This is a genomic window from Nocardia niwae NBRC 108934 = DSM 45340 (genome assembly GCF_001613465.1).
GTDB classification, from domain to species: Bacteria; Actinomycetota; Actinomycetes; order Mycobacteriales; family Mycobacteriaceae; genus Nocardia; species Nocardia niwae.
The window spans coordinates 57,672-113,560 of record NZ_BDCK01000038.1 but is presented as its reverse complement, the minus strand read 5'-3'; the positions used below and the strand labels follow the sequence as shown (position 1 = coordinate 113,560).

The following is a 55,889-nucleotide window of genomic DNA, read 5'->3' as shown; positions in this document are numbered from 1 at the left end:
GAAGTATCGTGACACGACAACTCTGGAGGCACCGGTCCAAGGTGACGCCGTAACCGTCTTTTAACCCCGGATTTGCATAGCGAGTGACGGTGGAGCTGGGACCGATCATTCCGCAGGCTTTCTACTGTGAGCTACGGGACAGCGGTGAGGCGAATCGAACGAACATCTCACCAGCGTCGCGATAAGCGGCATTCCTAGGCAAAGGAATTGCCCGGTGGCTGTCGGGATCGCCGACGTGAGTGGTGAGTTCGCATGGGATGCGCCGAAGTCGGGGCGCATCGCCGTGCGGCCGTCCCGCCTCGATCCGGTGGCCCGAGCATTCGCCGCGCTGATCGATCGGTACCGCGCCCGCCGGGGCGACTCGCTGTGCCTGCCGGTGGCGCGATCCGGCACAAGCGAAACGGCCCGGAGTGGTGTACTCCGGGCCGTTCGTAGTAGCGGGGACAGGATTTGAACCTGCGACCTCTGGGTTATGAGCCCAGCGAGCTACCGAGCTGCTCCACCCCGCGTCGGTATGCACAACACTACACAGGTAGGCGCGAAGTACCGAATCGTGCAGGTGAGAGGGCATATCACGGGTGAATCGGCGAGCCTGGGCAAGCTCCTGCGGCGGGAGTGACACCGATTGCGCCGCCGTCGCGTCCAATGAGTGACGAGAAGTGCCCTCGAGCGGTGCGGCGACCGCATGGGCGCTCGCGAGGGCGACGAGTGGCAGCGTCGCGAACAAGGCCGCGGTCGCGAAGGTGCGAACGGTCGTAATTCGGCCGGTGGCGTCCGAACCGGGCTGCCCACCCACAGCGGATCCCGTGGTGCACCGCTGTTCTCGGGAAACGTCGGCCTGCGCCGTTTATGGCTGCCGCGCCCGTCAGGACGCGGCAGTCGCTGTGGGCGTGGCAGCCGGGAGGGGCGTGGCGGCTCGCTCAGCCGAATTCGATGCCTTGGGCGAGGGGAAGTTCGGTGGAGTAGTTGACCGTGTTGGTCGCTCGGCGCATATAGGCCTTCCAGGAGTCCGAGCCGGATTCACGTCCGCCGCCGGTTTGCTTCTCACCGCCGAAGGCGCCGCCGATCTCGGCGCCGGAGGTGCCGATATTGACGTTGGCGATGCCGCAGTCGGATCCGTCGGCGGCGAGGAAGCGTTCGGCCTCGCGCTGATCGGTGGTGAAGATTGAGGACGAAAGGCCTTGCGGCACTTCGTTGTGCAGGGTGATCGCACGATCGAAGTCGTCGTAGGTGAGCACGTAGAGGATCGGCGCGAAGGTTTCCTCCCGCACCACCGCGGTCTGGGCGGGCATGCGCACGAGGGCGGGCCGCACGTAGTAGGCGTCCTCGCCGAATCCGTCGACTCGCTCTCCGCCGCAGACCAGTTCGCCGCCGTCGCTGACCGCCTTGTCCAGCGCCCCACGCATCGCGGTGTGGGCCTTGCCGTCGATCAGCGGCCCGACCAGCACCCCGTCATCGAACGGATTGCCCACGCGCAGCTGGCGGTAGGCCCGCTCCAGCCGGTCGGTCAGCGGGCCTGCCACGTCCCGGTGCACGATCAGCCGCCGCAGCGTGGTGCACCGCTGACCGGCCGTGCCCGCCGCCGCGAAGACGATGGCCCGCGCCGCGAGGTCGAGATCGGCGGACGCGGTGACGATCGCGCCGTTGTTGCCGCCCAGTTCCAGCAGGCAGCGCCCGAGCCGCTCGGCCACCCGCGGCGCCACCAGCCGGCCCATCCGCACCGAGCCGGTCGCGCTCACCAGCGGCACCCGGGTGTCGTCGACGAGCCGGGCGCCGACGTCGCTCGCGCCTTGGATCAACTGATGGATCTCGGGATCCGCGCCGGCTTCGGCGGCCGCGCGCCGCAGCAGCGTGTGACAGGCGACGGCGGTCAGCGGCGTCGTCTCCGACGGCTTCCACACCACGGTGTCGCCGCAGACCAGCGCGATCGCCGTGTTCCACGCCCAGACCGCCACGGGGAAGTTGAACGCCGAGATGACGCCGACCACGCCTAGCGGATGCCAGGTCTCCATCAACCGGTGGCCCGGACGTTCGGAGGGCATGGTGTAGCCGTACAGCTGCCGGGACAGGCCGACGGCGAATTCGCAGATGTCGATCATCTCCTGGACTTCGCCCGCGGCCTCGGCCGGGATCTTGCCCGCCTCCAGCGTCACCAGCTCGGCCAGGTCGCTCTTGTGCTCGGTGAGCAGCTGCCCCAGCCTGCGCACGACCCCGGCCCGGACGGGAGCAGGGACGGTCCGCCAGGCGTGGAAGGCGGTCGCGGCCCGGCCGATCGCGGCGTCGACCTCCGGCAGCGTGGCGGACCGCAGCGTGGCCAGCTCGCCTCCGGTGATCGGAGTGCGCGCGGACAGGTCGCCGGGTTCGGTAGGCGGCGCACCGAATTGGCGCAGCACCGCTTGGGCGCGGGCGGCGAGTTGCCGGGTGGTCCGGTCGTCGAGTACCTCGGTCATCTGTTGTTCCGCCGTACCTTTCGGCCGCGTCGCGGCGTGTCTGTCCCACATAGCGGGAGGAGGGAGGTGAGGTTTCGGACACGAGGCGGGCTGCCTGAGTTAGCCTTCGCTGATGGCGGATACACCGGCAAGACCCGTACTCGATGACATCGATCGCCTGCTGATTCGTGAACTGATGGCCGATGGACGGGCCACCCTGTCGAACCTGGCCGAGAAGGCGAGTCTGTCGGTGTCCGCGGTGCAGTCCCGGGTTCGCCGATTGGAGGCGCGCGGTGTGATCCGCGGGTACACCGCGCACGTCGATCCCGAAGCGCTCGGCCAACTGCTGTCGGCATTCGTCGCGATCACTCCTCTCGACCCATCGCAACCGGATGACGCGCCCGCCGTGCTGCAGCACATCCCCGGCATCGAGGCGTGCCACTCGGTAGCCGGCGAGGAGAGCTACATCCTGCTGGTGCGTGTGGCGTCCCCGCGGCACCTCGAACAGCTGCTCCAAGAGATCAGAGCCACCGCCAACGTGCGCACCCGGAGCACCATCATCTTGCAGACATTCTATGACAGGTAGCGATTGTGTGTAATTAATACGCTTTGTTGTAGAGGTTCCGTAAATTTTTACGTACCCTCAGGGCGTGACCATCGAACTGGAACGCACCCGCCCGGCGGTCACCCCCGCCGCCCGGGTCCATGAGATCTTGTCGGCGAGCATCCTGGCCGACGGCTTCGACCTGGTTCTCGACCTCAACCGCTCCCGTGGCTGCCGCCTCGTCGACGAACGCGACGGCAGCCCCTACCTCGACATGTTCGGCTTCTTCGCCTCCAACGCGCTGGGCATGAACCATCCCGCCCTCGCCGAGGACGCCGAGTTCCGGGCCGAACTCGTCACCGCGGCACTGAACAAGCCGAGCAACTCCGACATCTACACCGTCGAGATGGCCCGTTTCGTAGAGACGTTCGTGCGGGTGCTCGGCGATCCCCGGCTGCCGCACCTGTTCTTCATCGACGGCGGCGCTCTCGCGGTGGAGAACGCCCTCAAGATCGCGTTCGACTGGAAGAGCAGGCACAACGAATCCCAAGGCCGCCCATCGGAACTCGGCGCCAAGGTGCTGCACCTGACCGGCGCGTTCCACGGCCGCTCCGGCTACACCATGTCGCTCACCAACACCGATCCGGTGAAGACCGCGCGTTTCCCGAAGTTCGACTGGCCCCGGATCAAGTCGCCCTATGTCACCGACGCGTTCGACATCGAGGAGGCAGAGGCCTGCGCGCTGGTCCAGGCGCGCCGGGCGTTCGAGGAGAAGCCGCACGACATAGCATGTTTCATCGCCGAGCCGATCCAGGGCGAGGGCGGTGACCGGCATCTGCGTCCGCAATTCCTGCAAGCCGTGCAACGACTGTGTCACGAGCACGACGCGCTGTTCGTGCTGGACGAGGTGCAGACCGGAGTCGGCATGACCGGAACGGCCTGGGCCTACCAGCAACTCGGGCTGGCGCCGGACATCGTCGCGTTCGGCAAGCGGACCCAGGTGTGCGGCGTCATGGCGGGTGGACGCGTGGACGAGGTGCCCGACAACGTGTTCGCGGTCAGCTCCCGGCTCAACTCCACCTGGGGCGGCAACCTCGCCGACATGGTGCGCAGCCGCCGCATCCTGGAAGTGATCGAGCGCGACGAGCTGATCGAACGGTCCCGGCCGCTGGGCGGGCACCTGCTCGAACGGCTCGGTGCGCTCGCCGCCCGCCACCCCGACGTCAGCGAGCCGCGCGGGCGCGGCCTGATGTGCGCGATCACGCTGTCGTCGTCCCGGCTGCGCGACGAGGTGCTCACCCAGTTGCGCGAGCGGGAGCGCGTGCTGATCCTCGGCACCGGAGAGCGGGGGATCCGGTTCCGTCCACCGCTGACGGTCACCGGCGCCGAGCTGGACGAGGCCGTCGACGCGCTGGACCGGGTGCTGACCGGGATGGAATAGCGCGCGCACGGGTGGGATCGGCATGCCGGTGTCTTCTGGCGTGTGAGACGCCGGCATCCCGGGTCCACCTCCTAGGCCGCGTCCGCACCGGGCGCCGCTGTGCTGTGCCGAGGTGCGCCGTACCCGGGAGCGTATCGACCGGGCACGCCGGTCAGGACGTGACCGGGCGCAACCCCAGACCGCCTTCGACGAAGCGGTGAACGGACGTGAGCCCGGTCTGCAAGGCAGCCTCGTACCCAGGGCGCGCCCAGCCGCTCACCTGCGCGGTGCCGTCGCCTGCCGGGGTCACTCCGATCTCGGCGACCAGCTCGGCCGTCGTCGGTTCGCAGACCGCCCAGGAGAAATGCGTCTCCTCCGCCCAGCCCGCATCGCGCCGGGCCACATAGTCCGGCTCGGTGATCCCGCCCGCGGCCAGGGCGGGGCGGTCATCGATGCGGTCGTCGGCGCGCAAGGCGCGCAGATACCAAGCGCCCGCGTTGATCTCGATCGGCTCCATCAGCGCGCGGCCGTTCCGCCGCGCCGGGCGGCCGGGTCCGGGGCGCCCGCCATCACTGCACCGAATTCCGCGACGCCGACCGGCCTCGCTGGGACATGATCGGATGAGCGCGGCGTCGCTTTTGCGCGTTTCGCGGTACCGATGCGAATTTCGGGTAGCTCGATCATGACCAAGAGGCTAGCGGGAGGTTCTATCGACATGGGCGAGCTGTGGTTCGGCCACTACCGCCTCGACCGGCTGCTGGGCAGCGGCGGCATGGGCGAGGTCTGGCTCGCCCACGACACCAGTGCCGACCGGGTCGTCGCGTTGAAGGTGCTGACCGCCGCATACGCGGCGGACACGACATTCCGGCAACGATTCACCAGGGAGGCCCGGCTCGCCGCCCAGGTGCGCGGGCCGCACCTCGTGCCGATCCATTCGTTCGGCGAACTCCACGGCCGCCTGTACATCGATATGGAGTTCATCGAAGGGTCCGACGTGGCCGCTCTGCTGCGGCGCGAAGGGCGGCTGGACCCCGAACGCGCGATAGCGATCGTCGCGCAGACTGCCACCGCGCTCGATATCGCGCACCGGGCGGGCTTGGTCCACCGCGACGTGAAGCCGTCCAACATCATGGTCACGCCCGAGGGCACCGCCTACCTGATCGACTTCGGCACCGCGCACCGCAGCGACCAGCCCGCGATCACCCGCACCGGCAACGTGGTGGGCACGCTGGCCTACATGGCGCCGGAGCGGTTCGAGGGAGCGGCGGTTCCGCGGTCCGATCAATATTCGCTGGCTTGCGTGCTGTACGAGTGCCTCACCGGGCGGCGGCCGTTCGACGACGGCGACCCGCCGCGCCTGTTGCGCGCCCACCTGATGCAGACCCCGCCGCCGGCCTCCACGCTGAATCCGGTCGTGCCGCCGGAACTGGACGCGGTGATCGCGCGGGGCATGGCGAAAGACCCGGACCACCGATGGTCCAGCGCGGGGGAACTGGCGTCGGCCGGGTACGCGGCACTGACCGGCCGGGACGCGACCACGGTCGAGCTCTCGTCGGCGGTGCCGACCACCGTGCTGCCGCCGCCACGCGGGCTTGCGCCGGCCCGTGTCACGCCCACGGCGCGAACGTCCCTCGGGCCCCGTCTGGCCCTGCTGGCCTTCGGGGTGCTCGTCGCGGGGGTGGCCGGAGCGCTATGGCTCGGGCGGCCCGACGCGGTCGACGCGGGACCGGTCACCGCTCCCGCCCCGTCTCCCGAGCAGGAGCTCACGACACGGTCACCGCTGCCATCACACGCCCCGGCCGCACCGACTCCGGTCCCTATCTCGGCGCCCACCGTGATCCTGCCCGGCACGGGTCAGCCGTGCGATCCCGCGCTCGACGTGCACAGCGTCACCGTGGACGGCCTCGAGCTGATCTGTACACCGTCGGCGGGCGGGGCGAGCTGGCTTCCGGCGGCGCCGGCTCCCGGCGGTGTCACCGCGGGGAACGTCGACGACTCGATCGGATCCGGGCAGCCCGGCTCCGACGACAAGCGCGACCGGGGCAAACCCGATCACGCGAACCCGGGCAACGGCAAGGACAAGCCCAAGCCCAAGCCGGGCAAGTAGGCGGGTCGCCTGCGGGACTGTCGTCCAGCACACAGTGGTGCCCGGCCCGGCGTGCGGTTACGCTCCGAAAGAGGCCACTTCTCCGGCATCGGCACGTGAGCTGCTGCTTTCCGTCCGTCCGCGCCGCGGGTAACGGTTGGGTCGACCAGATGTCAACGGTGACTGGAGGTTCGCGATGGGGGAGGTGCGATTCGGGGGGTACCAGCTGGAGCGGCTGCTCGGCAAGGGCGGCATGGGGCAGGTCTGGCTGGCGTACGACGTGGCGGCGGCGCGGCGGGTGGCGTTGAAACTCCTGCCCGCCGAACTCGCGGCCGCGGGGGAGTACCGCAAACGATTCGAGCGCGAAGCCGCAGCCGTGTCGCAGTTGCGCGACCCGCACGTCCCGCGAATTCACCGGGTCGGCGAGATCGACGGCAGGCTCTACATCGACATGCAATTCGTCGACGGTACCGATCTGGCGCGCAAGCTGCTGGCCGAGGGGCCGATGCCGCCGTCGGCGGCGGTCGGCGTCGTCGGGCATGTCGCCGCCGCGCTCGATGTGGCGCACCGGGTCGGGCTGGTGCACCGCGACGTCAAACCGTCGAACATCGTGGTCCACCCCAGCGGCTTCACCTACTTGATCGACTTCGGCATCGCGCACGGCCTCGGTCAGACGGCCGTGACCGCTACCGGCATGGCGATCGGCACCCTGGCGTACATGGCCCCCGAGCGATTCACCGGCAAGGCGGACGGCCGTGCCGACGTCTACTCGCTGGCCTGCGTGCTCTACGAATGCCTCACCGGCTCCCGGCTCTACGGTGACACCGACCCGGCGCAGCAGATGCACGCCCACCTGACCGCGCCGCCGCCACGCGCCGGTTCGGTGTGCGCCGCCGTCCCCGCCGCGCTGGACGCCGTCATCGCGCGTGGTCTGGCCAAGGAACCGAACGAAAGATTCGCCACGGCAGGGGAATTCGCGGCGGCCGCGCGAGCGGCGATCGGCGCTCCGGCTCCGGATCCGCGAGTCGTGCCGCCGCCGGCGGTATCGGACCGTCCGGCGACGAAGCCGTTGACCGGAATGGCTTCCGCGCTCCGCGACAGCGATCCGGCTGTACCGGAGAATCCGCCGACACAGGCGAAAGGATCTGTCGGAGAGGGCATTTCGCGGCCAGCGAACTCGGACCCCGCGCCACGGCGCACTCCGGCTCCGACGAAGGTCCTGCCGAATCCGGGTCCGACCCCAACGCTTGTGGCGACCAGACTCGACTGGCCCTCGGTCACAGCACGACCGAATTCCGGACAGGGCGGCCACGTTTCGCCACCGGGCTCACCGGTGCAGGGATATGCCGGTCCGCAGACCTCGCCCGGCACAGGTTATCCCGTTCCGGTGGAGCCGTATCCATCCCGTCGGCGGTGGTACCAGAACGGGTCGTATGCCGGAGCCGCGCCGCGGCCCGGTTGGCCGGAACGTCTACGCGCTCTACATGCGCGCGTGGCCCCGAAGCCGGGTCCGGTCGCGCCGCCGTACCGCGCCCCGGCGCGGAAGGTCTTTCCAGCGGTCCAGCGTCCGGCTGCTCCGCCGGTCGCGCAGCGGCGGCCGGGTGTCCCCGTCCCGCGTCGGCGCCCGCGCCGTCGCCGGAGTCTGCTGTCGAAGATGATCGGCGCGCTGATCGTGGTGTTCCTCGCGCCGTTCGCGTTCGCGGCGGGTTGCGTCGCCCTGATCGCGGCCGGAACCAGGACGGGCGATTCCGGTGCTCCCGAACCCACATCTCCGCCCTCGGCGGTGGCGGTGGAGCAACCGTCCGACCCGGCAGCCGTGGCGCCTGCGGGCAACGCCGTCCGCGACGGCAAATTCGAATTCGTCGTGACGGGGGTCGACTCGGGCGTATCACGAATCGGATTGCAGAAGGCGGCGGGCTCGTTCCTGATCGTCACGCTGTCGGTGCACAACATCTCCGACGAGCCGAAGTGGTTCCTGCCGATGGGCCAGCGCGTCCTGGACGCGCAGGACACCCCTTTCGACCACAACGCCACCGCCACCATGTGGCAGAACACCCAACAGCGTCTCGGTTACTCCTTCGAGCTGCGCCCGGGGCAATCCGCCACCACCCAACTCGTGTTCGACCTGCCGTCGACGGTGACACCCGACCAGCTCGAGCTGCACGACTTCGTGCTCTCCGGCGGCGTGCGAGTCCGCATCGCCTGAACGACTCCCCTCGCTTGCGCCGCCCATGTCCCCGCGCGCCTCGTCGCTGCCCCCCCCAGCGGGGTTGCCGGTTCCGCCGGGGAGCCTGTGCCACTTGTTCCGCCGGGAACACGGGGGTCGCGCCTCGGCATTCAAGAGCACCGCCAGGTCGCGCTCCTCGGTCGCCTCCGGCAGCGCTGCCGCACGCCCGCGGAAGGGGCATTGCCCGCGCCGTACGGATAGTCCGGCCGGAACGGAAAGCCGACCGAAGGCGATCAGGCGGCGGGAAGGACGGCGGAGAGCGCGGTGAGGACCGCTCGGCGGCCGATGTGCAGGCCCGCGGCCAGCAGCGTGGTGTCGCGGGTGGCGCTGTCGATGTCGGGGGAGCCGACGGGCGGATGGATCTGCAGAACCGAGTCGCCGAGCTCGGCGAGCGCGCGGTCTTCGACGTCCTGCTGGCGCGGGCGCTCCAGCCATGCTCGGTACGCGCCGGGGGCGACGGCACGCATATAACCGCCGCCGACGATCTGGTGCAGGCGCGACGCGGGCGGGCGCCTTTCGTCCACTCGCCGGGTGCGCAGGACCAAGGCGAGGGTGGCGCCCGCACGGACCGCGGCGCGGATCGGCACGGTCTCGGAGAGGCCGCCGTCGAAGAAGGCCGAGCTGCCCAGGGTGACCGGCGGCCCGGCCAGCAGGGGCAGGCCCGCCGACGCGCGCAACGCCCGCATGAGCGTCCGCTTGTCGGTGATGTGCGGATGCAGGTCGACCGCCTGCCCGGTGCGGATATCGGTGGCGATCGGATGGAAGGTCGTGGTGTTGGCCAGGATCGCCTGGAAATCCATCGGTTCGATGCCGTCGTACACCTGGTGGACGAGATACCGCAGATCGAACGCCGGACGTCCGCGCAGGAGCCGGGCCGGGTCGATCGCGCGGCGCATGATCGCCGGATCGGTCCAGGAGCGCATGCCGGGGATGGCGCGTCCGCACAGCAGCCAGGCGCCGTTGATGGCGCCGGCCGACGTGCCGTACACGGCGTCGAAGACCCCGGCGAGTCCGAGTTCCTCCAGTGCGGACACCATCCCGCTGGAGTACACGCCCCGGCTGCCGCCACCTTCCACCACCAGCACCAGGCGGTGACCGTCGGCACGGCTGGACGTGGCACGCCGCGCGCGAATCACCTCCGCGACGGGGGAGAGGCTTGTCGAGCTGGTCACCGGATCACGATACGACACCCCGGTGGGCGGATCCGGTCCAGCGGCGTGACGACGGAGGGACCGCAGCGTGAACAAAGAAGCGGGCGCGGACCTTGTGGTCCGCGCCCGCTCGTGTACCGGCTCCGCCGGGTACTACTTGATCTCCGCCAGCACCGTGCCCTGCGTGATCGCCGCGCCCGCTTCGACGGACAGGCCGGTGACCACACCGGCCTTGTGCGCGTTGACCGGGTTCTCCATCTTCATGGCCTCGAGCACCACGATCAGATCGCCCGCCTCGACCGACTGGCCCTCTTCCACGGCGACCTTGACGACGGTGCCCTGCATCGGAGCGGTGACCGCGTCACCGGAAGCCGCGCCGCCGCCCGCGCCGCCCCGCTTGCGCGGCTTGGGCTTCTTGCGGATCACACCAGCGCCGTTGCCCGCCGCGCCGCCCGCTGCGGCGCCGACGGTGAAGTTGCCGGGCAGCGACACCTCGACCCTGCGGCCGCCGACCTCGACGACGACCTTCTGCCGCGGCTGCTCCTCGTCCTCCTCGGCCGGGGCGCCCGCGCCGGTGAACGGCTCGACGGTGTTGACCCACTCGGTTTCGATCCACTTGGTGTAGACGTCGAACTTCTCGCCGTCGCCGATGAACGCCGGGTCCTCGACGATCGCGCGGTGGAACGGGATGACCGTGGCCAGGCCGTCGACCTCGTACTCGGCCAGCGCGCGCCGCGCCCGCTCCAGCGCCTGCGTGCGGTTCTCGCCGGTGACGATCAGCTTGGCCAGCATCGAGTCGAACTGCCCGCCGATGACGCTGCCCTCCACCACGCCGGAGTCCACGCGCACACCGGGGCCCGACGGCTCCCGGTACACGGTGACCGGGCCGGGGGCGGGCAGGAAGCCGCGGCCGGCGTCCTCGCCGTTGATGCGGAACTCGAAGGAGTGGCCGCGCGGGGTCGGGTCCTCGGTGATCTCCAGCTTCTCGCCGTTGGCGATACGGAACTGCTGGCGCACCAGGTCGAGGCCCGAGGTTTCCTCGGTGACCGGGTGCTCGACCTGCAGGCGGGTGTTCACCTCGAGGAAGGAGACGGTCTCGCCCTGTACCAGGTACTCGACGGTGCCGGCGCCGTAGTAGCCGGCTTCCTTGCAGATGGCCTTGGCGGAGGCGTGGATCTTCGCGCGTACCTCGTCGGACAGGAACGGCGCGGGGGCTTCCTCGACGAGCTTCTGGAAGCGCCGCTGCAGCGAGCAGTCGCGGGTGCCCGCGACGATGACGTTGCCGTGCTTGTCGGCGATGACCTGCGCCTCGACGTGGCGGGCCTTGTCCAGGTACTGCTCGACGAAGCACTCGCCGCGACCGAAGGCGGCGGTGGCCTCACGGACGGCCGAGTCGTACAGCTCCGGGATCTCCTCGATAGAGTGGGCGACCTTCATGCCGCGGCCACCGCCACCGAACGCCGCCTTGATGGCGACCGGCACGCCGTACTTCTTCGCGAACTCGACGACCTCGGTCGCGTCCTTGACCGGGTCCTTGGTGCCCGCGGCCATCGGCGCCTTCGCGCGCTCGGCGATGTGCCGCGCGGTGACCTTGTCGCCCAGATCGCGGATGGACTGCGGGGAGGGGCCGATCCAGATCAGCCCGGCATCGATGACGGCCTGGGCGAAGTCGGCGTTCTCCGACAGGAAGCCGTAACCCGGGTGGATGGCGTCGGCGCCGGACTTGGCGGCCGCGTCGAGGATCTTGTCGAACACCAGGTACGACTCGGCCGAGGTCTGCCCGCCCAGTGCGAACGCCTCGTCGGCGAGCTTCACGAACGGAGCGTCGGCATCCGGCTCGGCGTACACCGCGACGCTGCCGATACCGGCATCCTTGGCCGCCCGGATCACGCGCACGGCGATTTCGCCTCGGTTAGCTACGAGTACCTTTGTGATCCGCGCGCTGGCATGGCTGGGCACTGAGCCTCCTGTGTGCATTCTTTTGGTCGCTTCGCCGGGGGATGGGGTTTGCTGCGCAGGCTCCGCTCCCGTAATCGACAAACTTACGTCTCGGGCGAGTGTAGGCAGTCTGCCAACAGACGCCGCACTCGGCTAGCCCTACTGATCAGTAGGTCGCGGATCACAACGTACGCGGTCTGTGTTTGGGACCGCACCCTGCCCTACCTGCTCCGGGCGCGCCGTGACCCGCCGCGGGCAGGTACCTCGCCCGGTTCGTCACCCCTGGCGATCGGCATTCGCACCGAGTTGCCCCACTCCGTCCAGGACCCGTCGTAGTTGCGCACGCCGTCGCGTCCGAGCAAATAGGTCAGGACGAACCAGGTGTGACCGGATCGCGCGCCGACTCGACTGTAGACGATCGCCTCGTCCGGTCCGGCCAACGCGCGGTAGACGTCGTCGAGTTCGGCGCGGGACCGGAAGCTCCCATCGGCGGTGAGCGCCTCCGACCACGGGATGTTCGACGCGCTGGGGATGTGGCCGCCGCGCAACGCGGCGTCCTCGGGATTGGCCGGTTCGCGGACGCGGGCGCCGCGGTACTCCTCGGCCGAGCGCACGTCGATCACCGGTTTGCCGAGGTGGGCCAGCACGTCCTCACGAAAGGCGCGGAAGGTGCTGTCGTCCCGGCGCACCGCCGGGTAGTCGCTGCGCACCGGGTAGCCGGGCTCGAAAGTCGTCTCGCGCCCCTCGGAGATCCACGCCGCGCGCCCACCGTCGAGCAGGCGCACGTCTTCGTGTCCGAACAGCGTGAACACCCACGCCGTGTGCGCCGCCTGGGTATTGCCCCGGTCCCCGTAGATCACAACCGTGTCGTCACGTTCTATGCCTTTGGCGCGCATCAGTTCGGTGAAGCGGGTTCCGTCGATATAGTCGCGCGTGACCGGATCGTTCAGATCGCTTCGCCAATCCAGCTTGGTGGCGCCCGGAACGTGCCCGATGTCGTAGAGCAGCGTGTCCTCGTTGGCCTCGATGATCTCGAGTCCGCGCGCGCCTATGTTTGCCGACAGCCACTCCGTGGTTACTAGTCGGTGAGGATGTGCGTAGGAACCGAGTGAGGGATGAGGGTCCGGGGCGACGGGCACGGTGTTGGGTCCTTCACGCATGGGTGGACGGTGGTGACAGCGGTTCGAGGCCTCACAGCGATGGTAGGTGTGAGGCGACAGTGACTCTCGTTTCAGATCACAAATCGGATGAGGGCCGAATAAAGGGCACCTACATCCGATAAAGTCTCCCGGGAGGAGGGGTGAGCTATGTCCGATTCTTGGCCGCGGCGGCGACTGCTCGCGATCCTACGTGGCGCCAGCGAGCCTCTCGACGCCCAGGAACTGGCCAGAATCACCGGACAGCACGTCACCACGGTCCGGTTCCACCTCGATGTGCTCACCAGGGAATCCCTCGTCCGGCAGTTCCAGCAGCCGCCGCGCGGCCGTGGGCGTCCGCGCATCGGATACAGCGCGGTGCAGCGATCGGTGGGCTACCAGGATCTGGCGCAGGTGCTCGCCGACCAGCTCGGCCCGGATTCGCGGCGCAGGTCGGAGGCCGCGATCGCGGCGGGCCACGCCTGGGGCAGCCGGCTCGACGTCGGCGACCATCGGGTGGAGTCACTGGAGGACGCCAAGGACCTCACGATGACGTTGATGTCGGAACTGGGTTTCGCCCCGGAGCGCGACCCGTCACCGGAGATCGAGGGCAAGGCGCTGATCCGGTTGACGGCCTGCCCGCTGCGCGAACTGGCGCGGACGCATTCCGAAGTGGTCTGCGGCGTGCACCTCGGCCTTCTCGAGGAGCTGCTCGACCGGGGCGGCGCGCAGGGGACGATCGACGTGCGGATGCATCCGTTCGTCGAGCCGGAGCTGTGCGTGGCCCGGCTGGAACTCATCGCGGCCCAGCGCGCCGAGACCCAGCAGGCGGCGACGGTGCCCCCCGGGGGCGACGCCGAGGCGTTGACCGCGCCGTCAGGCCGTGTGGCCCCACAGCTGCGTAACGCCGATCCCAACATCGCCAAGCAGTCGGCGCAGCAGTGGTAGCCCGATCCCGATGACACTGGACGGGTCGCCATCGATGCGATCGACGAACCAGCCGCCCAGCCCGTCGAGGGTGAACGCGCCGGCCACCTGGAGCGGCTCGCCGGTCGCGATGTAGGCGTCCAGCTCGTCCGGCTCCGGCTTGGCGAAATGCACGGTGGTGCTGCTGCAGTCGACCGCCTCGGCGGTGATCCGGCCATCCCGCATCCGCACCACGCAGTGACCGGTGACCAGATCCGCGCTGCGTCCGGCCATGTCGCCCCAGCGCGCGCGAGCGACCTCAGGGGTGTGTGGCTTACCCTGCAGTTCGCCGTCCACGAGCAGCATCGAGTCGCAACCCACCACAACGCAATCAGCGGCAAACTCCGGGATCGCGGCGGCTACGGCGGCCGCTTTGGCGCGCGCCAGCTCCACCACGACCACCTGGGGTGGCGTGCCCTCGGGGAGGGCGGCGGCGACCGCGTCCTCGTCTACGGCGGAGACCCGGACGATCGGGTCGATGCCCGCCGAGCGGAGAACCTCCCGGCGGGCCGGTGACGCGGAAGCCAGGATCAGCCGCGTCACCCGCGCAGGTGGGACAACTGCGGGAAGGCGTACGGGGAGAACGGCGAACTGCCGCGATGCATCAACGTGGGGTGGCCCCACAGATCCGGCGGACCCGCGGGCCCGGCGTCCGCAGCGCTGTTCGCGGCGGCGGAGAGCACGCACACCAGCGCGGCGAGTTCCTCATCGGTCGGCGAGCCCTTCACGACACGGAAGAACGGCTCCGCGGTGGCCTCGGTGGATAGCGCGGCCGCGTCCGAGCCGGTGGACGCACCGGACTCCTCCGCGATCGGGTCGACTGTGAGATCCAGTTCGACGGCGCTCAACACATCTTCTTCTGCCACGGTCGTCACAGTGCCAGGTCCTCTCTTCGCCTTGGTCAGCCGGAACTGATCAGGCTGTTCCCGTTTTCCGACAAGTTATGGATGAAGCAATCGTCCTCGGACGCACTCATTGCTTCTCTGCAACAAGCCGGTACACGCCAGCGTAAGTGTTACCGAGGCCGATGCCACCCTTTGTGCGCGGCCTATCGAGGGTATCGCTCGATCACAGCGGGATGTTGCCGTGTTTCTTCGGCGGAAGGGTCACCATCTTGCGTTCGAGCAGTCGCAGCGCGGAGACGATCTGGCCGCGCGTGTGCGACGGCGGAATAACCGCGTCCACGTAGCCGCGCTCGGCGGCGACGTACGGGTTCACGAGCGTGTCCTCGTACTCGTTCTGGAGCTCGAGCCGCAGGGCATCGACGTCTCCGCCGTCCTTGGCGGCCTGCTGCAGTTGCTTGCGGTAGACGAATCCGACGGCGCCCGACGCGCCCATGACGGCGATCTGCGCGGTGGGCCAGGCGAGGTTCACATCGGCGCCCATATGCTTGGAACCCATGACGTCGTAGGCGCCGCCGTAGGCTTTGCGGGTGATGATCGTGATTTTGCCCACAGTGGCCTCACCGTAGGCGTAGAGCAGCTTCGCGCCGCGCCGGATGATGCCGTTGTACTCCTGGCCGGTGCCGGGCAGGAAGCCGGGCACGTCGACCAGGGTGATGATCGGGATGTTGAACGCGTCGCAGGTGCGCACGAAGCGGGCGGCCTTCTCCGAGGCGTCGATGTCCAGGCAGCCCGCGAACTGGGTGGGCTGATTCGCCACGATGCCGACGCTGCGGCCGTCGATCCGGCCGAAGCCGACGATGATGTTCATCGCCCGCTCGGCCTGCACCTCGAGGAACTCGTCGTCGTCGAGCAGGCGACGGATCACCTCGTGCATGTCGTAGGGCTGGTTCGGTGAATCCGGGATGATCGTGTCCAGCTCGAGGTCCTCGTCGGTGAGCGAGTCCTCGATCGCGCCGTCGATCGGGTCGGTGGCCGGGAAGCGGGGCGCCTCGGCGCGGTTGTTGCTCGGCAGGTAGGACAGCAGGTCCTTGACGTAGTCCAGGGCGTCCTGCTCGCCGGAGGCGACGTAGTGCGCCACACCGGACTTGGTCATGTGCGTGTGCGCACCGCCCAGGTCCTCCATGGTGACGTCCTCGCCGGTGACCGTCTTGATGACGTCCGGGCCGGTGACGAACATCTGGCTGCTGCCGTCGACCATCACGACGAAGTCGGTCAGCGCGGGGGAGTACACGTGACCACCGGCGGCCGGGCCCATGATCAGCGAGATCTGCGGGATCACGCCCGAGGCCTGGATGTTGCGGTGGAAGATCTCGCCGTAGAGACCGAGCGAGACCACGCCCTCCTGGATGCGCGCGCCCGCGCCCTCGTTGATGCCGATCAGCGGGCGGCCGGTCTTCAGGGCCAGGTCCATCACCTTGACGATCTTCTCGCCGTAGACCTCGCCGAGACTGCCGCCGAACACCGTGACGTCCTGGCTGAAGATGCACACGTCGCGGCCGTCGATGGTCCCGTAACCGGTCACCACACCGTCGCCCAGCGGACGGTTGTTCTCCAGGCCGAAGTTGACGCTGCGGTGGCGGGCCAGCGCGTCGAGCTCGACGAAGGAGCCTTCGTCCAGCAGAGCGAGGATGCGCTCCCGGGCCGTCATCTTGCCCTTGGCGTGCACCTTGTCGACTGCGGCCTCACCCATCGGGTGCTTGGCCTCTTCCAGCCGATTCCGCAGGTCAGCCAGCTTCCCGGCGGTGGTGTGGATATCGGGGGAGCCCGCCGGACCTGATGCGGGCTGCTGCTGGACACTCGTCATGGCTCCGGAGTGTAACCAGTACCAGTACTTCACCGTAACCCAGCTGGGGCTACCGACGAGTAGAAAACCCGCAGCTAGATCGATTTTCCCAGGCAAACTTCCTGGTCGGTAGCAGGGCCGGCGCGGCGGAAAACGAGTATCGCCCACCGGGTGGGTCCGGATAGCCTGAGGGCGAATGATTTCCGGGCTCAGGGGAGGAGCGCGTCATGTGGGAATGGGGCAGAACATTCGCCGAATACGCCGCCGCCGCGGCGTGGACTCGGACCGCTGAAACGGCGCCGAAGTTCGGCGAGCCGGAGTGCTGGGCGGAGACCTCCGAAGACGAGCGGGAGGACGGCGATCGCATGGGCACGGCGGCGCGCGACCCGATCGTCTCCGCGTACGACCTGGTCGGGTAGCGCCCCACACGCGAGTAGCCTTCCGGTGTGCAGAGGCCACCGTTGGATGCAGAGCAGTTGCGGCGCAGTGTCGTCGACTCGCCCGAGCTGTCGTTCTTCTCGCGGATCGACGTGGTCGAGTCGACCGGGTCCACCAATGCGGATCTGATCGCGCTGGCGGCGGATCCGGACGCCGACCACGTGGTTCTGCTGGCGGAGACGCAGGTGCAGGGCCGGGGCAGGCACGCGCGGCCCTGGGTCAGCCCGCCCCGCGCACAGCTGGCGATGTCGCTGCTGGTGCGGTTGCCGGGGATCGGGCCGGCCTCGCTGGCCTGGCTGGCCCTGCTGACCGGCATCGCCGTCGTCGATGCGCTACGGACCACGGCAGGCGTGGCAGCGGAACTGAAATGGCCCAACGACGTGCTGATCGAGGGCCGCAAGGTGGCGGGCATCCTGGCCGAGGTCGCGTCGGGCGCGGGCGGTGGCGCGCCCTCCGTGGTGATCGGGCTCGGGCTCAATGTGAGTCTCACCGAGGACGAACTGCCGGTGCCGCACGCCACGTCGCTGACCATCGCGGGCGCGCGGGAGAGCGATCGCACTGTGCTCGTACGATCCCTGCTCACCGAGTTCGCCCGTCGCTTCACCGCGTGGCGCGACGCGGATTGGGCGACCGATGAGCTGGCCGCCGCCTATCGGGAGCGGTGCGCCACGATCGGCACCGAGGTCCGCGCCGAGCTGCCCGGTGGCCGGACGCTGACCGGCGTCGCCGCGGGCATCGACGACTACGGCCGCCTGCTCATCGGTGACCAGGCGGTATCCGCGGGCGACGTCACGCATCTGCGCGCCCAGTACTGAGCGTGGTGATCGGCCGAGCCCGGCCTCAGACGTGCTGGGCGACGCCCCGGGCGGTCTCGCGGGCGAGCGCCCGATCCCGCTGCTCCTCGAACTTGATCACGTTCTTGCCCAGCTTCGCCACGAACTCGCCCAGTTCGTCGCGCGCCTGCTCGCCGCGCGGCCCGAAATCCGAGCGCTCGAAGACGTTCCACACCTTGAGCACCGGCTCGACGACCTCCTCGAGGTGCTGGCGCAGATCGTAGATGCCGTGCTTGGCCATCAGCACGCCGTAGCGGCGGAAGTTGGGCATCCCGGCGCCGGGCATCAGGAAATTCGTGAGGATTCTGGTGATCGCGGGCATGGCCTGGTCGGGCACCAGGTCCAGCGCCGCGCCGCACAGCGAGCGATAGAAGATCATGTGCAGGTTCTCGTCGGCGGCGATGCGCTGGAGCAAGCGATCGGCGACGGCGTCGTCGCACGCCTTGCCCGTATTGCGGTGCGACACACGGGTGGCCAGCTCCTGGAAGGTGACATAGGCGACGCTCGCCAGGAACCCGCCCCACCCCTGCGGCGACTGGACGCCGTTGCTCATATGGATCATCCTGGCCTCTTCCAGGGCGACCGGATCGACGGCGCGGGTGACGACCAGGTAGTCCCGCATGGCGATGCCGTGGCGGTTCTCCTCGGCGGTCCAGCGATCGACCCAGGTGCCCCAGGGGCCGTCCTCGGAGAAGTTCAGCGCGATCTCCCGGTGGTAGGAGGGGAGGTTGTCCTCGGTGAGCAGATTGGTGATCATCGCGACCCGGGCGACCTCGCTCAGACGCGATTGCTCCGGCTCCCAATCCACGCCGCCCAGGGCGGCGAAATTGCGGCCCTCGCTCCACGGCACGTAATCGTGCGGATTCCAGTCTTTCGCCATGGACAGGTGCCGGTGCACATTCTGTTCGGCGACGGGTTCGAGCTCGGTCAGGATCTGCAGCGGGGTCAGGTCTTTGGTCACGCGTTCCTCCACGGTCGGATCGGCGATGATGGAGCCGGGCGTTGCGCGATACAGAGAGCCACTGCGCGGAATCGTCACACGCAGGCTGCTGATTCTGCAGCATGACGCGCTGCGGTGTCGGTCGTTCCGGCATCTTGACGCGGTAGTGTTCCTGACATGGGTTATCCCGAGGATGTGCTGGCACCCGAGGAACGGTTGCTGCTGCATCGTCATCCGCATTGGAAAATGCTTTTCTGGCCGATCGTGACGCTCATCGTGGCCACGGCCCTCGCCGGTTTCGCGGGCGGGCTCATTTCGCAGAAGGCCACGGGCACCACCGGCTCGGCGCTGCTCATCACCGTGCTCGTGGTGTATGCGGCAATTCTGCTGTGGCGTTGTGTCGCACCGATTGTCAGTTGGAAATCGACCCATTTCATCATCACCGACCGGCGGGTGCTCGTGCGCCAGGGCGTGCTCACCCACACCGGCATCGACATCCCGATGAGCCGGATCTCCAGTGTGCAGTTCCGGCACGGGCTGTTCGACCGGCTGCTCGGCACCGGGACGCTGATCATCGAGTCGTCCTCCTCGGAGCCGCTGGAATACGACGACATCCCGTCGGTCCAGCAGGTGCACGCGCTGCTGTACCACCAGGTGTTCGAGGTCGAACGTCATCGCGACGGCCGCGACGAGCGCTGGGACGACCGTCGCAGCTACCGGTGAGCCCGTAACCTGGGCGTATGACCGCTGTACTGCTGGCCGAGGACGACGACGCCATCGCGGCCCCGTTGTCGCGCGCGCTCGGCCGCGAGGGCTACTCGGTGACCGTCGAGAGTTTCGGCCCGGCCGTGCTGCAGCGGGCCCTGGAAGGCGACCATGACCTGCTCATCCTCGATCTCGGCCTGCCCGGGATGGACGGGCTGGAGGTGTGCCGTCAGGTGCGCGCCCGGGGTGCGGACCTGGCCGTGCTGATGCTCACCGCGCGCACCGACGAGGTGGACTTCGTGGTGGGACTGGACGCGGGCGCCGACGACTACGTCGGCAAGCCGTTCCGGCTCGCCGAGTTGCTCGCCCGGGTGCGAGCGCTGTTGCGGCGCAGCGGGATCGGCGACGACACGGTGGAGGTGGGCGGCATCCGCCTGGAACCCGCGGCCCGGCGCGTGCTGGTCAACGGCGTCGAAATCGGTTTGGCCAACAAGGAATACGAGCTGCTCAAGGTGCTGATCGACCGGGCGGGTCAGGTGGTGCCGCGTGAGACCATCCTGCGCGAGGTGTGGGGTGACGCGGAGCTGCGCGGTTCCAAGACGCTGGACATGCACATGTCCTGGCTGCGCCGCAAGATCGGTGACGAGGGGCCGATGGCCGAGCGGCGCATAGTCACCGTCCGCGGAGTCGGCTTCCGGCTGAACACCGACTGACGTGCGCCGCCGGATCCTGCGCTCCATGCTCACCGTGCTGACCCTCACCACGGTGGTGCTCGGCGTGCCGCTCATCTACACGGCGTGGTTGTGGGTGGAGGACATCACACGCAACGACCTGCAGAACCGGCTGGACCGGATCGCCACGGAGATCATCGCGCAGGAACGCGACGGCACGGTGTCCGGCGAGCTGGACATCCGGTCGGTCGCGCCGCTGGTGCCGGAGAACGGCAGGCTCACCATCGTCTATCCGTCGGAGCAGGACAATGCCGCACGGCGCGATGTCGGGGTGACCGAGGTGGCCGACCCGCTGGTCGAGTCGCTGTCGATGGGTAAGTCGGCGTCGCTGCGCCTGGAGGTGCCGTCGGCGCCGATGCACGCCATGCAGCGTCAAGCGGTCGCGGTGGTCGCGCTGGCCGTGCTCGCCTCACTCGGTGCGGCGGTGTCGGTCGCGGTGGTCACCGCCCGGCGGGTGGCCGACCCGCTGCGGGACGTCGCGGCGCGCGCGGCGCGGCTGGCGATGGGCGACTTCCGGGCCGATCCGCGCAGGCACGGCATCGCGGAGCTGGATCGCGTCTCCGACGTGCTCGACTCGGCGACCGTGGAGATCGCCGGACGACTCCAGCGCGAACACGCCCTGGTGGCGGACGTGTCGCATCAGCTGCGCAGCAGACTGACCGCCGTGCGATTGCGCCTGGACGAGCTGTCCGCGCACCCCGACCCGGAGGTGGTGCACGAGGCCGAGGAGGCCATGGCGCAGGTCGACCGGCTCACCGACGCGATCGACGACCTTGTCCGGGCCTCCCGCGACGAGGACGCGGCCGATCGCGATCCGGTGCCCGTGATGGACGAGTTGCGCGGCGTGGTCGCCGAATGGACCCACCCGTTCACGGAGGCGGGGCGGACGCTGACGCTCACCGGCGACGAGTCGCTGCGCGCCCCGATCACTGGTTCGCGGCTGCGCGAAGCGGTGGCGGTGCTGGTGGACAACGCGCTGATGCACGGCGGCGGCACCTGCACGGTGTCGGTGCGCTCGGTGCGGCCCGGAGCCGACCGCGAGCCGCTGGTCTGCGTGGAGGTCGCCGACGAGGGGCACGGGGTGCGTGACGAGCTGGCGCCGCACATCTTCGACCGGGGCTTCTCCGCGGGCGGTTCCACCGGTGTCGGGCTCGCGCTGGCGCGGGCGCTGGTCGAGGCGGACGGCGGGCGACTGGAATTGCAGCGGCGCAGGCCGGCGCTGTTCGCAGTGTTCCTCGGCTCGTCGAAGGCCCGCCCGGCGAGCGCCGTGGCCCCCGAACCGCGATGAGTCAGCCGCGGCCGAGTTCCTCTTCGACGAGATCGACGAACTCCGCTTCGAGCTCGCTCATCTCGTCCGGGAACACCCAGCGGCGCATCGACCAGAAACGGAACGCCATCTGCAGCAGATTGCCGATGATGAAAGCGCTGATGAAGTCGGCGATGTTCTCGACCGTGAAGCTCACGTTGGGCTGCCGCAGGTCGAAGACATAGCTGGAAATCCACAGCGGCGTGAAGGCCAGCACGACGCCGACGCCGCTGACGGCGAAGAACAGCAGCGCTTCGTGATGCCGTTCCCGCCCGCCGCGATTCTTGAACGACCATTCCCGGTTCAGGATGTAGGACGCGATCACGGCGATGACGCCGGAGATGATCTTGGCCGTCACCGGTTTCTCCGCGAGCACCGTCCACTTCAGCATGTAGAAGATGCCGCTGTCGATCACGAACGTGGTCGCGCCGACGATCGCGAACTTGATCAATTCCCGATGCCGGTACGCGATATCTTGCAGCGGCTTGGGGAGGACGCTGACCACGTCGTCGACGAATGACACAAGACCGGAGTGTACCGGTACCGATCATTCGCGCCGGACATGACAATATTGTCCGACGTGAGCGCACGTTCCTTCGATCCATCGGCCATGCCCACCGTCACCATGATCGGTGGCGGCCAACTGGCGCGCATGACCCATCAAGCGGCGATCGCGCTGGGCCAGCGGCTGCGCGTGCTCGCCGAGCGCCCCGGGGACCCGGCCGCCCAGGTCAGTCCCGAGGTGGTGCTCGGCAGCCACACCGATCTGGCCGCGCTGCGCAAGGCGGCGGTCGGCTCGCACGCGCTGACCTTCGACCACGAGCACGTGCCGACCGAGCATCTGGAGGCGCTGGTCGCCGAGGGCGTCAACGTGCAACCGCCGCCGCAGGCACTGGTCTACGCGCAGGACAAGCTGGCGATGCGCACCAAGCTGAGCGGACTCGGGCTGCCCGTGCCCGCGTTCACGCCGGTGACCTCGGTCGACGACGCGGTGCGCTTCGGCGACGAGCACGGCTGGCGGATCGTGCTGAAGGCGGTGCGCGGCGGCTACGACGGGCGTGGCGTGTGGATGCCCGAGTCCGCCGAAGCGGCCGCGGAGATCGTCACCGATCAGCTCGGGCGCGGCGTCGGGCTGCTCGCGGAAGCCAAGATCGACCTGCACCGCGAGCTCTCGGCGATGGTGGCCCGTTCGCCGTTCGGGCAGGCGGCGACCTGGCCGGTTGTGGAGACCGTGCAGCGCAAGGGCCAGTGCGCGGTGGTCGTCGCGCCCGCGCCCGGCCTGCCGGAGGACACGGCCGCCGCGGCGGAGACCATGGCCCTGAACCTGGCCAGGGAGCTCGGTGTGGTCGGCGTCATGGCGGTGGAGCTGTTCGAGACCACCGATGGCGAGCTGCTGGTGAACGAGCTGGCCATGCGCCCGCACAACTCCGGGCACTGGGGGATGGACGGCGCCCGCACCGGGCAGTTCGAGCAGCACTTGCGCGCCGTGCTCGACTATCCGCTCGGCGACACCACGCCGCTTGCCCCGGTGACCGTGATGGCGAACATCCTCGGCGCGCCGCAGGCCCCGGCGATGTCGATGGACGAGCGGCTGCACCACCTGTTCGCCCGGCTCCCGGAGGCGAAGGTGCACCTGTACGGCAAGGGCGAGCGCCCCGACCGCAAGATCGGGCACGTCAACATCCTCGGCGACGACGTGGCCGAGGTCCGGGAGAAGGCCGAGCGGGCGGCGCACTGGATGTCGCACGCGATTTGGACCGACGGATGGGATCCGCATGAGTGAAGAACTGGCCATCGCCCCGGCAGTCGGCCTGATCATGGGCAGCGACTCCGACTGGCCGACCATGGAGGCGGCCGCCGAGGCATTGGCGGAGTTCGGGGTCCGCTTCGAGGTGGGCGTCGTCTCGGCGCACCGCACCCCGCAGCGCATGCTCGACTACGCGCGGTCCGCGGCCGATCGCGGGTTGAAGGTCATCATCGCCGGCGCAGGCGGCGCTGCCCACCTGCCCGGCATGGTCGCCTCCGCGACGCCGCTGCCGGTGATCGGCGTGCCGGTGCCGCTGAAGTACCTCGACGGCATGGACTCGCTGCTGTCCATCGTCCAGATGCCCGCGGGCGTGCCCGTCGCCACCGTCTCCATCGGCGGCGCCCGCAACGCCGGCCTGCTCGCGGCTCGCATCCTCGCCGCCAACGACCCGGCCTTGCGCACTCGCATGGAACAGTTCCAGGCCGGTCTCGAACAGATGGTTCTGCAAAAGGACGACGCCCTGCGCACCAAGCTCCTGGGCTGAACGGCACACGGTGCGGGAGGTCCCCCTGCATGGGGCCTCCGTCAACGTGGTGGTCCGATGGCAGTATCTCGATCTGGGGCCCGATGTCAGGGACGTTTCCGGAACCGCCACGCTGTTGCGCCTGTTCTGCGACGCGTACGGCTCCGATGAGCGCGATGAACTCATCGACACGGTCCTGTGGTGGCAGGAGCGCTGCTGGCACGGCATCGAGACGACTGCTGCGGCGGGTGACCCTGCCATGATGCGCCTTCGCGCGGCCGGTGTGCCCGCTCGCATCCGTGCCGGGCGCCGGTGGGTCATCGAGCATCGCGCCGAACTCGAAGCCGCGCTGTAGGGCGCGAAGACTCCGCCTGCGGGTGATCTGCGTCACATGCTGTCAGGAAGTCGGCGGGTGCGGTGTCTTGTGCTCGAGCCTCTCGAGCGAAGGAGACACCATGAGCGACAAGATCGATGTGGTCGTGATCGGCGGCGGATATGCCGGGGTGATGGCGGCCAATCGCCTGACACAGCGCGAGGACGTGCGGGTGACGGTGATCAATCCGCGCTCGGCGTTCGTTCCGCGCCTGCGTCTGCACCAGCTGGTGGGCGGGACCCATGATGCGGTGGTCGACTATCAGGAAGTTCTGGCCGAGGCGGTGCGGCTGGTGGTCGACAGCGTCACGCGGATCGACGCGGCGGAGCGCAGCGTGACGTTGGCCGACGGCGGCGCGGTCGGCTACGACTATCTGATCTACGCGGTGGGTAGCGGCAGCGCAGCCTCGCGGGTGCCGGGTGCGGACGAGTTCGCTTACCCGATCGCCACTTTGGAGGCGGCGCGGCAGTTGCGGTCGGTGCTCGACGACACACCCCTGGCGGCTGCGGTGACGGTCGTCGGAGGCGGGCCCACCGGTATCGAGACCGCTGCGGAACTGGCGGAACAGGGCCGGGCCGTCACGTTGGTCTGCGGCGCGGTGGTCGGTCCGTACCTGCACCCACGGGCCCGGCGTACCGCCCGCAGGTACCTCGCCAAGCTGGGGGTGACCGTGGTGGAAGGCCCTGACGCGGCGGTCACGACGGTGACGCCGGAGGCCGTCGAGCTCGGTGACGGTCGCGCGTTGGCGAGTCGGGTGACCATCTGGACGGCGGGCTTCGGTGTGCCCGATCTGGCCGCCCGCAGCGGGCTGCGCACCGACGCCGCCGGGCGCCTGCTCACCGACGAGACGCTGACCAGCGTCGACGATGAGCGCATCGTCGCGGCAGGGGATTCGGCGGCACCGTCGGACCTGCCGTTCCGGATGAGCGCCTACGCGGCGGGCTGCCTCGGTGCCCACGCCGCCGACACGGTGCTGAACCGGATCGCGGGTGAACAGCCCGCACCGGTCGACCTGTCGTTCCCCGCGATGTGCCTCAGCTTCGGCCGGGATGCCGGGATCTTCCAGCTCGGACGCAAGGACGACACCGCGATGCCGCTGTACTTCAGCGGGCTAGCGGGCACGAAGCTCAAGGAGTTCGCCTGCGTCTCCAGCGTCAACCATCTGGTGAACGAAGCGCGCAAGCCCGGGTCGCACCACTGGCCCAAGGACGGCAAGTACCGGCCGCAGCTGTTGCAGGCACAGCGCGGCGGCGCGCCGGTCGTCGCCGAACCGGCGACTTAGCAGCGGCGGACCAGCGATCGCAGGAGTGGCAGCGTCGTTCCGCCGTTGCCGCATCCGCCGGAACGGAAGTACATCGGTGCGCGATGGGTCGTGCGCCCTCGAATCGGATCGAACGTCTACGGAGGAGGACCTCGTGGAACCAACCAGTGGCGCCGACGGACAACGGACGGCCGACCGCGAGGCCGAACCGGGCGACAGCGGCGACCATGCCACGGCCGAGGCGACCGAGACGTTCCTCGCCCATCGCAACCTTCTCTTCACGGTCGCCTACGAGATGCTCGGATCGGCGGCCGACGCCGACGACGTCTTGCAGGAAACCTGGTTGCGCTGGGTGGGAGTCGACGCGGCGCACGTCACCGAGCCGCGCGCCTACCTGGTGCGCATCGCCACCCGGCAAGCGCTCAACCGGTTGCGCTCGGTGAAGCGCCGCAGGGAGGCGTACGTGGGCTCCTGGCTGCCGGAACCGCTGCTCACCACTCCGGACGTGGCCGCCGACGTCGAACTCGCCGAGAGCGTGTCGATGGCGCTGATGCTCGTGCTCGAGACATTGACCCCGACCGAACGGGCGGTGTTCGTGCTGCGCGAAGCCTTCGGATTCGGCTACGACGAGATCGCGGCGGCGGTCGACAAGACCCCCGCTGCCGTGCACCAGATCGCGTATCGCGCCCGTCGCCACGTCGACGCCCGCCGCCCCCGCCGCTCGGTCACCGCGCGCCAGGCCGAGGCGGCTGCCGAGGCGTTCCGGCGGGCGCTCGAGACGCGCGATGTGCAGGGTTTGCTCGATGTGCTGGCCCCGGACGTCGTCGCCATCAGCGACGGCGGCGGCATCAAGCAGGCCACGCCACGGCCGGTCGTCGGCGCCGACAAGGTGGCCCGTTTCATCGTCGGCGGCCTCACCAAGAACGACGTCGCGCTCACCGTCGAGTCGACCACGGTCAACGGCAGCCCCGCGCTGGCGCTGCATGTGGACGGCGAACTCGACGGCGTGATGGCGATGCGCGTGGAGGACACCCGCATCACCGGCCTCTACTACGTGCGCAACCCGCAGAAACTCGCCCACGTCGACTCCGAAACCCCGCTGACCTTGCGCTGAGTCGACCCCACCGCTCGAGGAGAGAACATGACCACGCGGGCGTCGCTCGCCGATCCTTTTCCGTCCCGCTGGCCGACGGTGGCCGGGGCAGTCCTGCTGCTCACGGCGATCGTCAGCGTGCTGCTCGTCGCCTTCGCCTGGCCGTCGGTGCGGTCGTCGGTCCATGATGTGCCGATCGCGGTCGCCGGGCCGAGCCCCGCGGTCGCGCAACTGCGCACCACACTCGAACAACGCCTGCCTGGCGGCTTCGAGATCAGCGAGGTGGCCGACACGGCGGCCGCGGAACACCTCATCCGCGACCGGAAGGTGTACGGGGCCATCGACCTCAGCTCCGGCGCTCCGCAGGTCGTCGTCGCCTCCGCCGCGGGCCCCGCGGTCGCCCAGACGCTGCAGGGCGTCGCGACCGGCCTGGCGCAGTCGGGGAAGCCCGGCACCGCGGTTCGCGACCTCGTCGCTCTGCCCGCCGACGATCCGCGCGGCGCAGGCCTGTCGGCGGGCGCCTTGCCCCTGGTCATGGGTGGTCTACTGGCCGCGGTGCTGCTGACCCGGCTTGTTCGCGGCACATTCCGCCGGGTCATCGGGGCGCTGGCCTTCGCGATCACCGGCGGCTCGGCCGTGACCGCGATCCTGCAGTTCTGGCTGGGTTCGCTGAGCGGTTCCTATCTCGCGAACACCGGCGCGGTCGGCTTGTCCATCGCGGCACCCGCTTCGACCGTCCTCGGGCTGGAGGCACTGCTCGGCTACGCCGGGATCGGGATCGGCGCCGTGGTGATGATGCTCATCGGCAACCCGCTCTCGGGCACGGCGACCGCACCGGAGATGCTGCCGGGCTGGTCCGGTGCGCTCGGCCAGGCCCTGCCGCCCGGCGCCGGTGGTCGGTTGCTGCGGTCGACCGCCTTCTTCGACGGCCACGGGGCAACGCAGGCTGTCGCGGTCCTGCTGGCTTGGCTCACGCTCGGCGTCGCATTGTGCCTGGTCGGCTGGCTGCGTGCGCGTCGCGCCGCCATCGGACGGGCGGGATTGCGCACAGCACGGGCGGACGGCGCCCCGGCGGTGCTCAGCAGCTGACACACTTCAGGGCCGTCTGACCGATACCGGGCTGACGGCCCTGCGGTGCGTGCGTCTATCGGACCGTCTCGGCGTCGGTCGACCGGTGCGGCCTCGCCCGACTTCATCGGCGGTGGGCGGTGCCGGCGATCACGCCGACCAGGCATGTCGGTGGGAACGGTGGCTGCGACGAGTCGCGAGCGCGACCCGCGGTGCGGGAAAGCGCGGCCAGGCGCGGACCGGCCAGGCGCAGGTCGGTGCAGACCTCGCCCTGCGCATGGCGCCGGTCAGCGTCGCGCCTACGGGTTCGACGAGATCAGCGATCGCGCCCGTGGGCAGCGTGCCCGCTCCGCGCGGCGCGGAGGTCACCTGCTTCGAGCGGGCGCGTCCGGGTGAGAGATCCCGCCCGGCCGCCGTGACCGGCGCGCCTTCGGTGTGCGGCTCGCTACGGAGGAAGACGAACGCCGACCTGCTGAAACAGCGTCTGACCACGAAGGTCCCGGTGTCGGGGATTCGCTCTCCCGGCCGCTGACTACGGTGTGAGGTCGTGACTACAGGGGATATCGCTCGAACGCGGGGAGGCGACGACACCGCGCACTTTCGACTGACGGTGGTGGATCAGGCGCTGCGGTTGTTCGCCGAGAAGGGGTACGAGGCGACGACGGTGGACGAGATCGCCGAAGCGGCCGGGATCTCCCGGCGGACGTTCTTCCGGCAGTTCCGCTCGAAAGAGGACGTGATCTTCGCCGACCACGAGTCGCAGCTGGCGCAGGCAGCGGAGTTCCTGGCCGCGTCGGCCGACGACCCGTGGGAGGCGGTGTGCGCGGCGGTGGTGCACGTTTTCGAACGATTCACGCAGTGGCGGGAGATTGCGGCGCGGCGGTACCAGGTGGTGCGGCGGGTGCCCGCGCTGCGGGAGCGCGAGATCGTCACGGTGTTCCGCTACGAGCGGTTGTTCACCGACTACCTGCGCGAGCGGCTGCCCGACGCCCCCGACCTGGCGCGGGTGCAGTTCACCGCCGCCGTGACGGCCACGCACAACTATCTGCTGCGCCGGATGGTGCGCGGCGAGTCGGACGCGGGCGCCGCCGACCTGCGGGTGGAGCTGGCCGCGATCCCGCGCGGCGCGGGCCGTGCCGTGAACCCCGACGAGCTGGTCGTCGCCGTGTTCCCCCGCGACGCCGCGCCCAGGCAGATCACGGACTTGCTGGTCCGCAAGCTCGGTACCCTGTGAGCTGGCCCGGAGTGCGACCAATCTGACACTGAGTGCCACAACATCTCCCCATGTGATCGGCGTCTATGTGGGTATACTCGACCAAGAGATGGCACTGAGTGCCGATGCGCTGCATTCGTTCGAGGAAAGTGGCGCCGACCACCGACGACCAGGAGTGAAGCCCGATGGCGGGAAACCCCGATTTCGACCTGTTCAAGCTCGAGGACTTCCACGATGAGCTGCGCGAAGCCATCCGTGCTCTCGCGGAGAAGGAGATCGCCCCGCACGCCAAGGACGTCGACGGCAACTCCCGCTTCCCGGAGGAGGCGCTGACCGCGCTCAACGCCTCCGGTTTCAACGCCGTGCATGTGCCCGAGGCGTATAGCGGCCAGGGCGCCGACTCGGTGGCCACCTGCATCGTGATCGAAGAGGTCGCGCGCGTCTGCGGTTCCTCCTCGCTGATCCCCGCGGTCAACAAGCTCGGCACCATGGGGCTGATCCTGAACGGCTCCGAGGAGCTGAAGCAGAAGGTGCTGCCGGACATCGTCAACGGCGCGATGGCCTCCTACGCGCTGTCCGAGCGCGAGGCGGGCTCCGACGCGGCCGGCATGCGCACACGGGCCAAGCAGGAGGGTGACGACTGGATCATCAACGGCTCCAAGTGCTGGATCACCAACGGCGGCAAGTCCTCCTGGTACACCGTGATGGCGGTGACCGACGCGGAGAAGGGCGCCAACGGCATCTCGGCGTTCATGGTGCACAAGGACGACGAAGGCTTCGTGGTCGGCCCGCTCGAGCACAAGCTCGGCATCAAGGGTTCGCCCACCGCCGAGCTGTACTTCGAGAACTGCCGGGTGCCGGGTGACCGCATGATCGGCGAGCCGGGCACCGGCTTCAAGACCGCGTTGCAGACCCTCGACCACACCCGCCCCACGATCGGCGCGCAGGCCGTCGGCCTGGCTCAGGGCGCACTGGACGCGGCCATCGCTTACACCAAGGACCGCAAGCAGTTCGGCAAGTCGATCGCCGACTTCCAGAACACCCAGTTCATGCTGGCCGACATGGCGATGAAGATCGAGGCCGCCCGCCTCATGGTCTACACCTCGGCCGCCCGCGCCGAGCGCGGCGAGAAGAACCTCGGCTTCATCTCCGCCGCCGCCAAGTGCTTCGCCTCCGATGTCGCCATGGAGGTCACCACCAACGCCGTCCAGCTGTTCGGCGGCGCGGGTTACACCACCGACTTCCCGGTGGAGCGCATGATGCGCGACGCGAAGATCACCCAGATCTACGAGGGCACCAACCAGATCCAGCGCCTGGTGATGTCGCGCGCGCTGCTCAAGTGATGTTTCGGTAGGTGTGCGGGCGTTCGGGCGGTCCCGGAACGCATCTCAGGGCCTCTTCGGGCCGTCGAGGTGCACGGGCTGCCCGAACGTCTGTCGCCCGCCCGCTCGAAGCTGCCATCCGAACGACGTAGAGTGCCGCACCGCTACCTTCTTCCAACTGTCGAACTGGAAGCAACACCATGCGCGTCACCATCGATGGAACACGGATTCGGGCTCATGCGGACCTGCACCGCGCCCTGTGGGCTCCCCTGGATTTCGGCCCGTACTACGGGCACAACCTGAACGCTCTGTGGGACCGCCTGACCACAGACGTCGAACGCCCGGTCGAGATCGTCTGGGAGGATTCCCGGATCAGCAGAGAACTGATGGGCGTCGAGGCTTTCGAGGCGATCGCTTCCGTGCTGATCAGAGCCGCCGAGCGGGACGAGTCGAACCCGGTGGGCAAGAGGCTCATCGTGCGTTTCGCCTGACGGGCGAAGGCGGCGGCGAACCGAAGGGGATTCGAGTACAGCCGTCGGCGTGACACCATGCTCAGGTTTCGATGACCGGAGACTGTCTCGCGCGGGCCGGACCTCAGCCGATTGTGGCAAAGAACCGCCGGATGTCGCCGACGAGCAGTTCGGGTGCCTCGTGCGCGGCGAAGTGGCCCGCGGCATCGTTCGGACCGCCGAGCGCCGAGCCCGCGTCGTAGGAATTCCAGCTGACGATATTGCTGTGGTCGCGCTCGGCGAACCGGCGGATCGACTGGAAATCGCCCTTGAACATGGCAAGTGCGGTGGGGGTCGTGGTCGAGCCGGTCGGGCGGTCGGTGCTGTGCGCCTCTTCGTAGTAGTACCGGACCGAGGAGGCCGCGGTGCCGGTCAGCCAGTAGAGGGCAACGTTGCCGATGACGAAATCGGCGTCCAGACTCTCACCGAAGAGCTGAGCGTTCCAACCCAGCAAGCCGATCGGCGAATCGGAGAGCGCGTAGGCCAGCGTTTGCGGCTGCTGGCTGCACAGGATGTTGAACGCCATCTTGTTGTCCTGGAACCACTTCAGGTGTTCGAGTGCCGCCAGGTCCTCCGGCGAGAGGCCGACGAACTCGGCCGGATCGCCGGACGGGAACGAAAACAGCTGTGTCACATGGACACCTACTACCCGGTCCGGCGCCAGGCGACCGATCTCCGGGGAGACCATCGAGCCGCCGTCATTGCCGATCGCGCCGAAGCGCTGGTAGCCGAGCCGATCCATCAGCTCGAGCCATGCCTTGGCGACGCGCCGCATGGTCCAGCCGGTGCTGTGCGTCGGGCCGGAGAAGCCCATGCCGGGCAGTGCCGGAATCACGAGGTGGAAGGCGGGATGCTCAGCGGACTCCGGCGCGGTCAGCGGCTCGATGATGTCGAGGAACTCGAGCACCGAGCCGGGCCAGCCGTGGGTCAGGACCACGGGCAGCGCGTCCGCGCGAGATGACCGGATGTGCAGAAAGTAGATGTTCTCGCCATCGATCTCGGTGGTGAACTGCGGATAGGCGTTCAGCTTCGCCTCGAGTGCCCGCCAGTCGAAGGTCTCCAGCCAGTACTGTGCCAGGCCGCGCACCCGATCCTCGGGGACTCCATAGGAGTCGCCCACGCCGGGCAGTTCGCCCGGCCACAGGGAGCGGCGCAGGCGATCGGCCAGATCGTCGAGCTCGGCCTGCGGGATGTCGATCTGGAACGGCTTGACGGTGCCCATGGCGATCTCCTTCGGAATGGAATGCTTCGTTCTGTTTGAACCATACAGAACGGATCATTCCGTTTCAAGTCCGGGCATCATGCTGAAGCGGGCGATGCTCCAGCTCGGAGCCGTACGGGGCCGTGAGGCGCAGGCAGGCCACTGCCGTTCATGGCTGCACGGCGCAACTGTGGCACCGGCTGCGGTTCAAGGACCCGTGACCGACCTCAGGCGCCCGTTCAACCTCTGGCGACATGCTTCGCTCGGGCATTTCAGCCATTCGCGTCCGTTCTGGCTGATCAAAGTCAGTTCGCTACCGCAGTCGCCGCAGGTTTCGGGGAATATCGGCAGCCTTTCCGAACCCGTCCTCCGGTCGACCACCGGGCCGATGATGTCGTAACCGTTCCCGTTGTTTTCCAGCACGACGGAATCGTGCACCAGTACCCCGGACGTCTCCAGCCAGCTCGTACTGGGGATGGTCACGAATACTCGCTTGCCGCGCGAGTTGAACTCCTCGTCGGTGAGTTCGACCAGGAAACCCGGGATTTCTGCGCCTTCCGGAGCGTTCGCAGTGACGAAACGCAGGATGTTTCCGTATTCTCGCGGTTTGCTACTGCGGGCTTTCCGGGAAGACTCGACCGTTCGGATGGTCTCGTCGGACACTGTTGCCTTCAGGTGCTTCTTCGCCAGCCTCAGAAAACCGTCCAGCGTGGTTTGGTGGTACTTCTGGCCGGACTCCTCGGCCATCTCCCGGATCAACTGGACATGGGGACCGATGATCTGCCCGTGCACCTTCAGGTACGCGTCTTTCGTGTCATCGGTGATGTAGAGGACGGGAGTTTCGGTGCTCTTCGCGAGGTCCAGGAGCTCGAACCAGATCAGGCAATCACCCGTGGCGTCATCCTTCGACATGTCCGCATACCCGGGTGGTATGCGAGCCGTAATGCGCGCTTCGGCCTTCTTTTTTCGTTCGTCGTATGCTCGGGCGTCGAGCTTCTTCCCCACGCGTGCATCGGTGATCAGACTGTCGAGGGAAGCGCGGATCGGGTCGGACTGCCGTACGGTCCGGAAATCTATGGTGTGCTTGCTCCGCAGCTCGTCCAGGGCGGAGGTCATTATGCTCCGACTCCTGGCCTGCGCCTCGTTGAGCGAGTCGATGGCATTGCCGAACTCCTGCTCGATGGCCGCCCGGATCTCGCGATCCCTGATGTCTCTGACGGCGTTGGCGCGCAGTTCCCCTATCGCCTTGATGTACTCGGCGTGTGCGGTGTCGAATCCTTTGTTCGCCAGCGATGATATCGATTCGTGTGTCTTCTGTTGGTCGGCGGCCACCTTCAGCCGATTTCGCTGGTACTCCAAGGCGGCTTGGTAGGGAACCCACAGTCGATCCGAGACGATCTCGAGAACTTCCAAGATCTGCTTACGCTGGGAATCGCTGACCCGATACAGGGCGAGCATGATATTGGCGTCGAGTGCGATCGTGGCGGACATGATGAACTCACGAATATCGTCCTCGTCGGGCCCATACCACTCCGAAAATATGGACTGCAACCTCAGAACCCATCCGCTCGCACGACCGGCATAGCACCATTGAAACACAGCGACCGTGCCTCCCAACGCGATTCGACGTGGAGTGAGTGGCACATGGTTGTCCCCGGACGGATTTCACCGCGGTGCACGGCATGACGAAGACAGTGATACCGGGCTTGCCCGCCGCAAGCGGCCGTTGAGTCCCGGTATGTTCCGCGGTCAGGAGACGAGATCGGCGTATTCGCGGTGTTCGGCGATGAACTGCTCCACGTACCAGCAGGTGGGCACAACCGAGAAGCCCGCTGTGCGGGAGTCGTTGAGAGCGAATTCGACGACTTGGGCGGCTACGCCGCGGCCCCGGAACTCCGGGAAGGTCAGCGTGTGGTGGAAGTCGCGAACCTTGGGGTCTTCGCGTTCGGCGTAGTCGGCATACCCGGCGAGAGTGTCATCGATGTAGATCTCGTATCGGGTGTCGGCGACGTTGTGTTCGAGCCTTGTCGTCATAGTCGGGTAGAACTCCTTGTCGGTACGGAATGTTCCGGCTCGGTCACAGGATCGCGCCGGGATTGAGGATGCCGTCCGGGTCGAGCGCGTCCTTGATGCGCCGGGTCAGGGCCATCACGTCGGGGCCGAGCTGATCGGGCAGCCAGGCCTTCTTCAAACGGCCGACGCCGTGCTCGCCGGTGATGGTGCCGCCGAGTGCGATGGCGAGGTCCATGATCTCGCCGAAGGCGCGGTGCGCTCGCGCGGTGTGATCCGCGTCGGAGGGGTCGTGCACGATCAGCGGATGGGTGTTGCCGTCGCCCGCGTGCGCGATCACCGACACCGTCACCGCGTTGCGCTCGGCGATCTCGGCCACGCCGGACACCAGGTCGCCGAGCCGGGGCAGCGGCACACCGACGTCCTCGAGCAGCAGCGGCCCGAGCTTCTCCACGGCGGGAATCGCCAGACGCCGGGCGGCCGCGAACGCCTCGCCCTCGGCCGGGTCCTCGGTTTGGAAAACCGCGGTGGCCCCGGCCTTCTCGCAGGCCGCCGCCATGACCTCGGCCTCGCGCCGGGCGTACTCGCCGGGGGCGTCGGAACGCGCGACCAGCAGCGCGGCCGCCTGCCGGTCCAATCCCATGCGCAGTTGGTCCTCCACGGCGTTGATCGACACCGAGTCCATGAACTCGAGCATCGACGGACGCAGTTCACCGGTGATCGTCAGGATCGCCTCGGTGGCCGCCGTGAGCGTGGGGAAGCTCGCGACGACCGTGCTCTGCGGCGGTTGCGCGGGCAGCAGCCGCAGGGTCAGTTCCGTGATCACCCCCAGCGTGCCCTCGCTGCCGACGAACAGCTTGGTCAGCGACAGCCCGGCCGAGTCCTTCAAGCGCGGGCCGCCGAGCCGCACGACTGCTCCGTCGGCGAGCACGACCTGCATGCCGAGCACGTAATCGGTGGTGACGCCGTACTTCACACAGCACAGTCCGCCCGCATTGGTGGCGGCGTTGCCGCCGATCGAGCAGATCTCGAACGACGACGGGTCGGGCGGGTACCACAGACCGTGCTCCGCGACCGCGCGCTTGACCTCGGCGTTGAGCAGGCCTGGCTGCACCACCGCGGTCCGGGTCACCGGGTCGACGGTGATCGCGCGCATCCGCTCGGTCGTGAGCACGATGGCTCCGTCGACGGCCGTGGCGCCCCCGGACAGCCCGGATCCGGCTCCGCGCGGGATCACCGGGACACGATGCGCGGCGGCCCACCGCAGCGTCGCGGCCACGTCGTCGGTACCGGTGGCCCGCACCACGGCCAGCGCGGTGCCGGCGCCGGGATCGCGGGCCCAGTCCTGCCGGTAGCCGGCCAGCAGGTCGGGATCGGTGAGCACCGTGCCGTCGGGGAGAGCGGCGATCAACTCATGCAGGTCCACAACCTCACGCTAGCTCGCCGTGCCCGGTATTTGCTGATCGGCCGACCCGTGCCCGCGGGCGAACGGACGCCCCGAAATGTGATGTCACCCGCCACAGTGGTATTACCGCCTTCGGGAGACCAGAATGCCGACAGGGGCTTGACTGTCGGGACATCGAGTTCTCCCGGGGTCGCCACGTCGCGGCGCCGGCAGTCATGCGGTTCGCCGCGTACCACTTGGAGGGATGGAACGGATGCAGGGCGGACAACCGAGTCGCCGGGAACTGGTCGCCGCGATGTTCTCCAGCGAATTCGTCGAGGGTGGCATCGATCCGGACGCGCTGCGCCGGGTGCACGCTGGCGAGCACGAGGAGTGGCTGACCGCGCTGGACCGCTCGGGTGTCTTCGGCAACGAGGCACTCGCCGAGCTGACCGATCTCTGGCGCCGCGAGCCTCGCGAGTTGCTGGAGGCGTTGCTGGCCGACGCGGACGACGTCGCGCGGCGGCGTTGCCTGGCGGCGTGGGCCGGGCTGGAGCACGACGCGGACGATCCCGGCCAGGCCCAGATCAGCTGAGCCACCGGCCGGTCGCCGCCCGCTCATCTGCCGGACATCTGCCGCTGGCACCCTGGTCGCGTGCACGAGCTGTCCGAGACCGCCGACACCGTCGCCGATCGGTTCACCCACTGGTGCGAGGCGGTCGTCGCCCGGCTGCCGTTCGGACTGAACCGTCTCGTCCCGCCGACCTTTCTCGGCTTCGCGCTGATCAACAGCGGCACCTTCGCTGTCGACCTGGCGCTGCTCACTCTTTTGCACGGTGGGTTCGAGCTGCCGGTGTGGTTGTCGGTGACCGTGGCGTACGTGTGCGCGTTCGCGCTCAGCTTCGTACTCAATCGCACGTTCAACTTCCATTCCCACGCGCCGGTCGGCAGGCAGGCCGCGGTGTACGTCGTGGTGGTCGTGCTCAACTACCTCGCGTTCATCCTCGGCATCGGCAGCGGACTCACCGCGCTCGGCCTGCAATACCACCTGTCCCGGTTGCTGGCGGGCGCATGCGAGGCGATCTACATGTACAGCGCGATGCGCTGGGTGGTCTTCCGCCGCGCCGCAGAGCCGAAGCCCGCGCTCGCGCCCGAAGTGGCGTGAGGTCCAGCCGGGAACAGGGCCCGAACCGCTGACCGGTGCGCAGAGTGCCGGGACTACCGCGTTCGCGATCTCGAGCGGCGGCGAACGTGCCTCACGATCTCGGATTGATCAGCACGTCGGTGCGCGCGCCGTCGACAACGATCGCGTCGTCGTCGGTCAGCGCCCAGTGCGCGACGCCTTCGGCGCGGTAACGGGCCGCGAGCCGAGTGCAGTCACCGTCGGTGTCGGTGGCGGAATCGACGTGCGGCACGATCCGGCGGTCCACCAATCCGAGCCCGTCCCAGCGCGGTTCGACGCCGCACGTCGGCGCGACCTCGTCCGGGTCGTCCACCGATTCCAGCCCGTGCAGGTCGGGGGTCAGCAGGCAGGCTCCGGCGCTGTAACCGGCGTAGACGAGTGCGTCGGCGGCGAGCAGCCGGGGAAGGACTCGGTCCGCGCCGCTGCGGGCGAACTGTGCGCGCAGCACGAACGTGTTGCCGCCGCGCACCCACACCAGCGGGAACTCCGCCAGCTTCCGTTCCAGCTCGGTCTCCCGGCCGGCGTACTCGCGCAGGTCGAGTACCTCGGGCCGGTAACCGAGCTTGCGCAGTGGCGACGTGTCACTGGTCACCGCTGCGGCCCATGCCTGCGGCCAGGCGTCGCAGGCGTTCGGTATCAGCGCGACCCGGCCGGGCGGGCCCGCGAGGGCGACGAGCCGGTCGTAGTGCGCGCCGAAGCGGTAGCTGGACAGGAAGAGCCGCACCGCGGATCAGATGGTGAAGGCGAGGTGGCGGACGAGGCGCTGCCCGAGTTCCTGGTCGCCCCGGATGGCGATCTCGTCCGCATGTCGTTCCGCGGTGGTACGTCCGCCGCCCAGCCGCACGAAAAGCCCGGAGTCCAAACCGACTTCGACTGTGGCCGGTCCGTCGAAGGCGTCCACGTAGCCGGCTCGGCCCGCCACCTGGATGCGCAAGGTCCTGGCCAGTGGCCCGGTCAGCGCGAAGGCGATGCGCGCACCGTCGGGCGCCTCGCCCTTCTTCGCCACCACGCGCGGGACGCTGCCCGCGAACTCCTGGAACGCCAGCTCGCCGCGCGGTCCGCCCTCGTCCACCGGCACACCGAGCGCGTCGGCGATGTCGAGTTCGTGCATCCAGCAGTCGAACAGTCGCACGCGCATGAATCTGCCGTAGGTCACCTGCCCGATCGGCGAGATCGTCTCCTTCGCCCACTCGGCGTCGCCCATCGCCGCGAGCGCCGCACGCCTGCGGTCGACGACCCCCCGGTAGAACTCGAGCAGCCGCGCGCCGGACAGGGGACGCAGCCGGTCCACCCAGATCTCGTTGAGCACCGCGGTCTCGTTGCGCACGTAGGGCAGCGTGCTCACGTCGGTCTTCGGCTTGGTCGGGTCGTGCGCCGGCGGCCGGTCGCCCAGCAGCCAGGACTCGGTGCCGACGACGTGGGCGACGACGTCGAACACGGTCCAGCCGGGCAACGCCGACGTGGTGCGCCAGCGGTCCTCGTCCAGGGGAGCGATCAGGGCATCGATCGCGTCCCACTGCTGGGACAGCAGCTCGATCAGCGCGGTCCGATCGAACGTCTCGGTCATCCGTCGATTTCCTTTTCCGGGCCTTCGCCCTCGTTCTCCAATGTCGCGATGCCGTCCCGGATGGCCGCGGCGGTGGCGACCGGATCGTGCGGGCGCCGCAGCAGGAATCCCTTGGCGAACCGTAGCGTGTCGCCGTGTCTGCGCGGGATCACGTGCAGGTGGACGTGCGGCACGGTCTGGAACGCGGCGGTTCCGTCGTTGAGAACCAAGTTGGCGCCGTCGGCGGCGAGGCTGCTGCGCCGGATGGCCAGGGCAAGCCGATGCCCGGCCCGGAAGATCTGCGCGCCGAGTTCGGCGTCGAGGTCCTCCAACTCGGCGGCGTGCCGTTTCGGTATGACCAGCGTGTGCCCGCGGGCGACCGGCCGGATGTCGAGGAACGCGCACAGCGCGTCGTCCTCGTACACCTTCGCCGCCGGGGCTTCGCCTGCCACGATGCGGCAGAAGACGCAGTCGTTCACACGCTGGACCATACGGCGTACGAGGCGAGCGGAACACCCCCGAGCGCCGATCGGCATGACGCACGTCACTGCGCCGCTGTGCGCCGAATGTCCGACCAGGTGCCTGACCTCGAGGTTGGTAACGAACTTCTCCGTACGGTCTTGCCGTGTTCACCTGCGGCGACCACGATCACACACCGAGAAGGAAAAAGGCGGACCGCCGCTCGGCGGCCGACGGCCGCTCGGTGACGCCCGGGCGACCGGCGGCGCACCAGCGCGGTTCGCCCGGCGTGTGTGACGGGCATCTCAGCTAGGCTCACGGCGGGCCAGGTACAGTTGCGAGGATTTGGGCGAACTTACTCGACAGTAACATCGTCCGGTCGTCTACCCGTTGCCTGAAGCTCGGTAAGAGAAGGAAGTCTGACAAGTGGAGACAACGCATAGCGTAGGCGATCCATCGCCGCGCGGCGCGCGTGTCGGTGTCGTTCGCGAATCCAACGCGGGCGAACGACGTGTCGCATTGGTGCCGAAGATCATTCCGAGCCTGGTGAAGCAGGGCGTGGAGGTTGTCGTCGAGTCCGGGGCAGGCAACGGCGCGCTGATTCCCGACGCAGCCTATGTGCAGGCGGGCGCGTCGATCGGTGATCCGTGGTCGGCGGACGTGGTGGTGAAGGTCGCCCCGCCCAGTGACGCCGAGGTGGGCAAGCTGTCGTCGGGGCAGACGCTGATCGGGTTCCTCGCGCCGCGTAACGCTGAGAATCAGATCGGTGCGCTGAAGGCGGCTGGAGTGCAGGCGTTCGCGGTGGAGGCGATTCCGCGGATCTCGCGCGCGCAGGTGATGGACGCGCTGTCCTCGCAGGCGAACGTCGCGGGGTATAAGGCGGTGTTGCTGGCGGCGTCGGAGTCGACGCGGTTCTTCCCGATGCTGACCACGGCGGCGGGCACGGTGAAGCCGGCGACGGTGCTGGTGCTCGGTGTGGGTGTCGCGGGTTTGCAGGCGTTGGCCACGGCCAAGCGTCTCGGCGGGCGGACCACCGGTTACGACGTGCGGCCCGAAGTCGCCGATCAGGTTCGGTCGGTGGGTGCGCAGTGGCTGGATCTGGGTATCGATGCCGCCGGTGAGGGCGGATACGCCCGCGAGCTCACCGACGAGGAGAAGGCCAAACAGCAGCAGGCGCTGGAAGACGCGATCAAGGGCTTCGACGTGGTCATCACGACCGCGTTGGTGCCGGGCCGCCCGGCGCCGCGGTTGGTGACCGCGGCCGCGGTGGAGGGTATGAAACCCGGCAGCGTGATCGTCGATCTGGCCGGTGAGACCGGCGGCAACTGCGAGCTGACCGAGCCGGGGCAGACCGTGGTCAAGCACGAGGTGACCATCGCGTCCCCGTTGAATCTGCCCGCCACCATGCCCGAGCACGCTTCGGAGCTGTATTCGAAGAACATCGCGGCGCTGCTGGAGCTGATGCTGGTCGACGGCAAGCTCGCGCCCGACTTCGGCGATCAGGTGCTGGCGGATTCCTGCGTCACCCGTGACGCGACCGAGTCGGCCGGCGCAGCCGAGGTGGCGGACGCGGCCGAGGCGGGCGAGGCGGAGGAATCGGCCGAGGTGAAGGACGCGACCGAGGCGAAGGTGGAGAACTGATGTATACCGAACTGCTGGCGAATATCGCGATCCTGGTGCTGTCCGGGTTCGTGGGTTTCGCCGTCATCTCCAAGGTGCCCAACACCTTGCACACGCCGTTGATGTCGGGCACCAACGCCATTCACGGCATCGTCGTGCTGGGTGCGCTGGTGACGCTGGGCAACGTGCAGGACCCGTCGATCCTGACCCAGATCATCCTGTTCGTGGCGGTGGTGTTCGGAACCCTGAACGTCATCGGTGGTTTCGTGGTCACCGACCGCATGCTGGGCATGTTCAAGAGCAAGAAGCCCGCTGCTCAGAAGGCGGGTGAATGATGCATACCTTCGACAACGTGACCTATCTGGTCAACGGTCTCTACATCGTGGCGTTCTCGCTGTTCATCTACGGTCTGATGGGTTTGACCGGCCCGAAGACCGCGGTGCGCGGCAACTTGATCGCCGCGGTGGGCATGGTGATCGCGGTGATCGCGACGTTGATCTCGGTCCGCCACACCAGCAACTGGATTCTGATCGTCGCCGGTCTGGTGGTCGGTGTCGTGCTGGGTGTGCCGCCCGCGAAGTACACCAAGATGACCGCGATGCCGCAGCTGGTGGCCGCGTTCAACGGTGTCGGCGGTGGCACGGTCGCGTTGATCGCGTGGTCGGAATTCATCAACTCCCAAGGTTTCTCGCACTTCGACGAGGAACCGACCGTGCACATCGTGATCGGGTCGCTGTTCGCGGCGATCATCGGTTCGGTGTCGTTCTGGGGTTCGCTGATCGCGTTCGGCAAGTTGCAGGAGATCCTGCCCGGCCGCCCGATCGGCGTCGGGAAGTTGCAGCAACCGTTGAATTTGTTGCTGCTGCTGGGTGCGGTGGCCGCGGCGGTGGTGATCGGTGTCGGCGCCACGGGTGAGGGGGTGTCGCAGCTGTGGATGATCGCGGTGCTGGTGCTCGCGGGTGTGCTCGGCTTGATGGTCGTGCTGCCGATCGGCGGCGCGGACATGCCCGTGGTGATCTCGCTGTTGAACGCGTTGACCGGTCTGTCGGCCGCGGCCGCGGGTCTGGCGTTGAACAACACCGCGATGATCGTGGCGGGCATGATCGTCGGCGCGTCCGGCACCATCCTGACCAACCTCATGGCCAAGGCGATGAACCGGTCCATCCCGGCCATCGTCGCGGGCGGCTTCGGCGGCGGCGGGACCGCGCCGGGCGCCGCGGGTGGTGAGCAGAAGCAGGCCAAGGCCACCTCCGCCGCGGACGCCGCGATCCAGATGGCGTACGCGAACCAGGTGATCGTGGTCCCCGGCTACGGTATGGCGGTCGCGCAGGCGCAGCACGCGGTCAAGGAGATGGCCTCGCTGCTGGAGGCCAAGGGCGTGGAGGTCAAATACGCCATCCACCCGGTCGCCGGTCGCATGCCCGGACACATGAACGTGCTGCTGGCCGAGGCCGAGGTGTCCTACGACGCGCTCAAGGAGATGGACGACATCAACGGCGAATTCAATCGCACCGATGTCGCCCTGGTGATCGGCGCCAACGACGTCACCAACCCGGCCGCCCGCGAGGACTCCTCGAGTCCGATCTACGGCATGCCCGTGCTGAACGTCGACCAGGCCAAGTCGGTGATCGTGCTCAAACGGTCGATGAACTCCGGCTTCGCGGGTATCGACAACCCGCTGTTCTACGCCGACCACACCTCCATGCTGTTCGGCGACGCCAAGAAATCCGTCGGAGCGGTCACCGAGGAACTGAAGGCGTTGTAGGCCAAAGGTTTCCTCGACGCGCCCCTCCACCCACCCGGGTGGAGGGGCGCTCGCGTAATTCGATGGACACCGTGGCCCGCCGCCCCGGATCATTCTCGGAGTGTCCGCACGTCATGAGCCTCTTCGGTGGATCGGTCCCGGGGAGCCCACAGCCGATCCGGCCGAGCGGCTGCCGTGGACCGTCGTAGTCGATTCCACGTACTCCATCCGCGATGCGATCGATGCCCTCGCACTCGGTCCGTTCCTGCGCGGCGACCAGCCCTGCGCGCGCACCGCGCATCTGGAGCGGGTGCGTCCGGGCGCGCCGCTGCGTCCCGGACGCGGCCGGGTGGCGCGCACGGTGCGCGACAACGACAGCGGGGTGACGCTTGTGGTCGGGCCCGGCTGGTCGCTGCGGTCGGTGCGCTGGTCGGGCGGATCGGCGATGGTCGAGGTCACCGCCGTCACCGAGACGCTCGCGGACGAGTTGCTCGCCGAGGCGACCAGGGACGCGGCGGCCCCGCCGGAAGTGGGCGAGACCGTGGAGATGGGCTTCTGGCACATGCACAACCACGGCCCGCAGCGGCGCGCGCGCTCGATCTCGGCGCCCCAGTGGTCGTCGATTCGCGGCAACTACGCGGGGCGGGTCGCCGCCGCGATGGACCGGCTGATGTCGCTCGGCGCCGACGACGTCCGTGGCCGGTTGGTGCTGCTGCACGGGCCGCCGGGCACGGGGAAGACCACCGCGCTGCGCGCGCTGGCACGGGCCTGGGGCGCTTGGTGTCAGCTCGACTGTGTGCTCGATCCCGAGGTGATGTTCGGCAAGCCCGGCTATCTGATGGACGTGGCCGCGGGTGTCGACAACGCCGAGGAGGGCACGCACCGCTGGCGGATGCTGGTCTTGGAGGACTGCGACGAGCTGATCCGCGGGGAAGCGAAGGAGGCGGCGGGCCAGGGACTCTCGCGCCTGCTGAACCTGACCGACGGCATGCTCGGCCAGGGCAGGGATGTGCTGGTCGCCATCACCACCAACGAGGACCTGTCGCGCCTGCACCCCGCGGTGACGCGGCCGGGCCGATGTCTGGCGCGGATCGAGATCGGGCGGCTGTCCGCCGGGGAAGCGGCGGCCTGGCTGGAGCGGGAGCGGCCGGGCGCGGCCGCCGCGTTTCCGGACGGCGCGAGCTTGGCCGAGCTCGTGGCCGAACGCGACGGCGAGGCCAGGATCGATGCCGTCGCGCAGGACGCGGTGAATGCGGGACTGTATCTGTGACGACCCGGAGCAGCCGAAGCCGTTGTGCCGGATGACCGGTCCGGCGCCGGGGCGGGGCTCGCTCCGATCGGCTAGATTCCATGGGTTCGCCCGTCGCCTGTGCGCACGGAACCACGCGAGACCCGGGGAGGGGATCCATGACCACACCACCGAACTATCCACAGCCAGGTCAGCCCGGCTATCCACAGCAACCGCCCGGGGGTGCGCCGCAGGGCTACCCGGGCCAGCCGGGTTATCCCGGTCAGCCGCCGGGCTACCCTCAGCCCGGGCAGCCGCAGCCGGGCTATCCGCCGCAAGGCGGTTTCCCGCCGCAGCCCGGCTATCCCGGTGGGGGTTTCCCGCCGCCGGGACCGCCGCCTCAGCAAAATCGGAGCGGCGGTGGCGGAGTCGGCAAGATCCTGGCCGTGCTCGGTGTCGTCGTGGTGCTCGGCCTGCTGGTCGTCGGCGCCCGCACCGTGTTCCGTTCCGACGGCGAGAAGATCGAGATCGGTCAGTGCGCGAAATTGTCGGGCACCACGGTCAAAGCCGAGTTCGAGACCAGGGAATGCTCCGATGCCGAAGCCAACTACGTGGTGGCGCAACGGCTCGACGGATCGAACTCGGATTGCCCCACCAAGGACTACGCCAGCTACTACCAGACCGGCAGCAACGAGTACACGCTGTGCCTGCGGCTGAACGTCAAGGAGGGCGACTGCATCGACGGCGGTTTCCTCGGCGCCAGCACCAAAGTGGCCTGTGGCTCGGCGGCGGACTTCAAGATCGGCCGGATCGTGCGCGGCACCGCGGACAAATCCGCCTGCGGAGCGAAGGCGACCGAGAACGACACGATCGTCTACCCGAAGCCCGAGCCGATCACCCTGTGCCTGGTGCCGCCGAAGTAGCGGTCGGCACCGGCCTGCAACGATGACGAGCATCGGCGCGCGATTACTGCGGAACAGATGGTTTGTGCGCGCGCCGATCACGGTGTTCCGCGCCAGGCTCGGCTTCCTGTTGGGCGGACGGCTCCTGCTGCTGGAACACACCGGCCGCAGCTCGGGGAAAGCACGATATGTGGCGTTGGAGACCGTGGCCCGGCCCAGGCGCGACCGCGTGGTGATCGCGTCCGGATTCGGCGCCGAGGCGCAGTGGTTCCGCAATCTCGCCGCCGATCCGCACTGTCACGTGAGTATCGCCGCGCACGTACGGGTTCCAGCGCTGGCCCGGGTGCTGAGCGCGGACGAGTCCGCCCTCGTCCTCGACGAGTACCGGCGCGTCCATCCCCGGGCATACCGGAATCTCGGCCGGATAGTCGAGGAAGCCACCGGCAGGGGTATCGATGCGGTGCCGATGGTCGAACTGACGCTGGACCTCTGATCCTCAATCCGCGCGCGGCGTGGCGACGACGTTCGCGTACCGGCAGCAGAGCAGTATCGCGATCATCGGCACGATCATCGCCGTGGTCAGCGACATCACGGCGGTGAGCCAGCCGATGATCGTGGGCCCGGCGAGCAGTCCGAGATAGCCGATGCTGAACACCCGCGACATGTCCGTAGCGGCCCGGGCGGAGCCGAGATTCCCTGCCGCGGTGAAGATCTGCGGAATGCCGCCGGCGAGGCCGAGCCCCGCCATGGTCCAGCCGAGCAGCGTCAGCGGAATCCACGGCGAGACGACGATCACTCCGAGGCCGACGGCCGCGATGAGCGAGCCGTAGCGCACCACCGCGACCCGGCCGAAGACGTGGCTGACCCGGTCGGTACCGAAACGGCCGATCGTCATCGTGGTGGAGAAGGCACCGAAGGCGAGGGCCGCGGTCGCCGCGTCGGCGTCCAGATGCTCGCGCATCTGCAAGGCGCTCCAGTCGGCGGCCACCCCCTCGGCCAGCAGCAGCGTGAAGGCGATCGCGGCCAGCGCGAACACCTTTCGGCCGCGATCGGCAGCGTCGAGCCGCGCGGGGGCCGGCCGCTCACCGCCGGGCGGGTCGAGCGGGGCGCCGATCGGCATGACATCGTGCCGGGACGGAGCGCTCTCGGGCGATGTCGCTTCGTGGTCCAGCGGTGTGTCTTCGAGGTCGGCGGCGTGCACCGAAGCGACCTCATGGGGCGCGTCCGCACCGGAGCTGTTCTCGCGCAGCAACCGTGGCACCAGCGTGAGGGTCAGCGCGATACAGCCGACGGAGGCGAGCATCAGGGTCACCCGGATGTCCCAGCCCGCGCGGAGCGCGGCGGCTGCGAGCAGTGAACCGAGCAGGCCGCCGCCGGAGAACAACGCGTGGAAAGCGGCCATGATCGGACGCCGGTAGGCACGTTCCACCAGCACCGCCTGGGTGTTCATCGACACGTCCAGCGCGCCGTTGCCGAAACCGAAGCAGGCCAGTGCTGCCGCCAAAGTGAACGGTCCGGTGGCGAGGCCGGGGCCGACCACCGCCACCGACGCGATGCACGCGGCCGCCCCGACCAGCGCCCTGCTGCCGAACCGATCGGCGAGCGGCCCGGCCAGCCGCATCCCCGCGATGCCCGCACCGGACATCAGCAGGATGAACATGCCCAGCGTGGATTTCGAGACGCCCGTGCGGTCGGTGATGACCGGAATGTGCACCACCCACATGGCGAGCAGCAAGCCGTTCAACGCGAAGACCGTGAACACGGCGGCGCGCGCGACGCGGACCGGGCGATCGACCGTCGGGCTCAACACCATATCGACGGTACCGAGAAAACGTCCGCCTCGGTCGGCCTCGCCCGCGGAACCGGCCCAGGGCTCCGTCGACCTGGTCGTGCGGCCGTGCGGGACGCGCCACGCTGCGCGCCACGTCCGCGAGCGAGTCTTCTTCACCATGTCAAACGTTTCGTGCGGCCGGGGCATTCCAGATTCCCGTGGTCGCCGTCTCCATCACGAAGTCGGCGAAATCCTTCGGACTGCGGCCGAGCGCGCGGTGCACACCGTCGGCCGGTTCGGCGTTGCGCCCGTCGAGCACCGCGCCGAACAGGTAGTCGAGCAGGCTCACCAGGTCGGCGGGCACGGCGGATTCGGTGAGCGCGGTGACGAAAGCCGTCCGGGAGATCGGCACGAAGGCGATCGGCCGCCCGGTCGCGGCGGCGATCTCCGCGACCGCTTCGCCGAAGGTGACCGATCGCGGGCCGGTCAGCTCGTAGCTCTCGCCGTCGTGCCGGTCCGAAGTGAGCGCGGCGACGGCCACGTCGGCGACGTCGTCGGCGTGCACGAACGGTTCGGGCACGTGACCGTTGGGCAGCGCGCGTTCGCCGGCCACCAGGTGGTCGGCGAACGCGCCCTCGCTGAAGTTCTGCGCGAAGAAGCTGCAGCGCACCACGTCCAGTTCAGCCCGCTCTCCCGGACGATCCGCTCGCATCGCGCGGCCTCCGGTTCGCCCCGGCCGGACAGCAGCACCAGCTTGCGCACGCCCGCGTGCGCGGCGGCGGCGGTGAACGCGCGGATCACCTCCGGGGCGCCCGGCACCGCGAGGTCCGGTTGGAACGCGAGATAGACGGTTCGCACGCCGGAAAGCGCGGCAGGCCAGGTGCCGCGGTCGGCCCAGTCGAACGGGATTTCCGCCGCCCGTGAGCCGATCCGGACCGGGCGCCCGGCCGCACGCAGCCGGGTGTCGACGCGACTGCCGGTCTTGCCGGTGCCGCCGGTGACGAGGATGGGTGCCGGTCAGCGGTGGTGTGTGTCATGGATTCAGTACATCCGCCGCGGTTGAGACGGAACATGGCTCAACGGCTCATGATCATGCGTGATCGTCTACTGTAGGAGCGTGGATGCGCTCGCCAGTCTGCTCGAAGGCCCTCGCGCTCGCGGCGCGTTCCTGATGTGCTCGCTGCTGGATCCGCCGTGGTCGCTGCGCATCCAGGACGAGGCTCCACTGACCGTGCTGTCGATGATTCGCGGCGGCGCGTGGATCGTCACCGACGAGGGCGCGCCGCGGCAGCTCGGCGCGGGCGATGTCGCGATCTTCCGCGGGCCCACGCCGTACACGGTGGCCGACGACCCGGCGACCGAACCGCAGATCATCATCCATCCCGGTCAGGTGACGAAGACGCCGGAGGGTGAGATCCTCTGCGAGACACTCAGTCTGGGAGTTCGGCAGTGGGGGACCGATCCGAACGGCGCGACGCTCATGGTCACCGGAACCTACGAGTCCGCGGGCGCGGCCAGCCGGCGCCTGTTGCGCGCGCTTCCGCCGGTGCTGGTGTTGCAGCGCCACGAGTTCGACAGCCGGGTGCTCGACATTCTCGTCGACGAGGTGACCAGGGACGAGCCCGCGCAGAGCGCGGTGCTGGATCGCCTGCTGGATCTGGTGCTGATCGCCGCGCTGCGTGCCTGGTTCTCCCGCAACGACGCGCCCGCCTGGTACCACGCGTACGGTGACCCGCTGGTCGGCAAGGCCCTGCGCCTGCTCCAGCACAATCCGGCGCACGGGTGGACGGTGGCGGGCCTGGCCGACGCGGTGGGCGTGTCGCGGGCCGCGCTGGCGCGCCGGTTCACCGATCTGGTGGGCGAGCCGCCGATGGCGTTCCTCACCGAATGGCGGCTGGCGCTGGCCGCCGACCTGCTGCAGGAGTCCGACGCCACCATCGAGGCCATCGCGCGGCAGGTCGGCTACGGCAGCGCGTTCGCGCTGAGCACCGCATTCAAGCGGCACTTCGGCGTCTCTCCGCGCGATCACCGGCACAGCCGTGTGCGGTCGGGGCCGGAGGAGGGAACTCGCGTAGCCACGTAGGCCCCGCACGCGGCGCGCTGGACGCGGCACGACATCCACTGAGCTATCGTCGGCCGGGTGACGCAGCAGTATCCGGTGCTCTGGCCGGTGCCGACCCGGTGGGCCGACAACGACCACTATGGGCACGTCAACAACGTGACCTATTACTCGTACTTCGACACCGCGGTCAACGCGTGGTTGATGCGCGCCACCGGAACCGATATCCGCGAGTTGCCCGCGCTCGGTGTGGTGGCACAGACCTCCTGTCAGTTTCTCGGCTCGATCAGCTTCCCCGACCAGGTGCAGGTCGGCTTGCGCATCTCCCGGCTCGGCCGCTCCAGCATCACCTACGATCTGGCCATCTTCCGCGAGGCCGACGGCGCGCTGGAACTGTCGGCCACCGGGGTCTTCGTGCACGTCTACGTGGACGCCGAGACCCGCAAGCCGGTCGAGATCCCTCAGGTCATCCGGACGGCCGCGGCGGCGCTCGTCACGGACTGACGCCGCGCCGCACCGGCATCACGCGCGGCCGAGCAGGGTGAGCGGGTCTTCCAGGAATCCCCCGATGCCGGCCAGGAAGCGGGAGGCGAGTTCGCCGTCGATCATGCGATGGTCGAAGCTCACGCCGAGCGTGGTCACCCACCGGATGGCGATCTCGTCGCGCACCACCCACGGCCGCTTGCCGATCGCGCCGAGGCACAGGATCGCGGACTCGCCCGGATTGACCAGCGGGACTCCGGCGTCCACGCCGAAAACGCCGACGTTGGTGATGGTGAACGTGCCGCCGCGCAGGTCGGCGGGCGTCGCGTCGCCCGCGCGGGCGGTGTCGGCGAGCCAGCCGATCTCCCGGGTCAGGTCGCGCAGATTCAGGGTCTGCGCGTCCTTGATGTTCGGGACCAGCAGCCCACGCTCCGTGGCCACCGCGATGCCCAGATTGACGTAGTGCTTGGTGACGATCTCCTGAGCGGCCTCGTCCCAGCAGACGTTCATGCCGGGAAAGTCGGCGAGCGCGGCCAGCGTCGCCTTGGCGGCCAGCGCCAGCGGTGTCAGGGGCAGGCTCGCGAAGGATTTCGTGCTGCGCAGGTGATCCAGGAGTTCCATCGAGGCGGTGCAGTCCACGGTGACGAAGACGCTGGCCTGCGGGATGGTGCGGGCGCTGGTGAGCATGGCCGCGGCGGTGCGCTTGCGGATGCCGCCGATCGGGGTGCGTTCCTCGCGCGCGGACGGCCGGATCGCTTCGGCGGGTGCGGCGGCCGGCTCGGCCGGACGCGGCGCCGAGACAGGCACCGCGCCGCGCACGTCCTCGACGGTGACCGCGCCGCCCGGCCCGGAACCGGCGATGAACCACAGGTCCAGACCGAGTTCGCGAGCCAGTTTCCGCGCCGCAGGCGTCGCCGCCGCTCGCGCCGCGGCGGGCGCGCTGTCCGGTGCCTGCGGCTCGTGGAGTTCGTCGGGCGACGCAACGCCGGGTTGCGCGGGTGGACGCCGTCGGGATGTCGCTTCCGCCTCGGGGCCGTAGCCGACCAAGACCGAGGCGCGGCCCGCCTCGCTCGTGTCGTCGGCTCCGGCCGCCAGGACGCGGATCAGCGGCGCCCCGACCGCGACGGTGTCGCCCGGTCGCGCCAGCAATTCGAGCACCCGGCCCGCGAACGGCGACGGCAACGAGACGAGCGCCTTGGCCGTCTCCACGTCGGCGATGGTCTGGTTCAACTCGACCGTGTCGCCGACCGCCACCGCCCACGACACCAGTTCGGCGTCGGCCAGCCCTTCCCCGAGATCCGGCAGCCGGAACTCCAGCACGGACGCCGGAAGATCCTGGCGGGCCTGGTTTTCCACGCGGCACCTCGCATTACGGCGCAGCTCGCCTCACGCGGCGAGGGAACGGTCGACCGCGTCGAGAATGCGGTCTGGGTCGGGCAGATGGTGCTTCTCGAGCTTAGCCGGGGGGTAGGGGATGTCGAAGCCGCCGACGCGCAGCACGGGCGCCTCCAGGTGATAGAAGCAGCGCTCGGTGATGCGCGCGGCGATCTCGGCGCCGAGCCCGGCGAACACCGGGGCCTCGTGCGTGACGATCAGCCGCCCGGTCTTGGCGACCGACTCCTCGACGGTGTCGAAGTCGATCGGCGAGAGGCTGCGCAGGTCGATCACCTCGAGCGCGTGTCCTTCCCGCGCGGCGATCCGCGCGGCCGACAGCGCGGTGGCCACGGTTCCGCCGTAGGCGACGACGGTCGCGTCCGAACCCGTGGTGCACACGCGCGCGCGATCCAGTGGCAGGCCGCCGTCGCGGTCGAGCGCGGCGAAGTCGACCTCGGCCTTGTCCCAGTACCTGCGCTTGGGTTCGAAGAAGATCACCGGGTCGTTCAGCGCGATCGCCGCGCGGATCATCGAGTACGCGTCCGCCGGATTGCTCGGTGTGACGACGCGCAGCCCGGCGGTGTGCGCGAAGTACACTTCGGGGGACTCGGAGTGGTGCTCCACCGAGCCGATGCCGCCGCCGAACGGTATGCGAATGGTCAAGGGCGCGTGCACTTTTCCCTGCGTCCGGTAATTGATCTTGGCCACGTGCGAGACGATCTGGTCGAACGCGGGATAGACGAACCCGTCGAACTGGATCTCGCACACCGGCCGGTAGCCCCGCAGCGCCATGCCGAAAGCCGTTCCGACGATGCCGGATTCGGCCAGCGGCGTGTCGATGACGCGGTTGTCGCCGAAGTCCTTCTGCAAGCTGTCGGTCACCCGGAACACTCCGCCGAGGCGGCCGATGTCCTCGCCCATCAGCAGGACCTTCGGATCGTCCTCCAGCGCGCGGCGCAGGCCGGTGTTGAGCGCGGCGGCGAAGGTGGTGATCATCGCGGGACTCCTTCTCCTCGTGCGGAGGACCCGCCGGGATCGCCGGCCAAGTACTCCGCGTACGCCCGCCGCTGCTCGGTGATCAGCGGATGCGGGGTGGTGTAGACGTGGTCGAACAGCTCGCTCGGCGCGGGATCGGGCAGGCCGGTGGTCGCGCCGCGCACTGCTCGGGCCACCGCGTCCGACCGCTCGGCGACTCGGCTCGCGAACGCGTCGTCCCAGTGCCCCTCGCGCTCGAGCAGCCTGCGGATCCGATCGATCGGATCGCGCCGCGCCCACTGCTCGGTCTCGGCGGCCGAGCGGTAACGGGTGGGATCGTCCGCCGTGGTGTGCGGACCCATCCGGTAGGTGAGCGCCTCGATGAACGACGGGCCGCCGCCCGAGCGCGCCCGCGCGATCGCCTGCCTGGTGACCGCGAGCACGGCGAGCACGTCGTTGCCGTCGACCTGCCTGCCCGGCATGCCGTAGCCGTACGCGCGGCGAGCGATCGGCGTCGCGCTCTGCACCCGCACCGGCGCGCTGATCGCCCACTGGTTGTTCTGGCAGAAGAACACGACAGGCGCGCTCCAGGTCGCGGCGAACCCGAGCGCTTCGGCCAGATCGCCTTGGCTGCTGGCGCCGTCGCCGAAATAGGCGATCGTGGCGATCTCCGCGCCGTCCAAATGGGCCGCGAACGCGTAACCGGTCGCGTGCAACCCTTGGGAGCCCACGACGATATTGGGATTTGTCATGTTCACCGCGTGCGGATCCCAGCAATGGTGGGCGACGCCGCGCCACAGCCGGGTGAGATCGGTGGGCGGCACGCCGCGGCAGTAGGCGACCGCCGTCTCGCGATAGCTGCAGAACACGTAGTCGTCGGGGTGCAGCGCGTGTGCGGAGCCGACCTGGGCGGCCTCCTGCCCGAGCATGGGCGCCCACAGGCCGAGCTGGCCTTGCCGTTGCAGCGCGGTGGCCTCGACGTCGATCCGGCGGGCGACCACCATGTCCTCGTACAGCGCCCGCACCTGCTCCGGGCCGACGTCGGCGATCAGCGGGGCGTGTTCGTGATCGAGGACGCGGCGACCGTCCGGCTGCACCAGCTGCACCGGAAACTCATGCTTGCCCGGCATGGGTGATCGCCTCCTCACCAGGTCGTAGACGCACAGAATGTGGTCTATCTCACAGCATCCACCCGAATGCGAACTGCGCAAGTGACTGATCGGGGGATGGGCAGAATGCTCAATTGGGCCCCGCCGTCTGATGTCATACTGCGTGGTATGACCAGAGAAAACGTCGGCGTGACCCTGGACGCCACGGACGCCAGGCTGTTGCTGGAGCTGGTCGCCAATCCCAGGGCGACGGGTGTGGAGCTGGCCGCGCGGCTCGGCCTGTCCCGCAACACCGTGCAGGCCCGCTTGTCCCGCTGGGAGGCGGGCGGCGTGCTGGGCAGCTTCGAGCGGCGGGTCGAGCCGCGCGCGCTCGGCTATCCGCTGGCGGCGTTCGTCGCGGTCGTCGTCGATCAGCACCGGCTGGATTCGGTGGTGGACGAACTCGCCGAGGTGCCCGAGGTCACCGAGGTGTGCGGCATGACCGGACTGACCGATCTCACGGTGCGGGTGGTCGCCCAGGACGCCGACGACCTGTATCGGATCGCCGGGCAGATCCTGAAGATCCCCGGCGTCGAGCGGACCAACATGGCGCTGGTGATGCGCGAGCTGGTGGGCCCACGCACCGCCCCGCTGCTGGACCGGCTGGCGAATTCGGGCTGATCAACTCCGGCGTAGTCCTTCGCCACCGCGTCCGCGCCGCGCGGGTCGCAGGATCCTCGGCGGCGGGCCGGTGCCACCCCGCTAGGGTGCGGGGATGGAGATTTCGGGCAAAGTTGCCATTGTCACGGGGGCGGGCGCGGGGATCGGGGCGGCTCTGGCCGCCCGGCTCGTCGGCGCCGGTGCGCGTGTGGTGCTCGCCGACCTCGACGAGGCGAGTGCGGCGCGAGTCGCGGAGTCTCTCGGGCCGGATGCGGTCGCGGTCGGCGGGGATGTGGCCGACGAGACGGTGATCCGCGCCTTGATCGAACGCGCCGAGACGGAGTTCGGTCCGGTCGACCTGTATTTCGCGAACGCGGGCATCGGCGGGGGCGCGGGTCTGGACAGCACCGACCAGCAGTGGACGGCCGCGCTGGAGGTCAATGTGCTGGCCCACGTCCGCGCCGCGCGGCTGCTGGTGCCCGGATGGGTGGCGCGGGGCGGGGGTTACTTCGTCGCCACGGCGTCGGCGGCGGGGCTGCTCACCCAGCTCGGTTCGGCGCCGTACGCGGTGTCCAAGCACGCGGCCGTCGGTTTCGCGGAGTGGCTGTCGGTCACCTACGGCGACCGAGGGGTCCGGGTGAGCTGTGTGTGCCCGATGGGCGTGGACACGCGGTTGCTGCGGGGCGGCCTCGTTCCGCCCGAGCACGCCGCCGAGGCGGAACTGGCGGTGAAGGCGGTCACCAGCGCGGGCGCGGTGCTGTCGCCGGAGGAGGTCGCCGAGATCGTGCTCGCCGGGGTGGCCGAGGAGCGCTTCTTGATCCTCCCGCACCCGGAAGTGCTGAAGATGTACCGCCACAAGGGCTCGGACTACGACCGCTGGCTCGACGGGATGCGCCGCTTCCAAGCCGCGCTCACCGAGTAGCGTTCCGCGCCACCGATACCGGCGCCTACGCCGTCATCGGACGTTCTCCGGCGGTCCCCAGCCGCTGCCGCGCGAACATCACGGGCTAGGGCAGAACCTTCCGCACGATCAGCCCGGCGAGCAGCGCCCAGAAGGCGGCGCCGATACCGGCGAAGCCGACGCCGGAGGCCGCGATGAGAAAGGTGACTACGGCCGCCTCGCGGTGCTCGGAGCGCAGTGCCGCGCCGAGCGCGGCGGCCAAGGTCGCCAGCAGGGCCAGGCCGGCGACGGTTTCCAGCGTGCCCGCCGGAGCGGTGGCGATCAGCGTGACCAGGGCGGCCGAGCCCAGGGCGAGAACCAGGTACATTCCGCCGACGGTGAACGCGGCGATCCAGCGCCGTTTCGGGTCCGGATGTGCGGCGGGAGCGGCCGCCAGCGCGGCGCTGATGGCGGCGAGATTGATCGCGTGCCCGCCCGCGGGCGCGCCGATGACGGTGCCGAGTCCGGTGACGGTCATCGCCGCGCGCCAGGGCACCTGGTAGTCGAACGAGGCCAGCACCGCGGTTCCCGGGATGTTCTGCGACGCCATGGTGACGATGTAGAGCGGAATCGCCACGCCGATCAGCGCCTGCCAGCTCCAGTGCGGCAGCGTCAGGTCCAGCCGCGGCGCCATCGCGCCGACATCGAGGTGCCGGTGCTGCACCGCGATGCTGATCGCGGCGCCGATCGCCGCCGTCGCGAAGGCCGCGATCACGGCCCAGCGCTGCGCATACCGTTGCAGCACCAGCCAGACCAGGATCACCGGCACCACCACCGCCGGACTCGTCTGCACCGCCCGGACCGGCGCCAGGCACAGCGGCAACAGCACCCCCGCCAGCATGGCCTGCGCTATCTCCACCGGGATCGCCGCGACCAGCGCACCCAGCCGCTGCCACAGTCCGGTGACGACTATCAGAGCTCCCGTCACCACGAACGCTCCGATCGCGGCGGGCCAGCCGCCCGCCACCGCGCCCGTCCCGGCCAGCAGCGCCGCGCCCGGCGTGGACCAGGCCAGCGTGATCGGAATCCGGTAGCGGTAACTCAGCGCCAGCATGCCGATCGCCTGCGTGACGCACAGCGCGAGCAGGCCCGACGCGGCTTGCGCCGAACTCGCGCCCACCGCGGTCAACCCGCTCAGCACCACGGCGAACGAACTGGTGAACCCGACCAGCGCCGTCACCGCGCCCGCGCTGATCGGCGGCACGAGCCCGGCCCGCGGCCGCTCGGGTTCCTGGGTCGCGGTGGCTTCGGCAGCGGAAACGTTGGACATCGGTCGGATATTGCCGCTGGTCACGCGGGCGTGTCGCCTGCCAGTACCCGGAAACTGGCCTGACTTGGACGCCTCGGCCGGCGCGCGGCGCGAGTGTTCGGCGACATCGGCACATCTGGGTGCGTAGGGTGGGGGAGTCGGTGCGCGAGGACGCGATTCGGGACGAGGAGCTGAGTTGAGCGCGGTACTGATCTCACCGGAGGAGCTGCGGGAAGCGTTGGCGGACAAGCGGCTTCGCCTGCTGGATGTGCGTTGGGCGCTGGGCGATCCGGACGGGCCGCAGCACTACCTCGCCGGTCACATTCCCGGCGCGGTGTTCGTCGACCTGGAAACCGAACTGGCCGCGCCGCCCTCACCCGCGCGCGGCAGACATCCGCTGCCGGATCCCGCGCAGCTGGAGAAGTGCGCGCGCAGCTGGGGGCTGTGCGAGGGCGATCCGGTCGTCGTCTACGACGCCACCGGCGGCATGGCCGCCGCCCGCGCCTGGTGGCTGCTGCGCTGGGCGGGTGTCGCGGACGTCCGCATCCTCGACGGCGGGCTGCCCGCCTGGATCGGCGCGGGCGGGCCCGTCGCGACCGGCGCCGAGCCCGACCCCGAGCCCGGCGACGTCGAACTGCGCCCCGGCCAGCTGCCCGTGATCGACGCGGACGCGGCCGCCCGCTGGAAGGGCGTGCTGCTGGACGCCAGGGCGAGCGAGCGCTTCCGCGGTGACGTGGAGCCGATCGATCCGCGCGCCGGGCACATTCCCGGTGCGCTCAGCGCTCCGACCGCCGAGAATCTCGACGCAGAGGGCCGCTTCCGCGCGGTGGAGCAACTGCGCGACCGCTTCGCCGGGTTCGGCTCCGGGCCGGTGGCCGTGTATTGCGGCTCCGGCGTGACAGCCGCGCACCAGATCGCGGCGCTCGCCGTCGCGGGCGTGGAGGCGGCCTTGTATCCCGGGTCGTGGTCGCAGTGGTCGAACGATCCCAAGCGGCCCGTCGCGACGGGTAGCTGACCCGCCGCCGAGGGCTACAGCCAGGCGCGGGCCAAGAGGTCGTCGTCGGCGACCTCGCTGGCCCGGGGCGGGAACCGGGTGGCGGCGATCGACTCGATATGCGTTCCGTCGTGCCCGATCAGCCACGAGCCGCCGCGCTCCTCGCATTCGGCGATCTTCGCGAAGGTGGTGAGCAGGAACGTGATCGCCTCGCGCGGGTCGGGGGTGCGGGCCAGCCGCTGGGATTCACCGGGTCTGGACAGGTCCAGCCACACGCCGGACTGTCCGTCGAGCCGCATGCCGACGATCTTGTCGGCATGGATGAAGGTGAATTTGCGCCGTTCCCACGCGGTCGTCGGGGTGAAGCTCTGC

Annotated in this window: 56 protein-coding genes and 1 tRNA gene (1 of these 57 only partly in view); 32 read left to right on the top strand and 25 right to left on the bottom strand. The window is 69.2% G+C overall.

Translation table 11 applies throughout. The annotated features are described in order from the left end of the window. Window positions 1–435 precede the first annotated feature (435 nt). Together NNI01S_RS26665 and amaB are read right to left on the bottom strand one after the other, a co-directional pair. A tRNA-Met gene (locus NNI01S_RS26665) sits at window positions 436–509 on the bottom strand. A gap of 411 nt (window positions 510–920) precedes the next feature. Next, entirely contained in the window at window positions 921–2,450 is a 1,530-nt protein-coding gene (gene amaB, locus NNI01S_RS26660) for an L-piperidine-6-carboxylate dehydrogenase (protein WP_063023126.1), read from the bottom strand. Window positions 2,451–2,562: 112 nt separating this feature from the next. On the opposite strand from amaB, the gene NNI01S_RS26655 reads away from it, so the two are divergent. Together NNI01S_RS26655 and lat are read left to right on the top strand one after the other, a co-directional pair. Further along, entirely contained in the window at window positions 2,563–3,015 is a 453-nt protein-coding gene (locus NNI01S_RS26655; RefSeq protein WP_039796222.1) for an Lrp/AsnC family transcriptional regulator, read from the top strand. Between the two features lie 64 nt (window positions 3,016–3,079). Then, entirely contained in the window at window positions 3,080–4,414 is a 1,335-nt protein-coding gene (gene lat, locus NNI01S_RS26650; protein WP_063023077.1) for an L-lysine 6-transaminase, read from the top strand. Window positions 4,415–4,565: 151 nt separating this feature from the next. On the opposite strand, the gene NNI01S_RS26645 is transcribed toward lat, so the two are convergent. Then, window positions 4,566–4,910, bottom strand: coding sequence for a hypothetical protein (locus NNI01S_RS26645; protein ID WP_063023075.1), 345 nt, complete (start codon window positions 4,908–4,910; stop codon window positions 4,566–4,568). Between the two features lie 165 nt (window positions 4,911–5,075). On the opposite strand from NNI01S_RS26645, the gene NNI01S_RS26640 reads away from it, so the two are divergent. Together NNI01S_RS26640 and NNI01S_RS26635 are read left to right on the top strand one after the other, a co-directional pair. Beyond that, on the top strand, window positions 5,076–6,500 hold the full coding sequence (locus tag NNI01S_RS26640) for a serine/threonine-protein kinase (protein WP_169813021.1): 1,425 nt from the start codon (window positions 5,076–5,078) through the stop codon (window positions 6,498–6,500). Between the two features lie 175 nt (window positions 6,501–6,675). Further along, window positions 6,676–8,685: a serine/threonine-protein kinase gene (locus NNI01S_RS26635; RefSeq protein WP_063023071.1), complete on the top strand. Its 2,010-nt coding sequence runs from the start codon at window positions 6,676–6,678 to the stop codon at window positions 8,683–8,685. Between the two features lie 254 nt (window positions 8,686–8,939). On the opposite strand, the gene NNI01S_RS26630 is transcribed toward NNI01S_RS26635, so the two are convergent. The 3 genes from NNI01S_RS26630 to NNI01S_RS26620 form a co-directional block, all read right to left on the bottom strand. Continuing rightward, entirely contained in the window at window positions 8,940–9,878 is a 939-nt protein-coding gene (locus NNI01S_RS26630) for a patatin-like phospholipase family protein (protein ID WP_063023124.1), read from the bottom strand. Window positions 9,879–10,010: 132 nt separating this feature from the next. Continuing rightward, on the bottom strand, window positions 10,011–11,816 hold the full coding sequence (locus NNI01S_RS26625; protein ID WP_063023069.1) for an acetyl/propionyl/methylcrotonyl-CoA carboxylase subunit alpha: 1,806 nt from the start codon (window positions 11,814–11,816) through the stop codon (window positions 10,011–10,013). Between the two features lie 200 nt (window positions 11,817–12,016). Further along, complete coding sequence (locus tag NNI01S_RS26620) at window positions 12,017–12,934, bottom strand: sulfurtransferase (RefSeq protein ID WP_063023122.1); 918 nt, start codon at window positions 12,932–12,934, stop codon at window positions 12,017–12,019. Between the two features lie 168 nt (window positions 12,935–13,102). Between NNI01S_RS26620 and NNI01S_RS26615 the strand changes: the two genes are divergently transcribed. Next, window positions 13,103–13,879, top strand: coding sequence for a helix-turn-helix transcriptional regulator (locus NNI01S_RS26615; protein WP_063023067.1), 777 nt, complete (start codon window positions 13,103–13,105; stop codon window positions 13,877–13,879). Here NNI01S_RS26615 and NNI01S_RS26610 read toward each other — a convergent pair. The 3 genes from NNI01S_RS26610 to NNI01S_RS26600 form a co-directional block, all read right to left on the bottom strand. Then, a complete protein-coding gene (locus NNI01S_RS26610) occupies window positions 13,808–14,440 on the bottom strand; it encodes a nucleoside triphosphate pyrophosphatase (RefSeq protein ID WP_063023065.1) in 633 nt (210 codons plus the stop codon). The genes NNI01S_RS26615 and NNI01S_RS26610 overlap by 72 nt on opposite strands. Next, the gene (locus NNI01S_RS26605) at window positions 14,437–14,763 is read right to left on the bottom strand and encodes an acyl-CoA carboxylase subunit epsilon (RefSeq protein WP_369689695.1); all 327 of its coding nucleotides are present in this window, start codon (window positions 14,761–14,763) and stop codon (window positions 14,437–14,439) included. Before NNI01S_RS26605 ends, NNI01S_RS26610 begins: the two co-directional genes overlap by 4 nt. 202 nt (window positions 14,764–14,965) lie before the next feature. Continuing rightward, a complete protein-coding gene (locus NNI01S_RS26600; RefSeq protein WP_063023061.1) occupies window positions 14,966–16,606 on the bottom strand; it encodes an acyl-CoA carboxylase subunit beta in 1,641 nt (546 codons plus the stop codon). Between the two features lie 206 nt (window positions 16,607–16,812). On the opposite strand from NNI01S_RS26600, the gene NNI01S_RS26595 reads away from it, so the two are divergent. Beyond that, window positions 16,813–17,004: a hypothetical protein gene (locus NNI01S_RS26595; RefSeq protein WP_063023059.1), complete on the top strand. Its 192-nt coding sequence runs from the start codon at window positions 16,813–16,815 to the stop codon at window positions 17,002–17,004. A 27-nt stretch (window positions 17,005–17,031) separates the two neighbouring features. After that, window positions 17,032–17,838 (top strand): biotin--[acetyl-CoA-carboxylase] ligase, encoded by an 807-nt coding sequence (locus NNI01S_RS26590; protein ID WP_063023057.1) that lies wholly within the window; start codon window positions 17,032–17,034, stop codon window positions 17,836–17,838. A 25-nt stretch (window positions 17,839–17,863) separates the two neighbouring features. Here NNI01S_RS26590 and NNI01S_RS26585 read toward each other — a convergent pair whose 3' ends face one another. Further along, on the bottom strand, window positions 17,864–18,817 hold the full coding sequence (locus tag NNI01S_RS26585) for an acyl-ACP desaturase (RefSeq protein WP_063023120.1): 954 nt from the start codon (window positions 18,815–18,817) through the stop codon (window positions 17,864–17,866). A 156-nt stretch (window positions 18,818–18,973) separates the two neighbouring features. Here NNI01S_RS26585 and NNI01S_RS26580 point away from each other — a divergent pair, with 156 nt between their 5' ends. Genes NNI01S_RS26580 through NNI01S_RS26570 form a run of 3 tightly spaced genes read left to right on the top strand, consistent with a single transcriptional unit; the run spans window position 18,974 to window position 21,520 of the window. After that, window positions 18,974–19,519, top strand: coding sequence for a PH domain-containing protein (locus NNI01S_RS26580; RefSeq protein WP_063023055.1), 546 nt, complete (start codon window positions 18,974–18,976; stop codon window positions 19,517–19,519). A gap of 17 nt (window positions 19,520–19,536) precedes the next feature. Then, entirely contained in the window at window positions 19,537–20,214 is a 678-nt protein-coding gene (locus tag NNI01S_RS26575) for a response regulator transcription factor (RefSeq protein ID WP_063023053.1), read from the top strand. A 1-nt stretch (window position 20,215) separates the two neighbouring features. After that, entirely contained in the window at window positions 20,216–21,520 is a 1,305-nt protein-coding gene (locus NNI01S_RS26570; protein WP_063023051.1) for a sensor histidine kinase, read from the top strand. Between the two features lies 1 nt (window position 21,521). Here the strand turns inward: NNI01S_RS26570 and NNI01S_RS26565 are convergent, their stop codons facing one another. Beyond that, window positions 21,522–22,061: a GtrA family protein gene (locus tag NNI01S_RS26565; RefSeq protein ID WP_063023048.1), complete on the bottom strand. Its 540-nt coding sequence runs from the start codon at window positions 22,059–22,061 to the stop codon at window positions 21,522–21,524. 39 nt (window positions 22,062–22,100) lie between these two features. On the opposite strand from NNI01S_RS26565, the gene NNI01S_RS26560 reads away from it, so the two are divergent. The 9 genes from NNI01S_RS26560 (at window position 22,101) to NNI01S_RS26515 (ending at window position 30,629) form a co-directional block, all read left to right on the top strand. Then, window positions 22,101–23,321, top strand: a complete 1,221-nt coding sequence (locus NNI01S_RS26560) for a 5-(carboxyamino)imidazole ribonucleotide synthase (RefSeq protein ID WP_063023046.1) — start codon at window positions 22,101–22,103, stop codon at window positions 23,319–23,321. Beyond that, complete coding sequence (gene purE / locus NNI01S_RS26555; RefSeq protein ID WP_063023044.1) at window positions 23,314–23,829, top strand: 5-(carboxyamino)imidazole ribonucleotide mutase; 516 nt, start codon at window positions 23,314–23,316, stop codon at window positions 23,827–23,829. The genes NNI01S_RS26560 and purE overlap by 8 nt, the downstream gene beginning before the upstream one ends. Before the next feature lie 10 nt (window positions 23,830–23,839). Beyond that, on the top strand, window positions 23,840–24,163 hold the full coding sequence (locus NNI01S_RS26550; protein ID WP_157114987.1) for a hypothetical protein: 324 nt from the start codon (window positions 23,840–23,842) through the stop codon (window positions 24,161–24,163). 100 nt (window positions 24,164–24,263) lie between these two features. Then, window positions 24,264–25,463: an NAD(P)/FAD-dependent oxidoreductase gene (locus NNI01S_RS26545; protein ID WP_063023040.1), complete on the top strand. Its 1,200-nt coding sequence runs from the start codon at window positions 24,264–24,266 to the stop codon at window positions 25,461–25,463. 133 nt (window positions 25,464–25,596) lie between these two features. After that, window positions 25,597–26,556 (top strand): RNA polymerase sigma-70 factor, encoded by a 960-nt coding sequence (locus tag NNI01S_RS26540; protein ID WP_063023038.1) that lies wholly within the window; start codon window positions 25,597–25,599, stop codon window positions 26,554–26,556. Between the two features lie 27 nt (window positions 26,557–26,583). Further along, window positions 26,584–27,624, top strand: a complete 1,041-nt coding sequence (locus NNI01S_RS26535; RefSeq protein ID WP_063023036.1) for a hypothetical protein — start codon at window positions 26,584–26,586, stop codon at window positions 27,622–27,624. Between the two features lie 526 nt (window positions 27,625–28,150). Then, a complete protein-coding gene (locus tag NNI01S_RS26525; RefSeq protein WP_063023032.1) occupies window positions 28,151–28,837 on the top strand; it encodes a TetR family transcriptional regulator in 687 nt (228 codons plus the stop codon). 164 nt (window positions 28,838–29,001) lie between these two features. Continuing rightward, window positions 29,002–30,159, top strand: a complete 1,158-nt coding sequence (locus tag NNI01S_RS26520) for an acyl-CoA dehydrogenase (RefSeq protein ID WP_063023029.1) — start codon at window positions 29,002–29,004, stop codon at window positions 30,157–30,159. A 179-nt stretch (window positions 30,160–30,338) separates the two neighbouring features. Further along, window positions 30,339–30,629 (top strand): barstar family protein, encoded by a 291-nt coding sequence (locus NNI01S_RS26515; protein WP_063023027.1) that lies wholly within the window; start codon window positions 30,339–30,341, stop codon window positions 30,627–30,629. Between the two features lie 103 nt (window positions 30,630–30,732). Here NNI01S_RS26515 and NNI01S_RS26510 read toward each other — a convergent pair whose 3' ends face one another. The 4 genes from NNI01S_RS26510 to NNI01S_RS26495 form a co-directional block, all read right to left on the bottom strand. Beyond that, window positions 30,733–31,869, bottom strand: coding sequence for an epoxide hydrolase family protein (locus NNI01S_RS26510; protein ID WP_063023025.1), 1,137 nt, complete (start codon window positions 31,867–31,869; stop codon window positions 30,733–30,735). A gap of 186 nt (window positions 31,870–32,055) precedes the next feature. After that, a complete protein-coding gene (locus NNI01S_RS26505; RefSeq protein ID WP_063023023.1) occupies window positions 32,056–33,339 on the bottom strand; it encodes a PIN-like domain-containing protein in 1,284 nt (427 codons plus the stop codon). Between the two features lie 258 nt (window positions 33,340–33,597). Beyond that, window positions 33,598–33,882 (bottom strand): GNAT family N-acetyltransferase, encoded by a 285-nt coding sequence (locus NNI01S_RS26500; protein ID WP_063023021.1) that lies wholly within the window; start codon window positions 33,880–33,882, stop codon window positions 33,598–33,600. A gap of 43 nt (window positions 33,883–33,925) precedes the next feature. Beyond that, window positions 33,926–35,284 carry an FAD-binding oxidoreductase gene (locus NNI01S_RS26495; protein ID WP_063023019.1) on the bottom strand — a complete coding sequence of 453 codons (1,359 nt, stop codon included), beginning with the start codon at window positions 35,282–35,284 and terminating at the stop codon, window positions 33,926–33,928. A 223-nt stretch (window positions 35,285–35,507) separates the two neighbouring features. Here NNI01S_RS26495 and NNI01S_RS26490 point away from each other — a divergent pair, with 223 nt between their 5' ends. Further along, a complete protein-coding gene (locus NNI01S_RS26490) occupies window positions 35,508–35,837 on the top strand; it encodes a hypothetical protein (protein ID WP_084489332.1) in 330 nt (109 codons plus the stop codon). Between the two features lie 60 nt (window positions 35,838–35,897). Then, the gene (locus NNI01S_RS26485; RefSeq protein WP_063023017.1) at window positions 35,898–36,407 is read left to right on the top strand and encodes a GtrA family protein; all 510 of its coding nucleotides are present in this window, start codon (window positions 35,898–35,900) and stop codon (window positions 36,405–36,407) included. A gap of 91 nt (window positions 36,408–36,498) precedes the next feature. On the opposite strand, the gene NNI01S_RS26480 is transcribed toward NNI01S_RS26485, so the two are convergent. The 3 genes from NNI01S_RS26480 to NNI01S_RS26470 are packed head-to-tail and all read right to left on the bottom strand — an operon-like array spanning window position 36,499 to window position 38,450. After that, window positions 36,499–37,149, bottom strand: coding sequence for a Type 1 glutamine amidotransferase-like domain-containing protein (locus NNI01S_RS26480; protein ID WP_063023015.1), 651 nt, complete (start codon window positions 37,147–37,149; stop codon window positions 36,499–36,501). 6 nt (window positions 37,150–37,155) lie between these two features. Continuing rightward, the gene (locus NNI01S_RS26475; protein WP_063023013.1) at window positions 37,156–37,992 is read right to left on the bottom strand and encodes a maleylpyruvate isomerase family mycothiol-dependent enzyme; all 837 of its coding nucleotides are present in this window, start codon (window positions 37,990–37,992) and stop codon (window positions 37,156–37,158) included. Further along, window positions 37,989–38,450: an HIT family protein gene (locus tag NNI01S_RS26470; protein WP_174554499.1), complete on the bottom strand. Its 462-nt coding sequence runs from the start codon at window positions 38,448–38,450 to the stop codon at window positions 37,989–37,991. Before NNI01S_RS26470 ends, NNI01S_RS26475 begins: the two co-directional genes overlap by 4 nt. A 406-nt stretch (window positions 38,451–38,856) precedes the next feature. On the opposite strand from NNI01S_RS26470, the gene NNI01S_RS26465 reads away from it, so the two are divergent. From NNI01S_RS26465 to NNI01S_RS26440, 6 genes are all read left to right on the top strand, one after another. Beyond that, window positions 38,857–40,071, top strand: a complete 1,215-nt coding sequence (locus tag NNI01S_RS26465; protein WP_063023009.1) for a Re/Si-specific NAD(P)(+) transhydrogenase subunit alpha — start codon at window positions 38,857–38,859, stop codon at window positions 40,069–40,071. Further along, entirely contained in the window at window positions 40,071–40,385 is a 315-nt protein-coding gene (locus NNI01S_RS26460; RefSeq protein WP_063023007.1) for an NAD(P) transhydrogenase subunit alpha part 2, read from the top strand. Before NNI01S_RS26465 ends, NNI01S_RS26460 begins: the two co-directional genes overlap by 1 nt. Further along, window positions 40,385–41,815, top strand: coding sequence for an NAD(P)(+) transhydrogenase (Re/Si-specific) subunit beta (locus NNI01S_RS26455; protein ID WP_494407696.1), 1,431 nt, complete (start codon window positions 40,385–40,387; stop codon window positions 41,813–41,815). Before NNI01S_RS26460 ends, NNI01S_RS26455 begins: the two co-directional genes overlap by 1 nt. Before the next feature lie 100 nt (window positions 41,816–41,915). Then, on the top strand, window positions 41,916–43,064 hold the full coding sequence (locus NNI01S_RS26450; protein ID WP_063023005.1) for a DUF5925 domain-containing protein: 1,149 nt from the start codon (window positions 41,916–41,918) through the stop codon (window positions 43,062–43,064). 137 nt (window positions 43,065–43,201) lie between these two features. Then, window positions 43,202–43,945: an LppU/SCO3897 family protein gene (locus NNI01S_RS35610; RefSeq protein ID WP_174554498.1), complete on the top strand. Its 744-nt coding sequence runs from the start codon at window positions 43,202–43,204 to the stop codon at window positions 43,943–43,945. Between the two features lie 22 nt (window positions 43,946–43,967). Further along, window positions 43,968–44,417, top strand: coding sequence for a nitroreductase family deazaflavin-dependent oxidoreductase (locus NNI01S_RS26440; protein WP_063023001.1), 450 nt, complete (start codon window positions 43,968–43,970; stop codon window positions 44,415–44,417). Between the two features lie 3 nt (window positions 44,418–44,420). On the opposite strand, the gene NNI01S_RS26435 is transcribed toward NNI01S_RS26440, so the two are convergent. Further along, window positions 44,421–45,737 (bottom strand): MFS transporter, encoded by a 1,317-nt coding sequence (locus NNI01S_RS26435; RefSeq protein ID WP_063023117.1) that lies wholly within the window; start codon window positions 45,735–45,737, stop codon window positions 44,421–44,423. Window positions 45,738–45,876: 139 nt separating this feature from the next. After that, window positions 45,877–46,407, bottom strand: coding sequence for a Rossmann-fold NAD(P)-binding domain-containing protein (locus NNI01S_RS36175; protein ID WP_245676381.1), 531 nt, complete (start codon window positions 46,405–46,407; stop codon window positions 45,877–45,879). A 405-nt stretch (window positions 46,408–46,812) separates the two neighbouring features. Here NNI01S_RS36175 and NNI01S_RS26425 point away from each other — a divergent pair, with 405 nt between their 5' ends. Beyond that, window positions 46,813–47,778 carry an AraC family transcriptional regulator gene (locus tag NNI01S_RS26425; RefSeq protein WP_063022999.1) on the top strand — a complete coding sequence of 322 codons (966 nt, stop codon included), beginning with the start codon at window positions 46,813–46,815 and terminating at the stop codon, window positions 47,776–47,778. Window positions 47,779–47,835: 57 nt separating this feature from the next. Continuing rightward, a complete protein-coding gene (locus NNI01S_RS26420) occupies window positions 47,836–48,258 on the top strand; it encodes an acyl-CoA thioesterase (RefSeq protein ID WP_245676380.1) in 423 nt (140 codons plus the stop codon). A gap of 18 nt (window positions 48,259–48,276) precedes the next feature. Here the strand turns inward: NNI01S_RS26420 and NNI01S_RS26415 are convergent, their stop codons facing one another. From NNI01S_RS26415 to pdhA, 3 genes are read right to left on the bottom strand one after another with little or no spacing between them, the layout of a single operon-like run. Next, window positions 48,277–49,593, bottom strand: a complete 1,317-nt coding sequence (locus NNI01S_RS26415; RefSeq protein WP_084489331.1) for a dihydrolipoamide acetyltransferase family protein — start codon at window positions 49,591–49,593, stop codon at window positions 48,277–48,279. A gap of 30 nt (window positions 49,594–49,623) precedes the next feature. Next, window positions 49,624–50,607 carry an alpha-ketoacid dehydrogenase subunit beta gene (locus NNI01S_RS26410; protein ID WP_063022995.1) on the bottom strand — a complete coding sequence of 328 codons (984 nt, stop codon included), beginning with the start codon at window positions 50,605–50,607 and terminating at the stop codon, window positions 49,624–49,626. Then, complete coding sequence (gene pdhA / locus NNI01S_RS26405; RefSeq protein ID WP_063022994.1) at window positions 50,604–51,716, bottom strand: pyruvate dehydrogenase (acetyl-transferring) E1 component subunit alpha; 1,113 nt, start codon at window positions 51,714–51,716, stop codon at window positions 50,604–50,606. The genes NNI01S_RS26410 and pdhA overlap by 4 nt, the downstream gene beginning before the upstream one ends. A gap of 147 nt (window positions 51,717–51,863) precedes the next feature. On the opposite strand from pdhA, the gene NNI01S_RS26400 reads away from it, so the two are divergent. Both NNI01S_RS26400 and NNI01S_RS26395 read left to right on the top strand, forming a co-directional pair. Next, window positions 51,864–52,355: an Lrp/AsnC family transcriptional regulator gene (locus tag NNI01S_RS26400; RefSeq protein WP_063022992.1), complete on the top strand. Its 492-nt coding sequence runs from the start codon at window positions 51,864–51,866 to the stop codon at window positions 52,353–52,355. Window positions 52,356–52,449: 94 nt separating this feature from the next. Beyond that, complete coding sequence (locus tag NNI01S_RS26395; protein ID WP_063022990.1) at window positions 52,450–53,256, top strand: SDR family oxidoreductase; 807 nt, start codon at window positions 52,450–52,452, stop codon at window positions 53,254–53,256. A gap of 85 nt (window positions 53,257–53,341) precedes the next feature. Here NNI01S_RS26395 and NNI01S_RS26390 read toward each other — a convergent pair whose 3' ends face one another. Next, window positions 53,342–54,544 carry a benzoate/H(+) symporter BenE family transporter gene (locus NNI01S_RS26390; protein ID WP_084489330.1) on the bottom strand — a complete coding sequence of 401 codons (1,203 nt, stop codon included), beginning with the start codon at window positions 54,542–54,544 and terminating at the stop codon, window positions 53,342–53,344. 175 nt (window positions 54,545–54,719) lie between these two features. On the opposite strand from NNI01S_RS26390, the gene NNI01S_RS26385 reads away from it, so the two are divergent. After that, a complete protein-coding gene (locus NNI01S_RS26385) occupies window positions 54,720–55,538 on the top strand; it encodes a sulfurtransferase (RefSeq protein ID WP_063022987.1) in 819 nt (272 codons plus the stop codon). Window positions 55,539–55,552: 14 nt separating this feature from the next. On the opposite strand, the gene NNI01S_RS26380 is transcribed toward NNI01S_RS26385, so the two are convergent. Further along, window positions 55,553–55,889, bottom strand: partial view of a hypothetical protein gene (locus NNI01S_RS26380; protein ID WP_063022985.1) — the 3' portion only. 26 nt of this gene lie beyond the right edge of the window; 337 of the gene's 363 nt are visible here — the last part of the coding sequence; the start codon falls outside the window, past its right edge; the stop codon is at window positions 55,553–55,555.

What these genes read in the sequence shown, in the direction of transcription:
- NNI01S_RS26395 (WP_063022990.1), top strand. Translation starts at nt 52,450, where the DNA reads ATGGAGATTTCGGGCAAAGTTGCCATTGTCACGGGGGCGGGCGCGGGG.
- NNI01S_RS26515 (WP_063023027.1), top strand. Translation starts at nt 30,339, where the DNA reads ATGCGCGTCACCATCGATGGAACACGGATTCGGGCTCATGCGGACCTG.
- NNI01S_RS26560 (WP_063023046.1), top strand. Translation starts at nt 22,101, where the DNA reads ATGACAATATTGTCCGACGTGAGCGCACGTTCCTTCGATCCATCGGCC.
- amaB (WP_063023126.1), bottom strand. Translation starts at nt 2,450, where the DNA reads ATGACCGAGGTACTCGACGACCGGACCACCCGGCAACTCGCCGCCCGC.
- NNI01S_RS26390 (WP_084489330.1), bottom strand. Translation starts at nt 54,544, where the DNA reads ATGTCCAACGTTTCCGCTGCCGAAGCCACCGCGACCCAGGAACCCGAG.
- NNI01S_RS26645 (WP_063023075.1), bottom strand. Translation starts at nt 4,910, where the DNA reads ATGGAGCCGATCGAGATCAACGCGGGCGCTTGGTATCTGCGCGCCTTG.
- NNI01S_RS26440 (WP_063023001.1), top strand. Translation starts at nt 43,968, where the DNA reads ATGACGAGCATCGGCGCGCGATTACTGCGGAACAGATGGTTTGTGCGC.
- NNI01S_RS36175 (WP_245676381.1), bottom strand. Translation starts at nt 46,407, where the DNA reads ATGCGAGCGGATCGTCCGGGAGAGCGGGCTGAACTGGACGTGGTGCGC.
- NNI01S_RS26580 (WP_063023055.1), top strand. Translation starts at nt 18,974, where the DNA reads ATGGGTTATCCCGAGGATGTGCTGGCACCCGAGGAACGGTTGCTGCTG.
- NNI01S_RS26535 (WP_063023036.1), top strand. Translation starts at nt 26,584, where the DNA reads ATGACCACGCGGGCGTCGCTCGCCGATCCTTTTCCGTCCCGCTGGCCG.
- NNI01S_RS26600 (WP_063023061.1), bottom strand. Translation starts at nt 16,606, where the DNA reads ATGACGAGTGTCCAGCAGCAGCCCGCATCAGGTCCGGCGGGCTCCCCC.
- NNI01S_RS26400 (WP_063022992.1), top strand. Translation starts at nt 51,864, where the DNA reads ATGACCAGAGAAAACGTCGGCGTGACCCTGGACGCCACGGACGCCAGG.
- NNI01S_RS26510 (WP_063023025.1), bottom strand. Translation starts at nt 31,869, where the DNA reads ATGGGCACCGTCAAGCCGTTCCAGATCGACATCCCGCAGGCCGAGCTC.
- NNI01S_RS26410 (WP_063022995.1), bottom strand. Translation starts at nt 50,607, where the DNA reads ATGATCACCACCTTCGCCGCCGCGCTCAACACCGGCCTGCGCCGCGCG.
- NNI01S_RS26435 (WP_063023117.1), bottom strand. Translation starts at nt 45,737, where the DNA reads ATGGTGTTGAGCCCGACGGTCGATCGCCCGGTCCGCGTCGCGCGCGCC.
- NNI01S_RS26455 (WP_494407696.1), top strand. Translation starts at nt 40,385, where the DNA reads ATGCATACCTTCGACAACGTGACCTATCTGGTCAACGGTCTCTACATC.
- NNI01S_RS26635 (WP_063023071.1), top strand. Translation starts at nt 6,676, where the DNA reads ATGGGGGAGGTGCGATTCGGGGGGTACCAGCTGGAGCGGCTGCTCGGC.
- NNI01S_RS26655 (WP_039796222.1), top strand. Translation starts at nt 2,563, where the DNA reads ATGGCGGATACACCGGCAAGACCCGTACTCGATGACATCGATCGCCTG.
- pdhA (WP_063022994.1), bottom strand. Translation starts at nt 51,716, where the DNA reads ATGCCGGGCAAGCATGAGTTTCCGGTGCAGCTGGTGCAGCCGGACGGT.
- NNI01S_RS26575 (WP_063023053.1), top strand. Translation starts at nt 19,537, where the DNA reads ATGACCGCTGTACTGCTGGCCGAGGACGACGACGCCATCGCGGCCCCG.
- NNI01S_RS26505 (WP_063023023.1), bottom strand. Translation starts at nt 33,339, where the DNA reads ATGTCCGCCACGATCGCACTCGACGCCAATATCATGCTCGCCCTGTAT.
- NNI01S_RS26615 (WP_063023067.1), top strand. Translation starts at nt 13,103, where the DNA reads ATGTCCGATTCTTGGCCGCGGCGGCGACTGCTCGCGATCCTACGTGGC.
- NNI01S_RS26460 (WP_063023007.1), top strand. Translation starts at nt 40,071, where the DNA reads ATGTATACCGAACTGCTGGCGAATATCGCGATCCTGGTGCTGTCCGGG.
- NNI01S_RS26475 (WP_063023013.1), bottom strand. Translation starts at nt 37,992, where the DNA reads ATGACCGAGACGTTCGATCGGACCGCGCTGATCGAGCTGCTGTCCCAG.
- NNI01S_RS26490 (WP_084489332.1), top strand. Translation starts at nt 35,508, where the DNA reads ATGGAACGGATGCAGGGCGGACAACCGAGTCGCCGGGAACTGGTCGCC.
- NNI01S_RS26520 (WP_063023029.1), top strand. Translation starts at nt 29,002, where the DNA reads ATGGCGGGAAACCCCGATTTCGACCTGTTCAAGCTCGAGGACTTCCAC.
- NNI01S_RS26595 (WP_063023059.1), top strand. Translation starts at nt 16,813, where the DNA reads ATGTGGGAATGGGGCAGAACATTCGCCGAATACGCCGCCGCCGCGGCG.
- purE (WP_063023044.1), top strand. Translation starts at nt 23,314, where the DNA reads ATGAGTGAAGAACTGGCCATCGCCCCGGCAGTCGGCCTGATCATGGGC.
- NNI01S_RS35610 (WP_174554498.1), top strand. Translation starts at nt 43,202, where the DNA reads ATGACCACACCACCGAACTATCCACAGCCAGGTCAGCCCGGCTATCCA.
- NNI01S_RS26640 (WP_169813021.1), top strand. Translation starts at nt 5,076, where the DNA reads ATGACCAAGAGGCTAGCGGGAGGTTCTATCGACATGGGCGAGCTGTGG.
- NNI01S_RS26545 (WP_063023040.1), top strand. Translation starts at nt 24,264, where the DNA reads ATGAGCGACAAGATCGATGTGGTCGTGATCGGCGGCGGATATGCCGGG.
- NNI01S_RS26500 (WP_063023021.1), bottom strand. Translation starts at nt 33,882, where the DNA reads ATGACGACAAGGCTCGAACACAACGTCGCCGACACCCGATACGAGATC.